General features: G+C 43.9%; 52 protein-coding genes (2 of these 52 running past the window's edge). 27 read left to right on the top strand and 25 right to left on the bottom strand.

Annotated elements, in window-relative coordinates; all coding sequences use genetic code 11:
- Positions 1–1550: the 3' portion of an ABC-ATPase domain-containing protein gene (locus NDJ01_RS22790; protein ID WP_167427493.1), read on the top strand. It extends 106 nt beyond the left edge of the window; 1550 of the gene's 1656 nt are visible here — the last part of the coding sequence; its start codon lies off the left edge, out of view; it ends in the stop codon at positions 1548–1550.
- Between the two features lie 82 nt (positions 1551–1632).
- On the opposite strand, the gene NDJ01_RS22785 is transcribed toward NDJ01_RS22790, so the two are convergent.
- Positions 1633–2253: a DNA-J related domain-containing protein gene (locus NDJ01_RS22785; protein WP_012842300.1), complete on the bottom strand. Its 621-nt coding sequence runs from the start codon at positions 2251–2253 to the stop codon at positions 1633–1635.
- Positions 2254–2456: 203 nt separating this feature from the next.
- A complete protein-coding gene (locus NDJ01_RS22780) occupies positions 2457–3296 on the bottom strand; it encodes an isopenicillin N synthase family oxygenase (protein ID WP_005376329.1) in 840 nt (279 codons plus the stop codon).
- A 242-nt stretch (positions 3297–3538) separates the two neighbouring features.
- Here NDJ01_RS22780 and NDJ01_RS22775 point away from each other — a divergent pair, with 242 nt between their 5' ends.
- Positions 3539–4135: a DUF2238 domain-containing protein gene (locus NDJ01_RS22775; RefSeq protein WP_005395495.1), complete on the top strand. Its 597-nt coding sequence runs from the start codon at positions 3539–3541 to the stop codon at positions 4133–4135.
- On the opposite strand, the gene cutA is transcribed toward NDJ01_RS22775, so the two are convergent.
- The 5 genes from cutA to NDJ01_RS22750 all read right to left on the bottom strand — a co-directional run bounded on the left by cutA (position 4097) and on the right by NDJ01_RS22750 (position 7142).
- Positions 4097–4429, bottom strand: a complete 333-nt coding sequence (gene cutA, locus NDJ01_RS22770; protein WP_031780471.1) for a divalent-cation tolerance protein CutA — start codon at positions 4427–4429, stop codon at positions 4097–4099. The genes NDJ01_RS22775 and cutA overlap by 39 nt on opposite strands.
- Positions 4430–4443: 14 nt before the next feature.
- Positions 4444–4695 carry a hypothetical protein gene (locus tag NDJ01_RS22765; RefSeq protein ID WP_053349877.1) on the bottom strand — a complete coding sequence of 84 codons (252 nt, stop codon included), beginning with the start codon at positions 4693–4695 and terminating at the stop codon, positions 4444–4446.
- A complete protein-coding gene (locus tag NDJ01_RS22760) occupies positions 4679–6388 on the bottom strand; it encodes an SgrR family transcriptional regulator (RefSeq protein ID WP_047010405.1) in 1710 nt (569 codons plus the stop codon). Before NDJ01_RS22760 ends, NDJ01_RS22765 begins: the two co-directional genes overlap by 17 nt.
- A 79-nt stretch (positions 6389–6467) precedes the next feature.
- Positions 6468–6701, bottom strand: coding sequence for a DUF3389 domain-containing protein (locus tag NDJ01_RS22755; protein WP_005395503.1), 234 nt, complete (start codon positions 6699–6701; stop codon positions 6468–6470).
- A 6-nt stretch (positions 6702–6707) separates the two neighbouring features.
- Positions 6708–7142, bottom strand: coding sequence for a hotdog fold thioesterase (locus tag NDJ01_RS22750; protein WP_012842307.1), 435 nt, complete (start codon positions 7140–7142; stop codon positions 6708–6710).
- 203 nt (positions 7143–7345) lie between these two features.
- Between NDJ01_RS22750 and NDJ01_RS22745 the strand changes: the two genes are divergently transcribed.
- On the top strand, positions 7346–8134 hold the full coding sequence (locus NDJ01_RS22745) for a M48 family metallopeptidase (RefSeq protein WP_012842308.1): 789 nt from the start codon (positions 7346–7348) through the stop codon (positions 8132–8134).
- 72 nt (positions 8135–8206) lie between these two features.
- Here the strand turns inward: NDJ01_RS22745 and NDJ01_RS22740 are convergent, their stop codons facing one another.
- The gene (locus tag NDJ01_RS22740) at positions 8207–9235 is read right to left on the bottom strand and encodes a site-2 protease family protein (RefSeq protein ID WP_047010406.1); all 1029 of its coding nucleotides are present in this window, start codon (positions 9233–9235) and stop codon (positions 8207–8209) included.
- Between the two features lie 423 nt (positions 9236–9658).
- Between NDJ01_RS22740 and NDJ01_RS22735 the strand changes: the two genes are divergently transcribed.
- The 4 genes from NDJ01_RS22735 (at position 9659) to NDJ01_RS22720 (ending at position 14523) form a co-directional block, all read left to right on the top strand.
- Complete coding sequence (locus NDJ01_RS22735) at positions 9659–10903, top strand: outer membrane protein transport protein (RefSeq protein ID WP_012842310.1); 1245 nt, start codon at positions 9659–9661, stop codon at positions 10901–10903.
- Between the two features lie 20 nt (positions 10904–10923).
- Positions 10924–13332, top strand: a complete 2409-nt coding sequence (locus NDJ01_RS22730) for a VolA/Pla-1 family phospholipase (protein WP_053808429.1) — start codon at positions 10924–10926, stop codon at positions 13330–13332.
- Between the two features lie 134 nt (positions 13333–13466).
- Positions 13467–13676 (top strand): YgdI/YgdR family lipoprotein, encoded by a 210-nt coding sequence (locus tag NDJ01_RS22725; RefSeq protein ID WP_005395509.1) that lies wholly within the window; start codon positions 13467–13469, stop codon positions 13674–13676.
- Between the two features lie 289 nt (positions 13677–13965).
- Positions 13966–14523, top strand: a complete 558-nt coding sequence (locus tag NDJ01_RS22720) for a PhnA domain-containing protein (RefSeq protein ID WP_005395511.1) — start codon at positions 13966–13968, stop codon at positions 14521–14523.
- 191 nt (positions 14524–14714) lie between these two features.
- Here the strand turns inward: NDJ01_RS22720 and NDJ01_RS22715 are convergent, their stop codons facing one another.
- The 3 genes from NDJ01_RS22715 to NDJ01_RS22705 form a co-directional block, all read right to left on the bottom strand.
- A complete protein-coding gene (locus NDJ01_RS22715; protein WP_005376351.1) occupies positions 14715–14906 on the bottom strand; it encodes a hypothetical protein in 192 nt (63 codons plus the stop codon).
- 278 nt (positions 14907–15184) lie between these two features.
- Positions 15185–16204 (bottom strand): TerC family protein, encoded by a 1020-nt coding sequence (locus tag NDJ01_RS22710; RefSeq protein WP_258587406.1) that lies wholly within the window; start codon positions 16202–16204, stop codon positions 15185–15187.
- Between the two features lie 625 nt (positions 16205–16829).
- Positions 16830–18572 carry a bifunctional UDP-sugar hydrolase/5'-nucleotidase gene (locus NDJ01_RS22705; protein WP_182018552.1) on the bottom strand — a complete coding sequence of 581 codons (1743 nt, stop codon included), beginning with the start codon at positions 18570–18572 and terminating at the stop codon, positions 16830–16832.
- Between the two features lie 271 nt (positions 18573–18843).
- On the opposite strand from NDJ01_RS22705, the gene NDJ01_RS22700 reads away from it, so the two are divergent.
- Positions 18844–20478 carry an ATP-dependent endonuclease gene (locus NDJ01_RS22700; protein WP_012842315.1) on the top strand — a complete coding sequence of 545 codons (1635 nt, stop codon included), beginning with the start codon at positions 18844–18846 and terminating at the stop codon, positions 20476–20478.
- Between the two features lie 151 nt (positions 20479–20629).
- On the opposite strand, the gene NDJ01_RS22695 is transcribed toward NDJ01_RS22700, so the two are convergent.
- Both NDJ01_RS22695 and NDJ01_RS22690 read right to left on the bottom strand, forming a co-directional pair.
- Positions 20630–21112 (bottom strand): DUF1097 domain-containing protein, encoded by a 483-nt coding sequence (locus NDJ01_RS22695; RefSeq protein ID WP_005395520.1) that lies wholly within the window; start codon positions 21110–21112, stop codon positions 20630–20632.
- A 324-nt stretch (positions 21113–21436) separates the two neighbouring features.
- The gene (locus tag NDJ01_RS22690; RefSeq protein ID WP_005395522.1) at positions 21437–22342 is read right to left on the bottom strand and encodes a LysR substrate-binding domain-containing protein; all 906 of its coding nucleotides are present in this window, start codon (positions 22340–22342) and stop codon (positions 21437–21439) included.
- Positions 22343–22646: 304 nt separating this feature from the next.
- Between NDJ01_RS22690 and focA the strand changes: the two genes are divergently transcribed.
- Positions 22647–24098: a formate transporter FocA gene (focA, locus tag NDJ01_RS22685; protein ID WP_012842317.1), complete on the top strand. Its 1452-nt coding sequence runs from the start codon at positions 22647–22649 to the stop codon at positions 24096–24098.
- A 138-nt stretch (positions 24099–24236) separates the two neighbouring features.
- On the opposite strand, the gene NDJ01_RS22680 is transcribed toward focA, so the two are convergent.
- The 3 genes from NDJ01_RS22680 to NDJ01_RS22670 all read right to left on the bottom strand — a co-directional run bounded on the left by NDJ01_RS22680 (position 24237) and on the right by NDJ01_RS22670 (position 25760).
- Positions 24237–24806: a YceI family protein gene (locus NDJ01_RS22680; protein ID WP_005395526.1), complete on the bottom strand. Its 570-nt coding sequence runs from the start codon at positions 24804–24806 to the stop codon at positions 24237–24239.
- A complete protein-coding gene (locus NDJ01_RS22675) occupies positions 24803–25342 on the bottom strand; it encodes a cytochrome b (RefSeq protein ID WP_012842319.1) in 540 nt (179 codons plus the stop codon). Before NDJ01_RS22675 ends, NDJ01_RS22680 begins: the two co-directional genes overlap by 4 nt.
- 175 nt (positions 25343–25517) lie before the next feature.
- Positions 25518–25760, bottom strand: a complete 243-nt coding sequence (locus NDJ01_RS22670) for a DUF2164 domain-containing protein (RefSeq protein ID WP_005395529.1) — start codon at positions 25758–25760, stop codon at positions 25518–25520.
- A gap of 186 nt (positions 25761–25946) precedes the next feature.
- On the opposite strand from NDJ01_RS22670, the gene NDJ01_RS22665 reads away from it, so the two are divergent.
- Together NDJ01_RS22665 and NDJ01_RS22660 are read left to right on the top strand one after the other, a co-directional pair.
- Positions 25947–26579 carry a hypothetical protein gene (locus NDJ01_RS22665; protein ID WP_005395531.1) on the top strand — a complete coding sequence of 211 codons (633 nt, stop codon included), beginning with the start codon at positions 25947–25949 and terminating at the stop codon, positions 26577–26579.
- A 186-nt stretch (positions 26580–26765) separates the two neighbouring features.
- The gene (locus NDJ01_RS22660; protein WP_258587405.1) at positions 26766–27554 is read left to right on the top strand and encodes an EAL domain-containing protein; all 789 of its coding nucleotides are present in this window, start codon (positions 26766–26768) and stop codon (positions 27552–27554) included.
- Positions 27555–27581: 27 nt separating this feature from the next.
- On the opposite strand, the gene NDJ01_RS22655 is transcribed toward NDJ01_RS22660, so the two are convergent.
- Positions 27582–28841, bottom strand: a complete 1260-nt coding sequence (locus NDJ01_RS22655; protein WP_182033657.1) for a DEAD/DEAH box helicase — start codon at positions 28839–28841, stop codon at positions 27582–27584.
- A gap of 67 nt (positions 28842–28908) precedes the next feature.
- Positions 28909–29511 (bottom strand): ACP phosphodiesterase, encoded by a 603-nt coding sequence (locus tag NDJ01_RS22650; protein ID WP_258587404.1) that lies wholly within the window; start codon positions 29509–29511, stop codon positions 28909–28911.
- Positions 29512–30080: 569 nt separating this feature from the next.
- Here NDJ01_RS22650 and NDJ01_RS22645 point away from each other — a divergent pair.
- Complete coding sequence (locus NDJ01_RS22645; protein ID WP_258587403.1) at positions 30081–31511, top strand: methyl-accepting chemotaxis protein; 1431 nt, start codon at positions 30081–30083, stop codon at positions 31509–31511.
- Between the two features lie 429 nt (positions 31512–31940).
- On the opposite strand, the gene NDJ01_RS22640 is transcribed toward NDJ01_RS22645, so the two are convergent.
- Together NDJ01_RS22640 and NDJ01_RS22635 are read right to left on the bottom strand one after the other, a co-directional pair.
- Positions 31941–32609 (bottom strand): HAD-IA family hydrolase, encoded by a 669-nt coding sequence (locus NDJ01_RS22640; protein WP_005397612.1) that lies wholly within the window; start codon positions 32607–32609, stop codon positions 31941–31943.
- Positions 32610–32803: 194 nt separating this feature from the next.
- On the bottom strand, positions 32804–33313 hold the full coding sequence (locus NDJ01_RS22635) for a flavodoxin (protein WP_065646270.1): 510 nt from the start codon (positions 33311–33313) through the stop codon (positions 32804–32806).
- A gap of 262 nt (positions 33314–33575) precedes the next feature.
- On the opposite strand from NDJ01_RS22635, the gene NDJ01_RS22630 reads away from it, so the two are divergent.
- From NDJ01_RS22630 to glgC, 4 genes are all read left to right on the top strand, one after another.
- Positions 33576–34046 carry a CreA family protein gene (locus tag NDJ01_RS22630; protein WP_005397614.1) on the top strand — a complete coding sequence of 157 codons (471 nt, stop codon included), beginning with the start codon at positions 33576–33578 and terminating at the stop codon, positions 34044–34046.
- A 232-nt stretch (positions 34047–34278) separates the two neighbouring features.
- Complete coding sequence (locus NDJ01_RS22625) at positions 34279–35583, top strand: inosine/guanosine kinase (RefSeq protein ID WP_005397615.1); 1305 nt, start codon at positions 34279–34281, stop codon at positions 35581–35583.
- Positions 35584–35819: 236 nt separating this feature from the next.
- On the top strand, positions 35820–37568 hold the full coding sequence (locus NDJ01_RS22620) for a formate--tetrahydrofolate ligase (protein WP_258587402.1): 1749 nt from the start codon (positions 35820–35822) through the stop codon (positions 37566–37568).
- A 410-nt stretch (positions 37569–37978) separates the two neighbouring features.
- Entirely contained in the window at positions 37979–39196 is a 1218-nt protein-coding gene (gene glgC, locus NDJ01_RS22615; protein WP_006742254.1) for a glucose-1-phosphate adenylyltransferase, read from the top strand.
- A 97-nt stretch (positions 39197–39293) separates the two neighbouring features.
- Here the strand turns inward: glgC and NDJ01_RS22610 are convergent, their stop codons facing one another.
- Positions 39294–42458 (bottom strand): chitinase C-terminal domain-containing protein, encoded by a 3165-nt coding sequence (locus tag NDJ01_RS22610; protein ID WP_145535014.1) that lies wholly within the window; start codon positions 42456–42458, stop codon positions 39294–39296.
- Positions 42459–42735: 277 nt separating this feature from the next.
- On the bottom strand, positions 42736–43617 hold the full coding sequence (locus tag NDJ01_RS22605) for an AraC family transcriptional regulator (RefSeq protein WP_145535011.1): 882 nt from the start codon (positions 43615–43617) through the stop codon (positions 42736–42738).
- Positions 43618–43823: 206 nt separating this feature from the next.
- Between NDJ01_RS22605 and NDJ01_RS22600 the strand changes: the two genes are divergently transcribed.
- From NDJ01_RS22600 to NDJ01_RS22570, 7 genes are all read left to right on the top strand, one after another.
- Complete coding sequence (locus NDJ01_RS22600; protein ID WP_006742257.1) at positions 43824–44972, top strand: iron-containing alcohol dehydrogenase; 1149 nt, start codon at positions 43824–43826, stop codon at positions 44970–44972.
- A 296-nt stretch (positions 44973–45268) separates the two neighbouring features.
- On the top strand, positions 45269–45916 hold the full coding sequence (locus tag NDJ01_RS22595; protein WP_047008330.1) for a lysoplasmalogenase: 648 nt from the start codon (positions 45269–45271) through the stop codon (positions 45914–45916).
- A gap of 158 nt (positions 45917–46074) precedes the next feature.
- Positions 46075–46809 carry an amino acid ABC transporter ATP-binding protein gene (locus tag NDJ01_RS22590; protein WP_020835258.1) on the top strand — a complete coding sequence of 245 codons (735 nt, stop codon included), beginning with the start codon at positions 46075–46077 and terminating at the stop codon, positions 46807–46809.
- On the top strand, positions 46809–47606 hold the full coding sequence (locus NDJ01_RS22585) for an amino acid ABC transporter permease (protein WP_248379822.1): 798 nt from the start codon (positions 46809–46811) through the stop codon (positions 47604–47606). Before NDJ01_RS22590 ends, NDJ01_RS22585 begins: the two co-directional genes overlap by 1 nt.
- A gap of 9 nt (positions 47607–47615) precedes the next feature.
- Positions 47616–48434 carry a transporter substrate-binding domain-containing protein gene (locus NDJ01_RS22580; protein ID WP_258587401.1) on the top strand — a complete coding sequence of 273 codons (819 nt, stop codon included), beginning with the start codon at positions 47616–47618 and terminating at the stop codon, positions 48432–48434.
- An 81-nt stretch (positions 48435–48515) separates the two neighbouring features.
- On the top strand, positions 48516–49436 hold the full coding sequence (locus NDJ01_RS22575; RefSeq protein ID WP_053808447.1) for an amino acid ABC transporter permease: 921 nt from the start codon (positions 48516–48518) through the stop codon (positions 49434–49436).
- A 92-nt stretch (positions 49437–49528) separates the two neighbouring features.
- Positions 49529–50347 (top strand): EAL domain-containing protein, encoded by an 819-nt coding sequence (locus NDJ01_RS22570; RefSeq protein WP_258587400.1) that lies wholly within the window; start codon positions 49529–49531, stop codon positions 50345–50347.
- Positions 50348–50449: 102 nt separating this feature from the next.
- Here NDJ01_RS22570 and NDJ01_RS22565 read toward each other — a convergent pair whose 3' ends face one another.
- Positions 50450–50983: an RNA-binding S4 domain-containing protein gene (locus tag NDJ01_RS22565; protein WP_053808449.1), complete on the bottom strand. Its 534-nt coding sequence runs from the start codon at positions 50981–50983 to the stop codon at positions 50450–50452.
- 226 nt (positions 50984–51209) lie between these two features.
- On the opposite strand from NDJ01_RS22565, the gene NDJ01_RS22560 reads away from it, so the two are divergent.
- Positions 51210–52163: an endonuclease/exonuclease/phosphatase family protein gene (locus NDJ01_RS22560; RefSeq protein WP_186437933.1), complete on the top strand. Its 954-nt coding sequence runs from the start codon at positions 51210–51212 to the stop codon at positions 52161–52163.
- A gap of 9 nt (positions 52164–52172) precedes the next feature.
- On the opposite strand, the gene cra is transcribed toward NDJ01_RS22560, so the two are convergent.
- Positions 52173–53153 carry a catabolite repressor/activator gene (cra, locus tag NDJ01_RS22555; protein ID WP_256898651.1) on the bottom strand — a complete coding sequence of 327 codons (981 nt, stop codon included), beginning with the start codon at positions 53151–53153 and terminating at the stop codon, positions 52173–52175.
- A 374-nt stretch (positions 53154–53527) separates the two neighbouring features.
- Between cra and fruB the strand changes: the two genes are divergently transcribed.
- The 3 genes from fruB to fruA are packed head-to-tail and all read left to right on the top strand — an operon-like array spanning position 53528 to position 57400.
- Positions 53528–54661, top strand: coding sequence for a fused PTS fructose transporter subunit IIA/HPr protein (gene fruB, locus NDJ01_RS22550; protein ID WP_258587399.1), 1134 nt, complete (start codon positions 53528–53530; stop codon positions 54659–54661).
- Between the two features lie 9 nt (positions 54662–54670).
- On the top strand, positions 54671–55642 hold the full coding sequence (gene pfkB / locus NDJ01_RS22545; RefSeq protein ID WP_258587398.1) for a 1-phosphofructokinase: 972 nt from the start codon (positions 54671–54673) through the stop codon (positions 55640–55642).
- Positions 55643–55660: 18 nt separating this feature from the next.
- A complete protein-coding gene (gene fruA, locus NDJ01_RS22540; RefSeq protein WP_258587397.1) occupies positions 55661–57400 on the top strand; it encodes a PTS fructose transporter subunit IIBC in 1740 nt (579 codons plus the stop codon).
- An 82-nt stretch (positions 57401–57482) separates the two neighbouring features.
- On the opposite strand, the gene NDJ01_RS22535 is transcribed toward fruA, so the two are convergent.
- Positions 57483–57671: the 3' end of a hypothetical protein gene (locus NDJ01_RS22535; protein WP_109169975.1), read on the bottom strand. The gene runs 525 nt beyond the window's last position; 189 of the gene's 714 nt are visible here — the last part of the coding sequence; its start codon lies beyond the right edge, outside the window — the gene reads right to left on this strand; it ends in the stop codon at positions 57483–57485.

The following is a 57671-nucleotide window of genomic DNA, read 5'->3' as shown; positions in this document are numbered from 1 at the left end:
ATCACGTACAAGGAGATCCGTATGCTTCCGCGTCACGTTTTCGTGCAACTCGCGCCTGGTCCTTGACTGGTCTGGAATGGTTAAAAGACGAGTCCCCTGCTTTTCAACGAGCAGCACGTGACTTTATTGCGCGCAGTTTTGAGCAGTTTGCTAAACAAGAAAACTCCGTATCCATTTCATTGAATGGCCAAACTGTGTTGGATAGCACCGCAGTATTGTTTACCGAGGAAGGTATTGAACTGCGTTTTCGAGTTAACTTGCCTGCTGAAGGTCGTTCAGTGTTGGGGAAAAAAGCCAACAACATACTGACTTTCCATTTGCCTAAGTTTATCCGTCGAGCGACCTTAGAACGTGAACTCGACAAAGCAGCATTGATTGAGCATTGCCAAGTTGTTGAAGACCAAGATGCCCTGCGTGCACAGTTGGAAGCCAATAACCTAGTTGCGTTTGTCGCAAATGGCAGCATTCTTCCTCGAATTGCTGGCAACTGTGATCTCCCAATGAAAGAGGCGGTTGAGTTCAAGGCCCCTGAATCGCTGCAAGTGACTTTACATGCACCAAACAAAGGCCATGTCACGGGATTAGGGATTCCAAAGGGCATTACGCTAATCGTTGGTGGCGGTTTCCACGGTAAATCTACCTTACTGAATGCGATTGAGCGTTCGATTTACGACCATATTCCAGGAGATGGTCGTGAATACATCGTAGCTGATGAAAAGGCAATGAAGATCCGCGCCGAAGATGGTCGATGCGTGCATCATTTGAACCTGTCGAATTACATCAACCATTTGCCAATGGGTAAAGATACAGCGGACTTTTCGACTCAAGATGCATCAGGCTCAACATCACAAGCCGCTTGGCTTCAAGAGTCTATTGAAGCGGGTGCGAGCACGTTATTGATTGATGAAGACACCTCTGCGACGAACTTCATGATTCGAGATGAGCGTATGCAGGCATTGGTGGCAAAAGGTGATGAACCAATTACCCCTCTTGTCGATCGCATTGGTCAATTGCGAGATGATCTCGATATCTCTACCATTATCGTTATGGGTGGTTCAGGCGACTACTTAGACGTTGCCGACACAGTCATTCAGATGCACGACTACCAAGCGGTTGATGTGACAGAAAAAGCGAAAGAAGTGATCGCTCAGCACCCTACTCAACGTCATAACGAATCGGAAGAACGTTTACAAACCTTCCCGCCTCGCGCCCTGAATCGCGTTGCTTTGATGAATATTCTCACTGACGGTAAGTTCCGTGTGAATGCGAAAGGCAAAGAGTCACTTCGATTTGGCAAAGAGTTTACTGACCTTAGCGCTTTGGAACAGATTGAGTCCGCTGATGAAGTCAACACGATTGGCTGGTTATGGTTCCAAATCGCTCAGCTTCCAGGCTGGTGTAATCATCCAGCGAAGGAAATTGAAGAAATGCTGTCTGGTGAGTGGCATGCATCGCTCCCTAAACAAGGGGACTTAGCCAAACCACGCACACTAGACGTAATGGCTGCGCTTAACCGCATGAGAAAATCTCAGTTTAAGCCATCATGCTAGTTTTGATACGCTGATTGAGACAATCCAATGAAAAAAGGCAGCTAATAGTTAGCTGCCTTCCTTTATCTTTATTCATACCGAATCATTCGTTTCTCAGTACATTCCACGCTTCACAAAGAATTCTAAACCTTTCTGCATCACCATTCTCTCTATCTGGGTGCCAACGAAGCGCGAGTTTTCGCCACTGCTTTCTAATTTCTGCGGGTGTTGCATCAGGGTTAAGCTCAAACAGTGAGAGTGCTTTTGTTTTATCCACGCTGACTGTAGACGAACCACCAATGAATTTTTGATAAGTGGTCCAAAATTCATTCAACAATCGACGCACTTCATCTTCGTCCGCTTCGTAGTTGCGCCAATCCAGATAATATTCACGCAAAGGGTCGTTAATATCAACGATATGCCTCGAAGCTTCTAACGAAGACATCAGCTGGATATTCATCGCTTCAACTTGCAACCAGGCATCTGGGTAAAGCGTTTCTTGCAGTTGGTATAGCGCGTTCATGATTAAGAAATTTCGTTTGAATAAATCCTTATCAGGAGAATCATCCAATTTCGAAATGTAGCCCTGTTCACTCAACTTGCTTGCTAAGGTGTGAACTTTCCAATCGGAAGGCTGCTTTCTAAGAATTTCTAGCATTGGCCAAAGCAACGGGTTTTCTATTGCGTGAGTCTCAATACTACTGACCGTGCGTTGTCCTTCCATTCATCCTCTCTGTTTTTAATATTGAAGCATCACACTAATCTCAGAGAAAGCTGCTCATCTGTACTGGTAAAAATGCTTGCTGACGCGTGTTTCAGGCCCAATTTCTGTGGCACCGAATTAAGCGTGGGTATCATTTTGTACCATAAACAACAAAAGGCCGATAGTCATCAACCATCGGCCTTTGTAAGGAGATCACGTAAAGGTTAAATAACCCCTAGTTCACGTAAACGTTCCATAAGGTAGCTATGTGCGGTGTAGCGCTCTGACAAAACCACTTCTGGCTTTGGATGCAAGAACAACGGCAATGAAATACGCGACTTTTCTTGACGGCCACCCGTTGGGTTGATTACACGGTGAGTCGTTGAAGGAAAGTAACCGCCCGACGCTTCTTGAAGCATATCACCAATGTTGATGATTAAGTTTCCGAAGTCACAGGGTACATCTATCCAATCACCTTCTTTGCTCTTTACTTGCAGTCCAGGCTCATTAGCGGCTGGCAGAACCGTTAGTAGGTTAATGTCTTCATGCGCGGCAGCACGGATAGCGCCTGGCTCTTCTTCGCCTGTCATTGGCGGGTAGTGAAGAACGCGTAGTAATGTTTTGTCGCTGTTATTGATCATTTCTGACAACGCGATAGAAAACTTCTCTTGAACGTCCTTAGGTGCGTACGCTTCAACCCAGCCTAATAGCTCCTGAGCAAATGCATTCGCCCGCTCATAGTACTCTAAGATTTCAGCTTTAAGTTGCTCTGGGATCTGGCCCCAAGGGTAAACATGAAAGTACTCTTTGATGTCTTTCACTTTGTGCCCTTTCGCTACTTCAGACACAGAAGGTGGGAAGTAGCCATCTTGGGTGTCTACGTTAAAGTGAAAATCATTCTTTTGATCTGAACAGAAAAACTCATGCCAGTTTTTGTAAATTGACTCTACAAGCTCTTGTGGAATCGGGTGGTTTTTCAACACACCGAACCCTGTTTCGCGCAGAGAGGTAACGAACTGTTGAGCAGCATCGTCAGCAAGATAATCGACAGTTTCCAGTTTCATGGCTTTACTTCTTTTTTATTAGACTGAATCACGGATTCTATGGATGGGCATGTTGTAAATCAAACTTTAATGAAAAGTGCACGCGCAAACGTTTTAATGTTGAGCAGTTTGGCAATAAATCAACATTTTCAGTGATCAAAAACACCATCAAAATAACAATTGCACACCGTTCAATTAAGTGTAATCATTACCCAAGTCTATGGAGTCCCACTGTAAGATAAATTGAAGGATCAAGTAACTCTATGAAAAGCACCTCGACACTCTTAGGATTGACGATTTTTTATGCCATCGTGTTTTTATTTTCTGCGTTAGAACCTAACTCACGTGCCGTTTGGTTTGCAGAGATTATCCCAGCAATTGGTATTCTTGTTGCTATTTGGGCAATCTCGATTCGCTATCAATTCAGTAATACGGCTTACTTTTTAATGTTCATCTGGCTCTGTTTGCACACTATCGGAGCGAAATATACGTTTTCCGAAGTACCATTTGACTGGTTTAACGACATGATTGGTTCAGATAGAAACAACTTTGATCGCGTTGCGCACTTTTCGATTGGCCTTTATGCGTATCCGATAGCTGAATACTTGATACACAAGAACAAGTTCAACAAAACGTTCTCTTGCTGGTTTGCTTTGTTTGCGATCATGTCGCTTGCAGCAGGCTATGAGATTATCGAATGGTGGTATGCAGAATTGGCTGGTGGCGATGAAGGAATCGCCTTTCTGGGCTCGCAAGGTGACATATGGGACGCCCAGAAAGATATGTTGTGCGACACCGTTGGTGCAGCGTTGTCGCTGTTTTTAATGTCGGCTCAGCGTCGATTCTCTCAGCCACTCTAAATAAGGGTTAAACCCATCAACAATTGGAACCTGTACGATCTGTGCTACTTCATATTCGTGCAGGTTTTCTATTTTCTCTTCCACCAATTCATAGAGCTCTCGGCGAGTTTTGATCACCAGCAACCATTCGTTGTCAGTACAAATCTCCCCTTTCCACACATAGTGACTTTCAATAGGCATCGTTTGAATACACGCGGCTAATTGGGCATCTAGCAAACCTTTAATGATCTGATCTCGATTTTTTTCGTTGCTGGTTGTGCTTAACACCATGCAGTAGTCATGTTTTATACTCATTTTCTAGCCCTTCATTATTTCATTGTCACTTTGCCGCCAATCATTTTGTAAGCGGGCGTTCCTCTCACTAGGGTATCTCTTGCAAACTCTTGCCCGCAACTGGGACAGATGCATGGGGTTTGTGTGAAATCGTCAACAATGCGCTCTTTGAAGCATTTGACCAGTGCGCCTTTTCCGCCTTTACGGTACTTGAATAGTTGAGTTTTACACTTTGAGCAATAGATATCGACAGTTTTCGTCGGCTGTTTCTTATTCGGTTTCGCCATGATTATTTTCTATATCAGGTTTTACCCATACGTTATTAAAGTCAAACCAACCTAAGGCATTACACTTTGCATTTTGTAAGGCACCGCTGTGGTCTTTATTGACACCCAACCAGCAGTGAAACATCGGAATCACCTGACAACTTTTTACCAACTGACGTCCTAGCTCACGTGCAGGGAAGTCTGGATAAACACCAGCACGCCACTGATCAACGAGCTTCGCCCATTCGCTAAAATCGTAACCAGAACTGAATTTCTCAATATCACTGTAATCCAGAAGCCAGCCAGCCAACGCGTCATTTCGATTCGTTGCAATGCCCATGGCTTTCACCCAAATATCCACTTCCTCCGGTGCGGGCGGTTGAGAATCATAACGAATAAACTCGACCTCTATACCGTGCGGTTTTAAGAGTGTCTTGATGGCCTTGGCAACTACTGGAAACATCGGATGCTTTTTCTGATACGCCACGTAAATCACCTTATCAGCCTGCGGCACGGTTCCCGCCTCTGCTGGCCTAAGGTCAATCCAACCTGGCTTAAGGCCAAAGGCTTGCAATACTCCCAGTTCCATCACTTTATCCTGAGGAACATGAGCATAAATTTGGTGACTGTTGAGAGTTTGTGATAGGAATTCTGCCCAGCGAGGGTCTTTTGCAATCCCGGTGTTTTTGTTTAGTAATAGGAATGTACAGCCAGGATCAAGCTCGACCTCATCAGATGAACCTTGTTTATCCATCTTTGGCTTAGACAAGCTTGGATAGACCATTGAAGAGTACGCTTCATCAATTACCCACACCTCAACTTGGTCCAGTAAGGGACGAAAGCCAAAGTAGCCATCAAAAGCAGTCAAAATGAGACGCTTATCATCATTCATTTTAACTTGGAACGGCCCAGTCCCTATTGGTTGTCTATCGAAGTTTTCTGAACGCAAAGCGCTTGGTAGCAAAATTTTTGCTTGCGACTCACTCAGCGCCAAAGGCAGGTAGCGATCAGGACGGACGAGTTCAATATCGACGGTCCATTCCTGTGGTGAAGATACCTTTTTTATATGAGAAAACAGGTTCAGGCTACTTAGTGCAAGCACACTTTCAAGTACACAACTGGTTGATAACGGTTCACCATTATGAAAACGCACTCCACGACGAAGATAAAAACGCCAGTGCGTATCAGAAATGGCTTCCCATGTGTGGGCTAAATCTGGCTGAAGTTGTTCATTTTCATCAAGGCGAGTTAGCCCGCTAAAAATTTGTCTGGCGATGTGCTGTTCTGAACGCCGCATCGGTTTCTGTGGGTTTAACATCGCCAATGGTCGATAATATGGCAAACGTACCACCTGTTCGCCCTGCCGATGCTGAAGCCCTAAATAACCCTGAATAACCTGCGTTAATCGAGCCGCGTCGTTATCAAGCGCATCTAGAGCCTGGCCAATTTTCCCTTCGTCGAGATAACGTCTGGCGAGGTTTTCACTGACATCGCTACGATTACGTTTGAAAACGAGTTTTGAGAGTTTTCCTCGACCCGCCGCTGGATGCCATTCAATCCAGCCCTCCTCTTCTAATTTATTGAGAACAATACGGGCATTGCGACGTGTACAAAACAGCGCTTCGGTAATGTCTTCTAGCTGAACGTCCGTATCGTGACCGGCGAATTTTTCAAACAGTGTTTCGAACTGAACACGTAAACGAGGGCTACTCATAAAGAGGAAATTCTTATCTTATTGTTGATAAGCTAAGTTTCCTCATTTTTATCAAAAAGTGCAAACGTCACGCAGTAAATTATTGAATATCGATGCCAATTTCTCGTGCAAGATCGGCAAGTTGTTCCTCATTATCCAGCTTGATAGACCATTTACACTCTGCACCATGAGATAAAACAACGTTCGCTCCTCTACCCAGTAACTGGATAGAATCGGTTTGCGCTTGTAAGGTTACCATTGCACTGCCGGAGAGCTTAATCACGATTTCACGCTGGGTAGCAATGATTTTTCCTAATGAAAACTCAATCACCATCTTGCTTTATACCGACTTCGTTTTATGTTGCTTCACTGCGATAGTTAAGCGACTGGTACACACTAATCGGCCTCGTTCATCAGTTATGTCGATTTGCCACACTTGTGTTGAAACGCCAAGGTGTACGGGTTTTGCCGTACCAATCACATGACCACTTCGCATTGCACGTACATGGTTCGCGTTGATATCCAAACCGACACAGTAACTCCCCTCATCGACAGAGAAATTTGCAGCTAAAGAGCCTAATGTTTCTGCGAGTACAACAGAAGCGCCACCATGAAGCATTCCTAAAGGTTGATGAGTAAAACTACATACAGGCATGGTTGCTGTAAGGGAGTCATCCGTGAAATCTGTGTATTCAATTTGTAGGTGCTCGATCAGGGTATTTTTTGATGTAGCATTCAGAATCTCTATGCTAACGGGCTTTTTCCATATACTCATTGTTTTACTCTTAATTTCACAAATTGGTTTGTCGGATTGTAACGATTTATTAGAGAGCTAGCATAGACTTTACTTAGGTCTAACTTCAAGGTGTAACATCTTGGCCTCCTTGCCAGTTGATGAATAATTTGATCCATGCATCGTGTTACTATTTGGGTATATACTATTGCTTCAAAACAAAAATAATTTAGATGGAGCCTATTATGAAGGTATGGATGAAAGCCTCTGCTCTTTTAACTATCGCGGGCTTAACGGCATGTAGCGCATCACCGACCGGCCGTAATCAGATCCTGATGTTTTCAGATCAAGAAATGTCATCGCTTGGCGCCAAATCTTTCGAACAAATGAAGAAAGATATCCCAATCAGCAAAGATCGCAAAACGAATGCCTACGTACAATGCGTTGCCAAACACATCACTGACACCATCCCTGCGCAAGCTGGATTTAAAGATTGGGAGGTGGTTGTTTTTGATAGTGAACAAGTCAATGCGTTTGCTCTACCTGGTGGGAAGATCGGCGTTTACACCGGGCTTTTAGGTGTCGCGAAAAACCAAGATCAGTTGGCAACAGTCATTGGTCACGAAGTCGCTCACGTCCTTGCTGACCACAGTAATGAACGCCTTTCACAAAGCCAGTTAGCAAATGCGGGATTGTCTCTGGCAAACGTTGCTATAGGAGCTTCCGAGTACAAACAGTATCAGCAAATGACGATGGCGGCACTTGGTGTCGGTGTCCAATACGGTGTTATTTTACCATACGGTCGTACACAGGAATCCGAGGCTGATATTGTCGGGCTTGAGTTTATGGCAAAAGCAGGCTTCGACCCACGTCAAAGTGTCGATTTATGGAAAAATATGAGTGCTGCATCCGGTGGCTCTCAACCGCCTGAATTCTTCTCAACTCACCCATCGCACAGTACGCGTATTAAAGATTTACAAGCAACCATAAATAAGTTGCCTGCGTATAACGCGAAAGCGCCAAAATGTGGCTAAACTTCTGCTACCAGTGTCTATTTTTCGCAAAAAAGCTCCCTAGGGAGCTTTTTAATGGGTATAAGGAATAGTTTAAGTACCCAGTATCTGTAGTGGCAAGCTCAACAGGCTATCTCCAAGGGTAGCAAAATACCAAATGATAGCGACAAAACCACCGACAGAAACCAAGTACCAAGCAAGTGAGAAGAGTTGTCCGTAACGGGTTAACGGCAATAAATGACTATGATGTCGACCTCTCCATTCCATGACCACTTCTAGCATCCCCATTAACAATAAAAACCCTAGCAACGTCAGCCCGAAAGAATAGCTGATAAAAATACCCAACAAGGCAGCAGCTATACTGCCGACTAATCCAACCCAAGTGTTCATCGAGAAGGTAATGCTTTTGAGTACATGACCACCATCTAGTGGCAGAATAGGCAACAGATTAAACAGGTTTAGTAACGCGTTAAACACTGCTAGGCCAGCGAAGAGCACCTCTCCAGTCATCCAATAAAGCAAAGTAAACGCGATGCTAAGAACTAAACCAAAAAATGGTCCCATAATCGAGATAACCACATCTTGCCAGCGTGTGTTGATCTTTTCATCACTCAGCGCTAAACCGCCAAGAAATGGAATCAAATAGATGCCCTTGGTCTTCATTCCAAAGTACTTCATCGCTCTAATATGGCCATACTCATGGAAAACTAAACATGCGATCAAAGCTAACGCGAACTCGATAGAAAATAGCCAAGAATATGCAGCAAGACTTGCAGATGCTAACGCCACTTTGATGACTTTCGCACTCTTGAGTGCTTTCATTCCAAGCGATACTAGCCCTATCACACTTAAACGCTTTTCTGTTGGCGGCTCAACTTCTGGTACTTGGCGTTCGATGTCTTTTTCATTTCGGCAACCTTCGCTAATAAGCTCATCGTTAATTGTGACCTTGTAACTCAATTCAAACGGTTGCCATGTTAATGAACACTCCAAATGGCATACCAGGACTTCCTCCCCAGCAGAGAGTCTAAACTGGTGAAGGCAAGTGTCTGCAACATTATCACTGGCATCTATTTGGGACACCAAGGTGTTATCCCAATATAACTGCTGCCAACCAGCCATCGATCCTTCGAGCCTTAACGAACGACCTAAAAATTCAACATTCAGTAATTCCAACACGATTCCTATTGCGTCTATTGAATAACAACAAAGCGAGGCGCGAATTATGCCTGCTAAGTACAGAAACGGCAAAGCCCGCTATCTCTTGGTTTGAATGCCATTTAACCATAAAGCCCGTAAAACAATTCTGGTCGTACCATTCTCTTAAAAAATATAACGATAATACATGCCCTTACGAATCACCGTTTGACCTATGCATCATATTTAAAACGCAAAATACGCTCAAACTTTGACAAGCTATTAAACATACAATTAACATTACATTTACATCACAGTTGTATTTCACGTATTAACAACTGGTGTAAGTATCACACAACAATTACAAGGACTTCGGTCCAACACTATGACACCCTAGGAGGGTCAAGGATGAACAAGAAGCACTGCTCTCTGCTTACAATTTCAATATTGTTTGCGTGTAATGCCCATTCAGCGGGCTTCCAGGTAGCTGAGCATTCAGCATCTGGTCTTGGTCGAGCATTTTCAGGTGAAGGAGCGGTCGCAGACAATGCCAGCGTTCTTGCACGAAACCCAGCAGCGATGACGCTTTTCAAAGAAGCTCAATTCTCGGGCGCGTTATCTATCATCGATCCTGAAGTCGATGTGTATGACACAGTTAACAAAGAACATGCAAAAGATGTTGCCCCTTTACAAGTCGTGCCAGCGGGTTATTACATCAGCCCTATCAACGATAACTGGGCTTGGGGTATCGGTATGTTCACCACATACGGTGTTGCTACTGATTATCCAGATGATATTTCTGCGGGTGACATGGCAGGTGACACTTCCCTACTTTCAGTAAACATTAATCCTAATGTTGCTTACCGTATTAACGAGTCTTTCAGTGTCGGTGGCGGTATCAACCTAGTGTACGCGGAAGCGGAGCTGACTCGTCACAAAGGCGCACTCGCCCGTATTTTAGGTGGTAATAAGTCCGATAACCTTGTCGGCATGGAAGGCGAAACTTTTGCTTGGGGTTGGAATATTGGCGCTTTGTACGAGCTAAATGAAAACAACCGTTTTGGCTTTGGTTACCGTTCTAAAGTTGATCTAGATTTTGACGACGGTGAGTTTAGTAGTTACGACTCAGGCCGAGCTCCATCACCAAAAGTGGATGGCCGTTTAAAAATCTCTCTCCCTTCAATTATCGAATTATCGGCTTTCCATCAACTGAATGAACAATGGGCAGTACATTACGGCTGGCAACAGACCGATTGGAGCACATTTAAAGAACTGAAAGCGACGAGCCCTCAATGTAATGATGGAACTGCTGGTCAATGTTTCTACAAACCAGAGAAATACGAAGACAACAACCGTTATTCTATTGGTGCAACTTACACCCTCAATGCGGATTGGACATTCCGTGCAGGCTTTGCATACGACGAACAAGCAGGTGAAGCCACATTGAGCATCCCTGACAGTGACCGTTTTTGGTACAGCGCGGGCCTAACTTACGCAATGAATGAGAATTTAACTTTCGATGCAGGCTTTGCACTTGTTAAGAGTAAATCAGGCTCTTTCACCGAGACAAATGCTCAGGATGAAGAGATCAAGTTCGACTCTGAAGGTACTGCTTACATCAGCGCGGTACAGATGAACTACACCTTCAAATAATGGGATTACGGAGTAAACCAATGAAACACACGTTTAAATTATCAATGCTTTGTTCTGCAATCCTTCTTGCTGGTTGTGGTGACAATACATCAAGCTCTGGTACTTCCGACAAAGTTCAATTTGAAGATGAAGTCCAAGCACTGCTCGACCGTGGAACATCTATCAGCTTTACGCTTCAAGGGGCGAATGCGGATGTACCTGCGCCCTCTTACTTATTAATGGACACAACAGATGGCACGCTTGGTCTGCCAACTGACGGTGATGATGCCTTAACCAACCCTAGAGCCTCGATGAATACGATGGATGGATGGTCAACGTCTATGCCAATCGTTCTGAACTTTAAAGGCGATGGTTTTGCAACGGGTATGCTGCCGTCTGGTATTAAAGTCATCAAGATTAATCAACGTTTAACCGAGTGGGATGGTAAGTCTAATCCAATCGAAGACGTTCTCGTTCAGAACCAAGACTACGTTGTTCAAGCAAAAGGCAACTCTCTATATATCCAGTTCATGGATGCGCTTGATGAGTCAAGCGAGTACATTTTTGCAGTAACACAAGATGTTACAGACGTGAATGGTGAGCCAATCGGTACATCAGCCAGTTACGCGACAGGTAAATCGAAAGAAATCGTTTATGAAACTGGTGCTCTTGCTTCTATTCAAGCGGTGACACAAGCGGTAGAAGGCATTTTTGGTATCGCCAAAGTAAACCCTGACGACATCGTTTACTCCTCATGGTTCAGCACTCAGTCTGTAGGTGACACTTTGGCGGCGGTTAAAGGTGTAACGGCAACCGGTTTCTCAACGGGTGCAAATACACTAAACGCCGTTTACAAAAACGATGCGAACGAAGGTTCAGTAGATTTATCAACAGCCTACACAATGACACTTGGTGCAACCCAAGACTTTAGCACTGCGCTAGACGCTGACGATGACTTTAGTAAGTACGTTAGTGACCTAGACGCGGCAAAAACGGCAATTAAAGGCCTTTATGCGAAGTCAGGTTCCGATGTAAATGTGACTCAAGGTGTGGTCAGACTGCCTCATTATCTAGAAAAAGGGGCAAACTGGAACATGCAGCCAATGGTATCTGCGATGCCAAGCCTAGCGAAGCTAAGTGCAGCACTGGCGGATCCGAACGAGCAAGCGAACATGGTCCAGCAGCTATCAACCGGCGTTTTCGCAAATAACCCTGTTGACGTGACAAAGCTTGCAACCGATCCTACAGAGCAGCTAAAACTGGTGGGTGCTAAACTCACATTAAGCGATGGTACCCAACTCGACAGTGAACGTACTGTGACTCGCTACTCCCCAGTTCCAGTCGTTAAATCGGTAGAGGATGTCGAAGTACTTGTCTTCACACCTAAATCTGGTGTCGCGACCGACGTTGTGATTTATCAACACGGCATCACTTCAGCGAAAGAGAATGCGTACGCGTTCGCGTTCAATATGGTAAAAGCAGGTGTGGCTGTTATTGCTATTGACTTACCTATTCATGGCACACGTAGTTTAGATGAACAACGTTCCGCAAATGCGAATGTACTGGCTTATCTAAATCTTTCCAACTTAGCCGTTGCGCGTGACAATCTACGTCAAAGTGTTCTGGATGTGTTAGGTTTGCGCGCTAGCTTGGTAGTATCGGCGCAAGGCGGTCTTTTAGCTGGAGGTCCTCTGCAAGGCTTCAACCCAATGACAGGTTCAAAAGTCAAAATGCTAGGTCATTCACTTGGCGGTATTGTGGCTACATCTGCCGTCGCAGCAGCAAACAATACATTGGGCAGCCCTACTGCGGATGCGCTGTACACCTTTAGCTCTGCATCAGTACAGAACTCTGGTGGACAAATTGGTAATTTGTTACTAGGTTCAGACAATTACGGCCCTCAGATCAAACATAACCTCGCTTATGCAGCATCAAAAGACTATGCGAATTACGCTGATGCATCATGTGCGGATCTAGAAGATAAAACATGTTACGAAGCATTTGAGGCTGCGGCAACGGAAGCTCAAGTAGCAGCGCTAGAAGCAGGTTTTTCACAATTTATCTACGCGGCACAGACTACACTAGACACTGTCGATCCGTTCACAAACGCTTCAGATTTAGTGGCATCTGGTTCACTAACGACACCATTCTTTATGACAGAGGTGGATGGTGATAGCACAGTACCAAACAGCGTTCCAAATGCACCATTCGCGGGTACTGAACCGATTGCTAATAAGCTAGGGTTGAAGACTGTGAACAGTACGGACACTACTGTGAATGCAACTGCGAGCTTTGTACAGTTTAATGCTGCTGCATCGCACAGTACTTTTGCTTCGCCAAATGGCACTCTGTCTGATATTGACCATCACGTTGAGATGCAAATGGAAAACACAGACTTCTTAATGGATGACACTTTAACGGGTGTGACTAATACTTCCGTTCTGAAGTAATCGTATTACCTCTCTTACCAAAGCCCAGTTTCGACTGGGCTTTTTCGTTCTCTATCATAAAAACCGTCCCGTATATCCTTTGCTATAGTTAAATCGGTGCCGTACCTAACTTACTTGTTTGAAAGGAAAACTCTATGCGCATATTCACTATAGTGGCCACTGCTTTACTTCTTGCTGCATGCGGAAGTAGCCAATATCTTATGTCGACAAATGAAGGGAAAATTATTACTTCTTACGGAAAACCAGACCTTAACGAAGAAACGGGTATGTACGAGTATGAAGACATGGATGGGAAAGAAATGAGCATTTCAAAAGATCAAATTGTGCAGATTATTGAACGCTAGCAATATGCCCTCTATGTATTTAGAGGGCTCTCCCCATACTTCTGAGCGCAGTTAATACTCACAACGAACCTCTAACTTCCTCAAGAAATGAAGCAACCAATTCATCATTCAAAGCAATCAATGCATTTTCTTATATACAGGTATTATTTGTTTAGCGAATATTTTACATCTTCACCCTAATCAGGTTGGAATATTGTAAAATCTCGGCTTTAATTCGCTAACACCCTTTTATTTCTCAGGATAAAGTGGATAATACCGCCACAAAATAACATTACTAAGGTGAGTCCTTATGTCTATTGAAGCTACTCTGCTTGCGCGCTGCGAGTCAAAATGTGAACTGTGTTCTTCTGAATCTCAACTAACAGCATACGCTGTCCCACCTCACGGTAACGTGACCGTTGATACTGCTATCATGGTTTGTGATAAGTGTCTGGGTGAGATCGATGAGCCAAAAGACATTAACCACTGGCGTTGTCTAAACGAAAGCATGTGGAGCCAGGTTCCTGCAGTACAAGTGACAGCATGGCGCCAACTCACTCGCCTAAACTCTGAAAGCTGGGCTCAAGATGCTCTTGACATGATGTACATGGAAGAAGAGCAAATGAACTGGGCGATGAAGGGTATGTCTGATGATGACAAAACGCTGGATTGCAACGGCACTGAACTTAAGAAAGGTGACGATGTAACGGTAATCAAAGACCTACCAGTTAAAGGCACTAACCAAGTAATCAAACAAGGCACAGTGATCCGTGGTATCAGCCTTGGTGATGATCCGAAACTAGTTTCGGGCAAGGCAAATGGCGGTCAGTCAATGTACGTGATCGCAGAATACTGCCGTAAGAAGTAATATCGTATTACTCTACAAGTCAAAACGGGGCACTATTAGTGCCTCGTTTTCATTTCTAATGAACACCAATTTGGAATAAGCTCCTCTACTCCGGTATTGACTCCGTATAGAGTTCTAGCTCCGTTATTCGCGTTTGAGCAGCTAAAAAAATACCGGCTTATAAGCCGGTATTTTCATTCATTATTTCAAGATTAACGGTACATACCGATATCTTTTTGAATGTGAGCTGACAAATCTTCCGCATAGTAACTGCGTGGTGCAGTATTATCTACGAATAGAATGTCTAGTAAGTGAGCAATCAGTCCTTTGAAGTTAACCGCGTAGGTTTTCTTATCCATAGAGGTTGGTAAAGCTACATTTGTCATTTGCATTGCTTGTGCCATGATTGCCTCTCTTTAAAGCAGTAGTCTGTTTTGTTGGTTGTATATTAGTCAGTTTCTTATTGTTTAAGAAATGACAAATTTTACCTATTCGGATTAGATTATCTAATAAAACAAGCCCATTACAAACATCAAAAATACAAATGAATAATAACAGCATAAATAGTCATAAACTGTCTAATTATGTTGAATAACTTAACGTTACCTGCATAAAGCCATCTCGACTAACAACATATTCTTAACATTAAGTTTCGTTATTTATTTTATTTTTAGCGCTTTACTTATATTTTTTGATTAGTAATTTTAACGCTAGAGCGACTGTTCGACTTATTTTTGAGGAGCGATGCCACAACCGCTGATGTCATCACAACGATTAAGAATGTGAGTGACCACGTTGTCGGAATCTCATACTCTGTTCCCACCAATAACATCTTTACACCGATAAACATCATGATCACCGATAATGCTGGTTTTAAGTACACAAACTTGTCTAACATCGCTTGCAGAACAAAGTACAAAGATCGCAAACCCAACAGTGCAAACACGTTCGCGGCTAAGACTAAAAATGGCTCTCGTGTTACCGCGAATATGGCAGGTATAGAATCCAGTGCAAACATTACATCCATCACTGCAATTACACCGACTACGATCAGCATTGGTGTTGCCACCCACTTACCAGCTCGCTTTAAGATTAAGTGATTTCCTTGGTAATCATCCGTAACTGGCAATATCTTGCGAATAAACTGCTCAGGATATGGGTTAACCTCTTCTGCTTCACCTTTGTCGCGAGCAAGCTTAATACCTGTCCAAATAAGGAATGCGGCAAAGAGGTACAACACCCAGTGGTACTGCGCAAGTAACTGAGCACCAACCGCAATCATGATAGCCCGTAGAACTAACGCACCAATCACGCCCCAAAGCAGCGCTCGCGGACGCAAATGCTCCGGCACACTGTATTGTGCAAAGATGATGGCAAACACAAACAAGTTATCCACGCTTAGCGACTTCTCTAGTAAGTAGCCTGTTAAGAATGAAACCGTTGCTTTATCGTTCGTATAAGTGCTGTGCGGTGCGTAGAAGTCCCAGAATAAATAGATAGAACCTGCAAAAACAAAGGCAAGTAAGAACCAGAAAACACTCCAAAGGATGGCTTTTTTCATCGTTATAACGCCACCACGCGTTTGATAGATATCAAGCGTAACAAGAACAAGCGTAAAAAGACCAAAAGCACCATACATCGATAATGATTCTTGAAGTGGTGCCGATTGGCTCAATTGGGTGGTACTTTCGATAAGAGACATGCTTCCTCCCATGGCGGAAGGACATAGTTTGGTGACCTTCCGCAGACAATAACAACAAGCAGTCACATAGTAATCATGTGCTGCCAGTCAATGAATGCGTTGGTCTCGTTGAAGTGTCGGCGTGGATGAATCACGCAACACCTTTACTTACCGGATAAGCTGATGCTTAACGAGATGACGATAAGTAAACTTGCGCTAACTACTCCCCAAACGCCGCAATGATAACGCCGAATGTAACGCTTTCCAACAAAAAAACTTTGTCCAATCGAAATAAAATTCTTATTAAAAATCAGAAAGAAATATAAAAACAAAGGAATTGGTTCAACCACGTGAACTTTTGTTATTAGACGTAAAGATCAGCAAGTGACTCAAGATGATACATTTAAGATTCAGAGCGTTGTCTCTGAGAACATAGACACAAAAAAGGAGCATAACTGCTCCTTTCCTAACTTCCGTGTTATTAGCAATTCAAAAGCCGCTCAAAGGTACAAAGTAAACTAACGTTGACCAAATTGCGACCCAAGCAACCACCACTGCCGTATCTGTCCAATCTTTATTCCACATACTGCCACCCTCATCATCGCATGTAGCAATTGAAGGACAGCAAAATCGATACCAATATCTACTATCTGTGTTGCTGTGTATAAAGTTTGTGACTTTGATTCAAGCAGTTTGGCTCATCGGTCAGAAGTTCAATAAAACAGTCTGCCATGGATAAGTTGGTTACACGCCCCTCGCCTTTCATCTCCAGTAGCGCATCGTAACCTTCTTTCCCTTTCATGGTATAAGCGGAGGAAGTGCCTCGATACCAGGTGTCGTCTTGAACGTCGACCCATTGTTGACCATCAAAAATTGCTAATGACTGAATTCTTTCACCTTTAGGGGCATCAGCTCGGTACTCAAAGTTTAAATTGTAAGTGTATGGATAACTGCCAGAGCCAGTACCTTCCACATCATTGTTGAGTGCATTGTTTATGGCGCCTTCAAGTGCTCGGCGAATAGCACTGCCTTTTACGTCGTAAAAGCCGATCGGAACGGCAAAAGGCAACAACCGTCCGGCAATATCTGCCACTGTGATGTTGCCAGGATTCAATGATGTTCGCACGCCACCCGCATTATGAATCGCAAATTGAACCTCATGCCCGCGTTTATTTAGGCTGTACAAAAATGAACGAGCAACAGAAGAAGCCAGCTCGCTCTCACCAAACTCATCTGGGATTCGCACATGACGCTTTTTGGTGTCAATACTGGCAATGACTTGTGACTGTAACTGCCTTACCCTAGGGATGTATTTATCACTTAGGATCGCTTGAGTCTCTGGGTGTTTCTTACAGACCACCACATTTGGTTGACCATGGATAAAGTCACACGCGGTTTCGAATACGCCTTGGTCAAGCTGTTGATTTAGTGTCGAGTCCCAAAAAATACGTCGGCCAAGTAACAGTTCATTTTGACCACTCAGCATGGTTGCTTTGCCGTTTTCATCAAATTCAATGACGCAGTGCCCCATAGTCAAAGCATGAAAGCCCGCTTGCACAACGTAGGTATCTTTTACTTTGACACCATAAGGGTCATCTTGCCCTAAACCTATTGATGAGAAATCGCCTTGCAGTCGGTGGCTATGTCCACCAACAATAATACCAATCCCCTCAACTTGTTCAGCCAACTCTAAATCACCTTCATAACCTAAGTGGCTCAGAAGAATGATATTTTTAATACCAGAGGAGTGAATTTGTTTTACGGTCGCCTTAGCGGTTTCAATTGCAGACTTAAATGGCGTATCTACATCTGGGTTCGCGATATCGCTCATTTTATCAATGGATAATCCGAAAATCGCAACCTGCTCACCATGAAACTCTTTGACGATGTATTGTGCGCTTTGTGTCTCCGTTTGATAGCTATACACATTGTTGCTATCGCTGACTCGGTGAGGCTTTTGAAGCGATTCATTTGATAGATCCCAGTTACCAGCAAGCAATGGAAACTGAGTGCGTTGACAGAATAAGGCAACAGGTTCATTACCCATATCCAGTTCATGGTTGCCTAACGCCATCGCATCAATCTTTAACGCATTCAACAAATCGGCGTTGGCTTTACCTTTAAATAATGAGAAATAAAGTGTGCCTTGGAAACAGTCTCCAGCATGGAGAAATAACATCCCATGCCCTTGACGTTGCGCGTCGTCTCGTAGCTGCTCTACTCGGGTTGCGATGCGAGAAAACCCGCCAGCACTCACGTATGGCTCTAGCGTGAGTTCTTTGTTGATCTTAAGCTTTAACTGTAATGACGTTGGCTCAAAGTAGGAATGTGTGTCATTGATGTGTGCCAGTTTGATTCTCACTGGCTTATGATTGTTATTCATCTTCATCTTCTCTCTTTTCATTCCTTATAATAATAAGAAGTGAATCATGACAGAATCATGAATTTTATGAAACTGTGATTTTTTGATTTCATGTTTAAGTGATCACGATGCTATCTACACTACTTTTGAAAGCAAGCGTCGCTTGTTGCGGTCTCTATTCAGTAAGGGGCTCTCGTAATTTTGTGAACTGAGCTTAACTCCAATATTTCGAATTAATATATGCTTAGGAGTAGCAAAATAACTCTCTATAATTCAAATAATTGCAAGGAGGATTGAGATGAGACTAGAACGCATCGAAATCTCCGGGTTTAGAGGCATCAAACGCCTTTCACTCTCTTTTGACGAACTCACTACGCTCATCGGTGAGAACACGTGGGGCAAATCATCATTGCTCGATGCCCTTTCTATCGCGCTACCTGCTAATGGCTCATTATATCAATTCGAACTAAAAGATTTTCACGTTGATTACTCAATTTCTCATCCACAAACCCAACACTTGCAGATCATTGTTTGCTTTAAAGCACAAGACAAGAACGAAGTAAAAGCTGGGCGTTATCGACGGATAAAACCTGCATGGTGCACAAACGAAGATGGTGAGCAGGTCATTTACTATCGAATTAGTGCGTCTCGCGACGAGTATGATATTAAAACTGAATACGCATTTTTGGATCATAACGGTAAGCCGAAGAAACTGCACCACTCTGAAAAACTCGCCGTAGAGTTGATGACTCTTCACCCTGTTATCCGCCTACGAGACTCCCGACGCTTCCCAGATTTAAACCACGTCAACGGCGACAGCAAAAATGCTCGGATTGAAAAACGAATCAACAACACCTGCCGACGGCTATTGGCGATGCCTGGGCACGTAAACAAGGGTGAGATTCGCAGTAGTCTCGATTCAATGCAAACACTTGTCGAACACTATTTTGCGTTCCGCAGCGTCAGCAAAGGTAACCCACGAAAACCTCGTGATGGTCTTTTTTATACGAGCCCTTCCTCTGATAAAGGATTAAGTCAATTCCTTAAGGAAACAAATGATAAACAAAGCCGTTTGCTTTTAATGGGGCTTCTCAATGCTTACCTTCAAGCAAAAGGCCCTACCGATTTAAGACGCTGCGCAAGACCGATACTGATCATCGAGGACCCTGAAGGCCGACTACACCCAACTCATCTCGCTAGAGCGTGGTCATTATTGCAGTTGTTGCCAATGCAAAAGATTTTAACTACCAACAGCGGTACGTTACTTGGCTCGGTTCCACTTTATTCAATCCGACGTTTGATTCGCTTGTCAGACCGAACCATTGCCAAAAGTTTAAACTCTGCCAAGTTTGGTAGAGATGAGTTACGCCGAATTGGTTTCCACATTCGTTTTCATCGCTCAGGGGCGTTGTTTGCGCGGTGTTGGTTGCTCGTAGAAGGCGAAACTGAAGTTTGGTTATTTCATGAATTGGCTCGTCAATGCGGATATGACTTAGCGGCGGAAGGAGTTCAAATCGTTGAATTTGCACAGTCAGGACTAAAGTCACTGATCAAAGTGGCAAAAGAGTTCGGTATCGACTGGCATGTTGTTACCGATGGTGACCCGGCAGGTAAAAAGTACGCGCATGCCGTTAGAGCGCAACTCGATCATGATCAGGAAAGGCATAGACTTACAGAGTTACCTGATCGAGATATCGAACATTTTCTATATAATCATGGGTTTGAACTTTTCTTTAAGGACATCATCAAAGTTCCTCATGATCACCCTATCCCAGCTAAAAAAGTAGTAAACCGTGTTTTGAAAAAGCATGCAAAACCGGACTTAGCTTTGGCCATTGTCTCCCACTGTGAAGAGAGAGGTATGGAGTGCATTCCTGTACTTCTGCGTTGGACACTTAAGCGCGTTGTCACCATGGCAAACGGCAATACATGAGTTAGAATATTTCACACTCACACCTTGCCTTGTAATACAAAAAAAGCACACCAAATTGGTGTGCTTGTATCAAACATCATTAATTTTGATTAAAGGTATTGAGAGGGATAAAACTCAATACACAGTGGATACAAATAAGATCGGGGGTTCACTACTGTGCTTGCTCAGCAAGCGTAGAAGAAGTAGTGCTTGATTTCGTATGCAACCAAAGTCCAGTCGCTTTCATTAGATAACCAAACACACCACCTAGCAGCAAAGATGGAATGACAAGTTGCCAGTTTCCATCAGCGGCAAATGTTGCGCAGGAACCAATAAAAGTGCCTGGAATGTACGCGAGCCAAGCCTGTTTCGCTTGAATACACATGAAAAATGCCACAATAGCGGTAATCACATAACCGATAATTTCCAAACCAACGTAAGTTGAACCGTGGATAATTACCATTGCCCAGAATACACCCGTCATATTAGTGATTAAGCTGATACCAAGTCCTTTCAATCCGCTAGTTGGCGCAGCAAAGTAGCTCGTGCAACCTAAAAAACCAGCCCAAGAAAGCAAACCTAAAGAAATGGCGATCCAACCCCATACGCCAGATAAAATTCCAGTAGTGATAGAGATAGCTAAAAGTGTCGTCATGGTAGTCGTACCTGCTTGGCTATTATCGTACTCATATGGCTCAATAACTGCCTTCATACATTGAAATCAAGGACACATGTTAGATACATCAGTCTTGTTTATCGGTGACAATGATCACAATAAGGTTATAACAATTTCATGACTTGCACTAAAAGTTTGACGCAACCGATAAATCAACAGATTTAGGGAATGAGTATTTCTAGTGCTAGGTAAAAAGGATGTGTGTTGGATAGCCCCAATACTGTACATAGAAATATGCCACTCACCATTAAGCGAGTGGCATTGCTGTGCTTCTAGAGTTTATTGCGTGTATTGAGTAGTAACTTACAATACCGAAGGTTTACCTTTCATCATTCGCAGACCTTCTCGTTTAATGCAGTCGACTAGTGGGTTTTCTGCCATATCAGCTCGCCATATAAATGAAAGTGTCCTTTCCATTTTTAGCTCGGGCACATTTAACGCAACAAGATGACCCGCTTCTATATATCGCTCTACATCTAAATACGGTAAACAAGTAAGGTACTGGCCGTTAGCAACTAAACTGCGTAACACCGGAACGTGCTCGTACTCTCGCCACACATCCAAATCTTCAATTAGATGATGAATAGAGCTATCAAATGTTTTTCGTGTGCCAGAGCCATGCTCTCTCAACACCCACTTCGCTTGTTCTAACTGCGCGAGGCTTACAGATTGATTGCGAGCAAAAGGATGATGAGATGCAGCGACAACAGTAAGATGGTCTCGGCACCAGACTTCTTGGTGCAAACGGTTATCGTCACAACGCCCCTCGATGATCCCTAAATCATATTTATAATCTAATACGCCATCAATAACCCCTTTTGTACTCTGCACACCAAGGGAAATACGCATTTCTGGAAAGTCATTATCAATGATACTGATAAGGTCTGGAACCAGATGCTCTGCCGGAGTTTGACTCGCGCCCATGCGAATCTCACCGCTTAACAAATGTTGCTCATAAAAGCCCATTTCAATCTGCAGTGCGTCTTGTAATAAGCGTTTTGCTTTTGGTCGTAACCACATACCCCAATGGGTTAACGCCATTTGCTTGCCTTGCCTCTCAAATAAAGGCCTGCCAAGCATTTTTTCTAATTGCGCAAGCGACATACTTGTCGCTGATTGTGTCAAAGCCAGTTTCTCTGCGGCCTGGCTTACACTGCCGGTATCTGCAACTGCGTCAAAAACCGCTAATTGCTTAAGTGAGTAGCGCAAAGTGTCCTCCATTATTGGTGAGTATTTTTCATACCCTCACAATCGTTAAAAACATGCCCCAATAAGCAATAGAGTTCATTTTACCTAGCCGCATAAAGTTATCAATTAATTTGATGAGGTTTCTAAATATTATCAATTTTACCTACCAAACCCTTCTCCTTATTCTGACTGTGCGGTTCGGGAACACCGCAAGCCTCAATGGCTTTGAGACTGAAGTCATTGAGGCTTCTAAATAAAAACAACAATTTCATTTTTGAGTTAATAACCAAGGAGTTTTTATGCGATTACAAATTAAGGAGTCAATATGGCGGTGACCAGCTCTCAAAATCACCAGTACTTTTCTCCAAAAGAAATGATGGCTGAAGCGGAAAAATTTGCGTTAAGTAAAGCAAACAAAACCAGCAGTATGACACTGAGTCTTGCCATCATGGCGGGCGCGTTCATTGGATTGGCGTTCTTGTTTTACATCACGGTGACTACTGGCAGCGCTGGCGCTGGTTGGGGCTTAAGCCGTCTTGCTGGCGGATTAGCATTTAGTATGGGCTTGATCCTCATCGTGATCTGCGGCGGTGAACTATTTACCAGCTCAGTTCTTTCCAGTATCTCATGGGCCAATAAGCAAATCTCGTTCGGAAAAATGCTTTCTATTTGGGGCAAGGTTTACGTTGGCAACTTCATTGGTGCGATGTTCCTACTTGCGCTAGTTACTGCAGCTGGTCTTTATCAAATGGATAGCGGTCAATGGGGGTTAAATGCGCTTAACATCGCGCAGCACAAGCTTCATCACACTCTCATTCAGGCGTTTGCGCTCGGCATCCTTTGTAACCTATTGGTCTGCCTCGCGATTTGGTTAACGTTTAGCTCTGCAAATGCAATGACAAAAGCAGCAATGACAATCATGCCTGTGGCCATGTTTGTCAGCAGTGGCTTTGAACACTGTGTCGCGAACATGTTTATGGTTCCACTTGGCATTGTTATCGCGAATTTTGCACCTGAGTCTTTTTGGGCCTCCGTCGGTGTGCCCGCTTCACAGTACGCAGACTTAAATATTGGCCACTTTATTACCGCTAACTTAATTCCTGTCACGCTTGGCAACATCGTCGGCGGAGCGGTTTTAGTTGGTCTTGCAAACTGGTGTATTTTTCGCCGACCAGAACTAAAAGCAGCGAATATATCTTCTATCACAACGACTACAACACTCTCGTCAGTTAAGGATTTCACCATGAAAAACGCATCTTTTGTTAAAGACATTATGAACCCAAAACCAGTTACCATCAGTGCAGAAACACCGATAGCAATCGCACTGGATGTGCTACTTGACAACAACGTAACTAGCGCACCTGTTGTAGACGTACAAAATCGATTGGTTGGTTTCTTCTCTGCTCACGATGTGATGGTAGAACTATGGTGTGAGGACTACATTCCGGTGAAAGACCAAAAAGTCGTCGACATCATGAGCCGCGATGTGGTCGCAATTGATGCCGGTGATCGTCTCGTTGATGTTGTCGAATTCCTATGTATCGATAAAGAGCAGTTGTACCCAACGAGCAGCATGGGCATCGCCACTCGCATGACGTCTCTATCTTTAGAAGAACGCGCAAAAAGCATCAAAGTGAGCAAGCCACAAGTACTTCCTGTACTTGAAAATGGCCAGATGGTCGGTGTTGTTACTCGTACTGAAGTATTAAAAGCACTACGCCCGATTTTTGGTGAGCGTTTAAACCTAGTAGAAAAAAACGAGTTAGAAACAGCGTAATTCATTAAACGCTTGCAACGTCTGTTGGCTTTCAATCGCTGTCACTGACTGGCTTGCCAATGTTGTCGATTGTGATTGAGGTAATAAAAAAGCGCTCTTTCGTTGAAGAGCGCTTTTACTGTATCTAAAAGAAGTTCGTTACTTCTTAACGCCTTCGATATGAAGTTCCATATCAACATAGCTTGAAGCACCCATTACTGGGATATCAAAGTCAGCAAGCTCAAGGCGAGTGTTACCAACGAAGCCAGCGCGCTCACCACCCCATGGGTCACTACCTGCGCCAACAAATTCAGCTTCGATAGTAATAGGCTTAGTAACACCGTGTAGCGTTAGATCACCAGTTACATCTAGCTTGCCATTGCCTTTATCAACCACTTTTGTGCTTTTAAAGGTCGCTTCGCTGTATTTGCCAGCATCAATGAAATCACCACTACGAATGTGCTTGTCACGTTCAGCGTGGTTGGAGTCTAAGCTAGTTGTATCAACAACAACATTCACTTTTGAATCAGCAATGTTGTTCTCATCAAAAGAAAAGTCACCAGAAAATGTATTGAAACGACCTTTGATGAAGCTGTAACCCAAGTGACTAACTTTAAAGTTAATTGAAGCGTGAGCACCTTTGGTATCGATGACATAATCTGCAGCTTGCGCACCAAATGGTAGTGCCATAGCGATAGCTAATCCTGTAGCGAAGAGTGACTTTTTCATTTTGAAGCTCCTAACATTTTTCTTAATGTGTTGTCTTTATCGATAAAGTGGTGTTTTAGCGCAGCAATAGCGTGCAAACCTGCTATCAGGATGACGGCCCAAGCTGCGTAGAAGTGAATTTCACCCGCTATGTCTGATTGTCCTGGGAATAACTCTCCCGCTCCTGGCACGGTAAACCAATTAAACACTTCGATACCGCGTCCATCAGACGTTGAAATGAGGTAACCTGAAACAAAGATGGTGACCAACAGCAGGTACATAACACCATGCGCTGCTTTAGCAGCAAGCACTTCGTAAGGTTTGCCTTCTACCTTTGGTGACGCCGTAACATGTTTCCATACAATGCGTGCCAAAGTTAAAATAGCGAGTAAAATACCGACAGAGCGATGGTAATGTGGCGCAGTTCGATACCATTCGCTGTAATAGCTAAGGTCGACCATCCACAAACCCACTGCAAATAGACCAATAATGCACAGCGCAGATAACCAGTGCATCACGCGTGCAGTAAGGTTGTAATTCTTTACCAGTGTATCCATCTCAAGTTCCTAGATATATTTCCTAAGTTAATGTTGAGCAAGAAACACTACATTAACCTATTTACGTCATATGAAACAGATTATTTACCATCATTTACATCCAGCCAATGGCACCGTATCTATCAAGTTGTTCGAATTTTTTGAAGGAACTTTAAATCGTTTATAAAACTGAAACTTACAGCTTAACTTCTTGTTCTATCTCATACAGCTCTTCGGACACTTCTAACATTCTACGTTCAACCAGTGACTTTGCATCTTCCACCCCCTTGTTGTAATAAATTGGCCCTAGCTTTTCTGTAATGAAATCAATAAGAAATTCACTATCGAACTGGCCAATCTCAACATCTAGTTCGTCCTGCATATAATCTTGAATGGCGGTTGCCAGCGTTTCTTTTTGTGCACGTTCTAACTTTATCATCTTTGCCCTTTTTCAGAATTTTGTTCTATGTGTGCTTCTATCGTCTTGCTCTCTTAAAGAGTAGGCGCGATCATTTGTGAGAAATTTGGTGTTTAGATCAAGAAGTTGCCGAAGTAAATTAGTCTATTCTCAAAAGACTATGCTAACCTTTTGCAGTTCGTTTTGTTAATTATTAAGGGATATTCTTTGCTACTCGACCTAGTGATTCAAAGTGTTAATGATTTTCAAGACGACTGTCTTAAGCTGTGTGAAAAGCATTACCCTGCGGTACATAACCAAGGCATGAGTGAGCATCATCTTGGTCTCGCGTTTTCAAGAAGAATGGAACACACTTTCCGTCACTTCGGATACAACAGCGTGGTAAAACCAATTGAAGTTTTAAATACTCCGGACCTGCCTCATCACTATCGTATTTCATCTGAAATAGGCACGGTTTGGGTCCTGAGTCACCATATGGTCAGTGCGGGAAAATCTTGTCGAGAAAACTTACTCTCATCAATTACGGAATGGCAAAGCGAATATGGTTATGCGCTGCAACCGAATGATCTACTCTTTTTAGTTTGTGATCATTGGATCAGTCGCAGTAAAACGAGCCGAGAGTTGCTTCATTGGTGGATGGGTGAACTGCCCGATCAGATCAACGAATACACGGAGCAAGGCATCACGCTGTACACCAGCGAATCACAGCTCACGCAATCGTTAGACACTCGATTTGGCATTAGTCCTTGTTACATTAAGTTTGGTCATCCTTTACGTCGCTCGAACAAACAACAGTTGGTCAGAAAATACTTACAACTGTATGCAGTACTACAATGGTAACATCAAATTGCAATAGGAAGATTGTCAGTCATTTCATCAATTTGTTTGATATCACTCGACAAATCTAATCATCTCTTACCATCATTCTTGCTTGAGTTCATGAGCCCACTTAGATTCACTACCAATGAAATAAAAAGTTAGCGCGATAGCGCTGATGTAGAAGCATTGATTTAGGTTGTTGTAACAATGATGAGCACCTCGCAACTCCTTAGTTGTATCCGCAAACAAGCCGACGGGCAATATATTGCGAAATACGCAAAGCTCACTCTTCGAAGTGTCTTTCAACCTATATATAAAAAAGATATTTCTATCGTTGGCCTTGAGGCACTAGTAAGAATTACCAATGCTAATGGCGCCATGATCAGGCCAGATCAGTTTTTCCAATCAAAAACCATTGCCGCTCAAGACCTACTCAATGTTGAACGCTTAAGTCGCCTAATTCATATCAAAAACTTTGCCCAATCTCACTTTCACAATAAACAACTGTTTCTTAATGTATTACCAGAAGCAGCAAAAATACTAACCAGAGACATCACGTACAATAGGCTGCTAAAACAAACCATTTATCAATCTCATTTAGTAAATGAACAAATCGTCATGGAGTTGCTTGAGTTGAACGTAGAAGACGAGTCCTCTTTGTCGCAAGCAGCTCGTGAATTAAGTCAAGGCGGGTTTAAATTGGCGATCGACGATTATGGCGTCAATGCATCGACAATTGAACGAGTTAAAGGCGTTCGTCCAGACATAATAAAAATGGATCGCTCGTTAATGCTGAGATACGAAAATGGTGACTGGAAAGCTCTAGTCGATGCATTATCACTAGCAAGAACGTTGCGCTCTAAAACCGTTATCGAAGGAATTGAAACCGAGCATCAACTTAACTTAATGAAAAAACTCGGTTTCGATATGTATCAAGGATACCTACTCGCTATCCCGCAAACGTTAGACGTTTATGAAGAGGCAAAAACAGCCTGACTATGTAAGAACAAAAGTTTGTGCGGTTTAGCGAGAGTTACGTGATTTACCACGGTTCTTATGAATAGCTAATTTTGCTTTTAGCTTACGCTTCTCTGATGAACGGCTTCGACGGCGTCCATTACCATTTTTCTCAGGCTCGACTTCTTCTATAAGGCTTGGCTCGAAGCCTGCCAACCATTCTTGCGGTAGGCGTTGATCAAGCAAATTCTCGATAGCATGCAATAAATATTCTTCTTCCCGACTCATTAGAGAGACAGCTAAACCTGACTTTCCTGCACGGCCAGTACGGCCTATACGGTGGACATAATCTTCGGCTTTAAATGGCATATCAAAGTTCACCACTTGCTCTAACTCTTGAATATCCAGTCCTCGTGCTGCTACATCTGTCGCAATCAACGCACGCACCTTACCTTGTTTGAACTCATCCAACGCTCTTTGACGCGCACCCTGTGACTTATCCCCGTTAATTGAAACCGCTTTTATGCCATCTAACTTAAGCTCTTTTGCTAGCTCATCGCTACCTTGCTTAGTTTTTGTAAATACAAGCACTTGCTGCCAATTGCGCGAGCCAATCAAGTACGCCAATAATTCACGTTTACGCTTTTTGTCTACCGGATAAACCATCTGTTTTACTGTTTCTGCCGTCGTGTTTGCTGGTGACACTTCAACTTCAATCGGCGATTCCATGAGTTTGTACGCAATAGTCTTGATTCGCTTTTCAAATGTCGCAGAGAACAACAGAATCTGTTTTTCGGCGGGTAAACGTCGGAAGATGCGTTGCAAGTCAGGCCAGAATCCCATATCTAACATACGGTCGGCTTCGTCTAGAACGAGCATACTGGTTTTGGAGATGTTTACGTTGCCATTAAACAGATGATCCAAAAGGCGGCCTGGTGTTGCAATCAAAATATCAGCGCCCTCTTCTAACTTCCTCTTTTGTACGCCAATGCTTGTACCACCATAAACACACACAATGCGAAGTTCGGTTTGTGCAGAGTACTGATTCAAATTATCAAATACCTGCTGCGCAAGCTCGCGTGTTGGAACCAAAACCAATGCTTGAGGCGTACCGTTGAGTTTCTTTTGCTGAACGGTTTGTATAATAGGTAAACCAAACGCAGCTGTTTTCCCCGTACCAGTTTGTGCAGCAGCAAGTAAGTTCTTTCCTTCAAGGACATGTGGAATAGACTTTTCTTGCACTGGTGTTGGTGTCACGATATTTAGATTGCTTAGCGTCTCGATTAGCTTTTGTTCAATGCCTAAGTCAGCAAAATTAACAGACATGTGTAACCTCATTATTTTTGGAGCGCAGAGTTTACCAGAGCCCCAATAGCCATACTACTTTTCTATCTCATTGGGCTGAATCAATAAGATGTTGCTGAAAATCATACGACTGGCGTAAAACGTCTCGATAGAGTGTCGAGAACTTCTCTTCCAATTCTGTGTAATCACTCTCAATCACTTTAAATGTTGTAGTAAGGTCAGCCATTCTCGGGCTTCTTTGCGACATTCGATGTAATGCAAATTCGATATTATCCAGGTCTTGGTATGACTGAAGCCATCGACCGTGCCACATCCGGCTGTGGAGCACCAAAAAACGCGATGGCAAATGTTCATCAACGTCACGGTTTACTCGCTCGTATGCCGAGTCGACAAAGTGTTCGAGAGATACGGCATAAAAGTCGTTCCAGTGTTTTGCGAGACAATGGTCCCAGAACATATCGAGAGCGATAGGGGCAAAGCGCCGCGCAGTACCTTTGAAGTGAGGTTTGCATTCGTTAACAATAGGATGGTGATCGGTAATGCGGTCAACAAATCTATGCAATTTGATGCCGTTCGAGATATCACATTCATACAGCTTGCTTGGATCCCCTTTTACGAAGTCTCCAAGCAAGTTTCCCAATAAATGGCTGTTACAGTGGTCTGCGATATGCAGGTGGGCTAGAAAGTTCATCCGACGCCAGTTTTGGCCTTTAAGGCTTGGTGTGACATGAACCTAGTATAACGTCTATTACGACGAGATGAGAGTGTTCCGCTATTCGGCTTCGTTGTCTGAGCCAACGTATTCCGACAAGATAATGCCAATTTCAAGCGCATCTAGCAGCTCTAGGCTCTCATCGTTTTGGTATTGGTCGCTCATTGTGACCTCCTTTATTTTAAGCTCTCTTGCTTGTACTTGCTGACGGCTTGGCCTTGCCATTTCCACGTCAACAACTCCTTTTTATAGTCTTTATATGACACATTCATGACAGCGAGAAGTAAAGATTTAAAAACCTATGAGCAGAATCAAAAGTAAACGTTTGCAACCAGATTTCATATCTACTTTAGCACTTCAGAGAAATAGCTCTTTTATCAATATTTATGTCAATTTAAAGATATAACATACCGTTATAGGCGTCCTTAGATCTCATTTCTTAAACTAAATTTAGTTTTCGTTACATATTTTGCTGATTAACTTCGCATATTTTGTTTCGATATAGCAATAGATTTGGTCAATATCTTTTATCTCTAATGGAGCTTTAAATGAGAGAAGTTGAGTTTAGAACGATAGACAGGCTGTTTATCAAGATGTCTATCAACGACAAAATGTGGGTTATATTCCTGCTGTTTTTAGTAGCCCTCACTTCTGTGGCTGGAAGCCGCTACTTCAATGAAATACAACAATTTAAACAACAAGCGATTTCTGCTAGCGAAGCGAAACTTTCTGGTATTGTTGACGCTCAACCAGGTCATGTTCCACAAATTGACGGCGTATCGAAATCAAGTCGCGTAAGCGAGAGCTCTTTTGTTGATGGCTCTGTCTCCGCTTATGCAAAGTTGCATTCTGGCGAAGTGATTAAGTTGACTCAAAACGTATCCGCGCAATACGAATCTGCAAAGTCGTCAGCCTTAACCTCTCTGTTACTCAGCTTTTTATGGGTTGTTCCTTTTGCCCTTTTCTCTTACTGGGTTGCGACCTTTATAGGAGGCGCCCTGTGGGTTTTATATACGACAACCGAAAAAATTGGTGAAGGTGATTTAACCTCTCGCCTTGGTTTTCATCCTGGCCGAGACGAGTTTGGCACCATTGGTTGCGCGTTAGATAAATCTATGGACACCTTAAGTGAACTGGTTAACAGTGTGAAAAATAATGCGGCTACATTGAGTGAGACATCTTCTGCATTCGAAAAAGATATGCAGTTGAGCGAAACGCAGATATCTCATCAATATCAAACACTCGATTCCGTCGCGACAGCAATGGAAGAAATGACAGCCTCTGCAAAAGAAGTATCCAGCATTTCCCAACAAGCGACGATGCAATCCGATCAGGATGCTCAAAAGATCGAGCTAAGCAGAAATCGCGTGCAAAATGTGATTGGAGAAATTGAGACGTTATCCAGCTATATTGAACAGGCTTCCACATCAGTAACCAATTTAAATGAAAACACGACGCAGATTAATGACGTTATCACAACGATCAATGCCATTTCAGAACAAACCAACCTATTGGCTCTGAATGCGGCAATTGAAGCGGCACGCGCCGGAGAGCAAGGTCGTGGATTTGCTGTGGTTGCTGATGAAGTGCGTACATTGGCAAGCCGAACTCAACAGGCAACAGTAGAAATTCAAGCCATGATTGAGAAACTACAAGCCGAAAGCCAGAACATTGCTTCAATCACTGATCGAACCGTTCAACAAGCGCAAACCAGTAGCCAGCTTATTGATGAAATTGGTCATGATGTGACGTCCATTGCTGAATCCGCACGCTCATTGATGGACATGAGTATCCAAATTTCCACCTCAGCAGAAGAACAAAGCGCAGTCGCCAACGATATTGCATCAGAGCTTTCAGAAATTCGCAGCCAGTCGAGCACAATCAGAGAAGTTGCAGAGCAATCTACCGTAGGGGTAGCTAGTCTCACTCAGGCGTCAGTGTCTCTTGGTGAGGTATTACAACGCTACCGCACAGCATAACTTTGCAGCATTTATGATCAACAAGGGCTCCTCAGGAGCCCTTTTCTTTAAACCGTTTTCAGCCGTTATCGTCGATATTTTCTACTACACACAAGTGGATATTTGAAGTGAATCTCAAGTTCTCGCTGTACCTGATGAAATAATGTTCATAAACAAAGCGTTCCGCTATGCTTAATCCTGCCAATTCCAATTTGCTGCTGGAAAACAATATGAATAATTACAAAGATACAAAAGACATCGAAAACCTAAGTTGCCCTCTCTGCCAGGGGGATGAATATCTCATTTCATCGGATGGAGAGAAATTCACATGCGCTGCTTGCGGATTTCATACAAAAAGCTTCTCATCCATCCAATGCCTACATCAAACCCCTTACCTACAGTCCAAACTTAAACATATCCATAGCTTAAGTACGGTGTGCCATTAAGAGATTAAACAGAGCAGCTAAATAGCTGCTCTTTTAATTCATCTAAATGTTGAATGCGAATTACGCGTTCATCATCAACACGATTGATTGCCTCACCATTAAATAGCTGTACGGTTTTAATGCCAGCGTTTAATCCCGCTTCTACACCTTTAGGTGTGTCATCAATATAAAGACAGTCGCTCGGTAAAAAGCCCATGCTCATTGCACTGTACATAATTAAGTCAGGTTCAGGCTTCCAACTATTCGCATCGAATGCAGAGAACACTTTCCCCTGGAAAGCATCGAGCAATCCTGTTAACTCCAATGCGTATTCTATTTTATCTTTCGGCCCATTGGACGCGACACAATATTCGATATTATGTGAATCTAAAAACTGAATTAATCGCTTTGCGCCATCCATCGGCTGTAAGTGGCGAACAAAAAGAGACTGGACTTCTTCACGGTATTGCGGCTCTAAGACATCAATAGGGACTTTGATATCTTTCAGCTCTTTAGTATCTAAAAGGATGTCAGCGAGCTTTCCTCCTTTAAAATGAGAAACGCACTCTTCCATCGTTAATTCTGCGCCATGCAGGTTAAATACATTGACGAGAGCTTGGCAACACAATCGTTCACTATCGACCAACGTACCATCACAATCAAATATCACGCACTTAATATTGGTAATTGCCATAGCCATCTCCAGACATCTTAAAGGCTAATGCCCTAGCTGATTTTAAAAATGTTGGCTTAATCTTATTTAAGTTTGGGATTGTTGAAACGACGAGCTTGGCATTTCATGGAAATAGAGGGGAGCAATTACAGTTTTTCTAAGCAAGATCACCTATCGTCATCTTGCTTTGCTTTTTATGCATTTGAGTGCGCAAATTAGCTTTCAATAATCACCGAATCTAAAAGCTTGTGTTCGGTACTTAGTCTTTTAGCAAGATCCGCCACAAACGAACTCTTGTATTTTGATTCAGAAACCGCGATATCAGAGATAAGCGTGTTTCCTTCAAGGTGGCTAATAATAGCGGCACCAATTGGAGCTCCAGCTTTAAAACCAACATATAATTCAAAATCTGGCGTTAGAATTATCTGAGTGAGATATTCCACAATCATATCTTTATCGTACTGTTGATCCCAACGCTGAGACTGCAGGACAGAAAACATGATAGTAAGTCGGTGAAAATCGACCAGAAAAATATCGTCAGAGCTAAATTCAGAATTACTGTCAAGTAGCGTGTCTTTGTCGACCACTTGATAGGTTGCTTGTTCTAGTGCTTTGAAATAGACATCACGCCCTTTCAGACTCTCTGGTGTTGGAAATTCAACTTCAACCAGATCATACAGCCATGTATTTTTACGCTCGATACTGGCTAACTGTTGTTCATTCATTTTGATACCTTAGTTGCAAAACGAAATGTGCAAAGTGTTTCATTCTCACATAGAGTGAAGCTTAGACAGAGCGACAAGCGATATAAAGTCATATTGGGAGAAAGTATGGTCACTCTAACTCATCATTTCGTTTAGAGCAGTACATTAGCATGAAGCCCACAACAAACCTAGCGTACGTAGACCTTTCCTTGGCTAAATTTTGTTTTAGTTGCAAACCTCTGATAGATTTCATCAATATCTTTCCTAGTTAAGGACAAAAATAATGAAAAAGATGCTGTTAAGTGCATTGCTTGCTACTACGCTGGTTGGTTGTTCAGATAACGATGTTGCTGATGTAGGACTCGGTTGGTTTACTTTGAAAGACATCAAAGTAGGTGAATTAAAAGACGAGGTTGTCACGGGGGTAACGTGTCATATAGCTTCTATCGAAGCCGATTTTAGCTTAGCGGATCCAAGTGACAGCTCAATATCATGTCGTCAGACAGGCGAAATCACGCCGGAAATGATTGCAAAAATAGATAAAAGTAAGTCTGGCGAAATTGTATTTAAGAAGTCAAAAAGTATTTTCTTCAAAACAATGAAGGTTCGCCGAATTTATGATGCAGACAACCAAACCTTACTCTACCTGTCTTACACAACAAAAGAGACAGACGGTAGCTTTAAGCACAGCCTATCGACGGTTCCACTTTGGGGCACCAAGGCTTACGTTGAGCCAACTGAAGTGAAAAAGTAACGCAGCTAATTTTGGGTAGCTCCAAGCTCGTTGTTAAAGAGAATAACCGATCAACAATCTGAAAAGCGACCAATTGCAGTACTATAAGCATCAGTAATTTAGGCTATCTTGGTCGCAATTTCTCCAGCTCGCTGATTTTTTCAGCGGGCAAACTTCTTTGTAATAAAACGCCACGATTTTCATTTTTTTGTGATACAATCCCGCCTCTTTTTTTTCTCACTCAAGAACAAGCATGAAGTTTCCTGGTCAGCGTAAATCTAAACACTACTTCCCAACTCACGCTCGAGATCCATTAGTAAACCAAATCCGACAAGCGCCTAAGCTATATCGCCCAACTATTGTTGGTGTCGGTCAAACCATCGTAGATATCGAAGCGCGTGTAGATGATGCGTTTTTAGAAAAATACAACCTAAGTAAAGGACATTCACTCGTTCTTGAAGAAAGCAAAGCAGATGCACTTTACGAAGAACTGGTTGAGCAAGGCCTAATCACACACCAATACCCAGGTGACACGATTGGCAACACGCTCCACAATTACTCAGTATTGGCGGATAGCAAATCCGTTTTGCTCGGTGTGATGTCCAAGAACATTCAAGTTGGTTCTTTTGCTTACCGTTACCTTTGCCGCACCTCTTCACGCATGAACCTCAACCACCTACAAACGGTAGATGGTCCTATTGGTCGTTGTTATACCCTGATTTCTCAAGATGGCGAACGCACATTTGCTATCAATGAAGGTCACATGAACCAACTACTTCCGGAAAGCATTCCTGAAGAGATCTTTGAGAAAGCATCAGCTCTAGTTGTTTCTTCTTACCTAATGCGCGGTAAAGAAGAGGATCCAATGCCGAAAGCGGTACAAAAAGCGATCGACTTTGCCAAGAAGCACGATGTCCCTGTTGTACTGACTTTAGGCACAAAGTATGTTATCGAAGGTAACGCGCAATGGTGGCAAGAGTACATTCGCGAGAACATATCTGTTGTTGCAATGAATGAAGAAGAAGGCGCGGCATTAACAGGCGAAACAGAACCGCTAGCGGCTGCTGATAAAGCACTTGAGTGGGTTGATCTTGTTCTATGTACTGCTGGGCCAAATGGCCTATACATGGCAGGTTACACCGACGAAAAAGTAAAACGAGAAACCACACACGACATTCTTGAAGGTTCAATTGAAGCCTTTAATCAATACGAATTTAGTCGTGCGATGCGTAAAGGAGATTGTGAGAAGCCAATGAAGGTATACTCTTACATTGGTCCTTACCTAGGTGGTCCACTAGAGATTAAGAACACCAACGGCGCAGGTGATGCGGCGCTTTCTGCTTTACTGCATGATATGGCTGCAAACTCTTTCCATCAAAAAGAAGTGCCTAACTCAGAAAAGCACGAAGTACGCTGTTTGACTTACTCATCACTTTCTCAGATCTGTAAATATGCAAACCGAGTAAGCTATGAAGTGTTGACGCAACACTCTCCTCGCCTATCGCGAGCACTTCCTGAACGAGAAGATAGCTTAGAAGAAACTTACTGGGATCGTTAAGATCACAGCTTTAAAGCTAAAAATACATCAAGGTCACCATTTGGTGGCCTTTTTGTTTTGATCTGGCGCAGTAAATAGTAGATTTTGTTAGTATGTAGCACAGTATAGAGCAGTAAACTCTTTACATACCGAATCGAAACCGTACCATCACCGAGCAAACGTTTGCCCAACAATAATACTTGCTCCAACTCAGATTGTTTTTCAACACTACCTGCGAGTCACTTTAGGGATTATCCATGCAGTCAGATATTGAAATTTGCCGAAACACACCACTTTCTTCTATTGATGTTATTGCGGAAAAAGTAGGGTTACTACCCGAAGAATATGACACTCACGGGAAGCACAAAGCCAAAGTCCATCCAAAATGTTTGGAGCGGCTAAAAGAGAATGATAACGGTAAGCTTGTGCTTGTTACTGCGATCACTCCTACCCCACTTGGCGAAGGAAAAACCGTTACAACTGTCGGACTGGCGCAAGGTTTAGCTAAGCTTAGACAATCCGTTATCGCATGTATTAGACAACCTTCTATGGGGCCTGTATTCGGTATTAAAGGCGGTGCTGCTGGCGGTGGTTATTCCCAAGTTGCTCCAATGGAAGAACTGAACTTACACCTTACTGGTGACATCCATGCGGTGACGGCGGCGCATAATCTAGCTTCAGCCGCGCTTGATGCTCGCTTGTATCATGAACAACGCGAAGGCTATGATGCCTTTGAAGCACGTACTGGATTAAAGGCACTTAAAATCGATACGGCAAGCATTACTTGGAAACGAGTAATGGACCATAATGATCGTGCACTACGTAAAGTCAAAATTGGGCTAAATGAGCCAGGAAAAGTCATCAATGGATGCGAACGCGACGAAGGGTTCGATATTTCTGCCGCGTCTGAGTTAATGGCTATCATTGCACTGGCTAAAGATTTGAAAGATTTACGTCAGCGTATTGGGAAAATTGTCGTAGCGTACGATTTGAACGGAAACCCGGTAACCACTGAGGATCTGCAAGTTGCAGGAGCAATGGCAGTGACATTAAAAGAGGCCATAGCACCGACACTGATGCAAACTCTGGAAGGTGTTCCTACGTTGATTCACGCAGGCCCGTTTGCAAACATCGCCCATGGAAATTCATCTATTATTGCCGACGATATCGCACTAAAACTATCAAGTTACACTGTAACGGAGGCGGGGTTTGGCTCGGACATGGGATTTGAGAAAGCGTGTAACATTAAAGCTGCCGCCGCCAGCAAGGCGCCAGATTGTGTAGTGATAGTAGCGACATTACGCGGCCTCAAAGCAAATTCTGGACACTACGATTTACGACCAGGTATGGCCATTCCAGATTCCATTTTTAATCCAGACCAAGAAGCATTGGAAGCGGGATTTGAAAACTTAAAATGGCACATTAATAACGTCCATAAATATGGCATTCCAGCTGTTGTCGCTATTAACCAGTTTCCGCAAGATTGTGAGAAAGAGCTTAAAATACTTAAAGAGCTGGTTCAGAAATTTAATCCGGAAGTTAAAGTCGCTATCAGCACCGCTTTTGCGCAAGGCGGGCAAGGCACAACTCAGTTAGCTCAACATGTTATTGACGCTTGTGCCCAGCCTACAGAGTTTCGTCCTTTATACAGTAAAGAACAATCGTTACACGAAAAACTTATGGCTGTGTGTGAAGCTGGCTATGGTGCCGCCAATATAGAAATGAGTTCCCTTGCTACTGAACAGCTCAACCATTTTGAAAATCTAGGTTTTAACAACTTAGCGGTTTGCATAGCGAAAACTCCTCTATCGATAACAACAGATTCCGCTGTCAAAGGCGCGCCGACAGGTTTTACAGTCCCTATCCGCGAGTTACGTCTGTGTGCTGGCGCTGGGTTTGTGTATGCGTTATCAGGCACGGTGATGACTATGCCAGGTTTGCCTGATAAACCTGCATTTATGAATTTAGACCTTGATAATGAAGGAAATATCGTCGGTCTCTCTTAGTGTAACATCAACGTATAGTTGACTATAAAGGAAGCACGTTTAAAGAGTGAGTGGTTTACTTCTATATCCACTCACTTTGGACAGACGAAGAGGCGTACTTGATTATCTCTATCTTACTGTTTTATCTCCACTTTACATTGTAAATCCATACTTATTTTCTCCCCTTCCCTATAATCTTGCGCCAATTTGATGCACGGCCTACTTAGCACTTCACCAATGTGGTGCAATTGCCTTGCGATGAACTTTTAACCCCTTTGATTTTTAAAGAGATATTCTATGGCTCGAATCTTGTACTAAAGTTTGCAGTAGTAAACACATCAGCACATGCACTTTCAAAACCTCTGCGCTGTACACCACTTCCTCCTGGTTAGCACCGTTTTGATGCATGCAAAAAAGGGAAAGGGAACAATATGGAAGACGCACTCGCCGTAATTTTAGCTGGAGGGATGGGGTCTAGACTCAGCCCACTCACCGATGACAGAACCAAGCCAGCAGTACCTTTTGGCGGAAAGTATAGAATTATAGATTTCACACTAACCAACTGTTTACACTCAGGTTTACGTAAAATCCTTGTTTTGACCCAATACAAATCTCATTCACTTCAAAAACACTTGCGAGATGGTTGGTCAATATTCAATCCAGAGCTTGGCGAGTACATTACTGCGGTTCCACCTCAAATGCGCAAAGGTGGTGCATGGTATGAAGGAACCGCTGATGCGATTTATCACAACATGTGGTTACTATCGCGCAATGACGCGAAGTATGTGGTTGTGTTATCCGGCGATCATATCTATCGAATGGACTACGCCGCAATGCTTGAAGAGCATAAAGAGAAAGGTGCTAAGCTCACCGTTGCCTGTATGGATGTTCCCGTAGAGGATGCTTCAGCATTCGGGGTAATGGGCACCGCAGAAAACGGGCTAGTTACTTCATTTATAGAAAAACCAGAATGCCCACCTACCCTTCCAGGAAGCAAAACCAGAAGCCTCGTTTCCATGGGGATCTATATCTTTGATATGGATGTTTTAAAAGAAGCACTCGAAGACGACTCAAAACTCGATTCATCAAGTCATGACTTCGGAAAAGACATCATACCTAAGCTGATTGATACGGAATCCGTTTATGCTTATCAATTTTGTGGCAGTAAAGGGCGCGTTGATAAGGATTGCTACTGGCGCGACGTGGGTACCATTGATTCCTTCTATGAAGCGAATATGGATCTGCTAGAGCCAGTACCACCAATGAACCTATATCAATCCAATTGGGCGATTCGTACTTACGAGCCGCAGTTTCCACCAGCTCGTACCGTATCGTCAGCCACGGGCAATGAAGGTATTTTTATTAACTCCATCATTGCTACCGGTGTCATCAACTCCGGAGGCTCAGTACAGCATTCCATCATTTCCTCTAACGTACGTATTCAAGACAGTGCAACGGTTGTCGATTCCATCATTTTTGATGACGTAGAGGTCGGTGAAGGAAGTCAGTTGGTCAACTGCATAGTTGATAAACATGTTCGTATTCCGCCACATACTCAAATTGGCATCAACAAACTAGAAGATGCGAAGCGATTTAAAATCTCAGACAAAGGTATTGTCGTCATACCCGAAAGTTATCAATTCGATTAAACGACAAACCATCGCAACAAAAAAGCGCACGATCATCATCGTGCGCTTTTGTTTAAGTGCCTATTAACGTTAGGCTATAACAAATAATACATAATAATTAGATGTTACATACCGTTGACCAGCTACCATCTGTGCCCGGCTCAGCCGCTGTCCACCAGTTCGCTTGGTAAACCACACCGTTGTGGATGATCTTATCACCTTGGTTAGCGTGGCTTGGGTTACCAGCCCAATCCGTTTGTGGTAGAGCTGGGTATGTCACTAAACCTGTCGTATCACACGTACCTGGTTCAGTAGTACCACCATCACCCGAGCCTGCATTTAGGTCGCCAATTGGTAGTTCTGGCTGTTCAAACTTGAACGCAAACTCTTTACCACCAGAAATCACTGAGTAGTTAGCCGGACCAGAGATTGGTAGGTAGTAAACCATATCAAGCTCGTAAGTACCGCCCGCTGGTAAATCTTTCCAAGCAGGTAGAGAGAACGATACGCGGTGCATTACGCCATCTAAGCCACCGATGTTGTTTGCACGAGTATGTCCAGAAGCAATGACTTTCAAACCGCCACCAGATTGATCTTTCGCATTATCAGGAGCTGATACTGGGATATCAAACTGGAATTCAGTACCACCAGGGATCGCTTGACCAGTGTTGTTCGTAAACGTGATCTTCGGATTAATTGGGTAGTTTTGGTCGCCAACCTTAAAGCCGCCAACGCTGACTGTAATGTCTACCGCTTCTGTTGGTGTTGGACCCGTCGCAACTTTATTGCCGTAAGGTGTTGCAGACTTAAACTTGTCGTAGATAGCTTTGGTCATAGTGTTACCCATGTGGTACTCACCATTACCAGCTGCACAAGCTTGTTCAGTTGCATCTACTGCCGTACGATTACCATTTGCATCCAGTACGTAACAGTTGTAGTCGCCTGCCAGTTCCCAGAACATAATACCGCCGATTTCTTTATCGATAACGTAATCAGCTTTCACTTCGATAGAAGCTTTATCTTCCGTAGATAGGAACACGCTCTTCTCTGCGTTCCACAACCAAGGCGCTACAGCAACGCTATCGTAATGACGTGTATATGTACCAACAAACTTATCCGAAGGATCGTTAACTGGATCAAGACCGTACGCGGCTGCGTAAGAGCCCCAGATACCATTTTCTAGGTTCTTCGCATGCCACATTGGGTTAGAGCCAGCGCCCATTTCGTTGCCTTTAGGGTCGGTATCGTGCCACATATTGTCGATACCAATAGCACCGTGACCACAGTTGTTCTTCTCACCTTCACCGGTACCTGGTTGACACTCAGCTTGGTTTGGCAGTGCTGCTCGGCCCCACAGACCATTTTCACCACCAGTAACACCTTGCCAACCACGAGTGTAGTAAGGAACGCCGATGTTGATACGACCTGCTGGCATAGAACCACGGAAATAGTGGTAAGCCCAGTCTGTGTTCAAGTAACCGATACCACCGTATGCAGCAGTGCCGTATACGTTCCACTGCGCTAGCTCCGAGTCTTTACCTGTATCGAATAATGCTGCGTTGTGACCAACGTGATCATTCCAAGCCCCATGCAAGTCGTAAGACATGATGTTTACGTAGTCTAGGTACTTAGTTACATCGAAGGTTTCCATACCACGCAGTAGGTAACCTGAAGATGGTGCTGCGATAGTCAGCATATAATGAATGCCATCTTGCGCGGATGCCGCGTCAAGTTTCTCACGCAATACTTTCATCAGCTCTTGGTAAGACGCCCATAGATACTGACGACGTGGTTCCATGAAGTCTTTGTCGTAAGGGTTACCAGCACCAGCCATTGATGTTGGGTATTCATAGTCAATATCCAGACCGTCGAACTTGTACTGACGCATCATTTCAACGGCTGAAGTTGCGAACTTCTCGATGCCAGCATGGTTAATAGAACCATCTGCATTCGTCGTCATGGTGTAGAAACCACCGTCAGCCACACGATCGCCATTCGTATCGAAGTGACCGCCCGTTTCAGCCCAACCACCGATAGAGATTAGCGTTTTAACATCATGTTTTTGCTTGTAAGTCGCTAGCGCACCAAAGTGACCTTTAAAGCCAAGAGCAGGATCTACCTCAACGCCAGGCCAAGTTTTACCCGTAGCAGGGTTGTTAGGGTCATTAACGTCACCAACGTTTACTTTACCATCAGAACCAATGCTCACAAACGCGTAGTTAATGTGAGTAAGTTGCTCCCAAGGAATATCTTTAACAAGGTAAGTAGATTGAGGGTCCTCACCTGCGCGCCAGCTAGTAAAGTAACCAATCACACGACGTGGGTGATCGGCGCCCATTTTCTCGCGACCTTCTTCGTCATAAATAGAACAGTAAGGAACGTCTACACCCGTTGTTTGATACAAGCCATCAGGGCGGCAGTTAGATGTCACCGCGCCACCGTTTACCGTTAACGTCGCGAGTGCAGAATCTGCAGTTGCTCCGGCATCATCGGTTGCTCTTGCATAAACACTTAGCGAACCAGCTTGTGAAGGCGTTACATCAAGCGTGTATGGTGCAGTTGTTGCGGTGCCAGCAAGGACACCCGCCACATAGAAATCAACTTTAGCAACGGTGCCATCCGCATCTGCGGCATTCGCAGTCAGTGTGACGGAGCCACCCAAGTCAATAGAAGTCGCAGAAAGTGCAACATCCACTGTCGGCGCTTCGTTACCAGGTTGTGCTGGTGCCACAGTTAACGTCACAGCACTTGCTGTGCTCACTGCACCCGTATCATCATACGCCTTAGTAGAGAATTCATGCTGGCCTTCAGTCGCTGTCCATGACGCAGCATAAGGCGCAGACGTTGCCTGACCAACTAATACGCCATCAACAAAGAATTCTACTTTGCTAACGGTTCCATCGGTATCTGCTGCATCTGCAGCTAGGTTAACAACATCCCCCGCAGTCACAGAAGCCGACGCAGAAGGCGATGTCAGAGTAACAGTCGGGACTTCATTCTGAGGTGGATCAACCGGCCCAGTGCCATCACATGCGCCAAGTGTTTCCCACTCGCCCCACTCACCAGATTGCGCTGGGTTACTGTTTTGCGTCCAGTAACGTGCTTTGTAAGCATTACCTTCATGTTGAACTTGGTCACCACCGTTATAAACTTTTGATGATTGCCAAGTTTCTAGAGGGGCACAGTCAACCGCTGCGTAGCTATTGAAGGCCATAAGACAAGAAGCGGTGAGAGTGCTTAGTGTGAACACGCTTTTCACTGCGTTGCCGTTTTTAAGGTGCATAATCGCTCTTCCTTAAGTTATTGTTAAAACAATACTAAATGCGCTAAACAAAGCGCACTTATACTTTTATTTCGACGTAAAATAACTTAAGTACAAGTTGGTGATTTCACACTATCTATTTACGAGTTTTCCACACCGCCTCGCAACAATCCACTAAATACTTGCAACAACGTACCTATTATTTGGCACCAGTAACTAATTTTATAAATCAAATAAATATGTCACTCGCAAATTAATAAAAAAGGCAAAAAAAGTCGTTATTTTGAAATAAAGATCACTAAGCCTTTGTTGACCTTGGTGTTTCATTAAAATGTCGCTTGTACTCGCGACTAAACTGTGATGGGCTCGTGTACCCGACCAGTCTCGCGGCATCATTAACACGTCGCCCCTCCAACTGGATTAACTCGCGCGCTTTATTAAGTCGAACTTTCTTAATGTATTGCAACGGAGATTCAAGCGTGACATTGCGAAATGCTTGATGGAAAGCAGACACACTCATGTTGGCTTCTTCAGCCAATGCTTGTACGTTCAACTGTTCATGATACGCTTGATGAACACGATTCAGTGCTTTAGCGACCCTCGCGTAAGAGCCTTCTTGGTGTGCTAAGTCAAATAAAACATACCCTTCTTTGCTTACCAAAGTGCGATAAACAATTTCCTCAAGAAGTAGATCACCGAGCATGACAACATCCAGCTCATTACACAACGCGCTCATTAGTCGCTTGCATGCATCCAGCATACCTTCGCTCATGTGTACCGATTTAAGGCCGCAACGGGTAGTGTCCAGGCACTTATTACTGAATTTCTCAGCCTCAAGTTTTTTAACGAGCTTATGAAGAAGCGTTGGCGAAATATCTATCGAGATGCCAAGTAAAGGCTCATTGTTTGTCGCAAACGCTTCGCACTCCAGGGGCATGGGAACTCCTACGACAAGGTAATCATCGGGCCCATATTGGACAGGTGTATCACCGATATGAATGTTCTTATGTCCTTGCCCTAAAACAATAATTCCAGACTGATAGACAAACGGCTGGCGATGATTTCCTTTGCTACTGCGATAAAACCATACGCCATCTATTGCGGTTTTCTTCATACCTTCTAAGTCATGCAGTCCCTGCTTTTCAACATATTGCTGCATGATATCTGCGAGAGTGTGCATTCGAGCGCTCCATCAATGACCAACGAGTTTGGTCTCTATTATCATTTCGTGCACTATACTTCCTCTCGACTTTAACTTTCTAGCTCAAGAGCATCAATTTTGTAGAAATAGGCAAATTATTTGCAGAAATCGACCTGTTAACGAACATTAATCAGGACTAATATGCACGTATTCAATCTCCTTTACTGGAAGCAAGAGGGCTAATAATGAACTTTTCTTATGTAAACCCAACCAAGATTTTCTTTGGTCAAAAACAAATCGCTGCAATCAAAGAAGCTATCCCATCCGACCAAAAAGTTTTAGTGGTATACGGCGGTGGCTCAATCAAAAAAAATGGCGTGTACGACCAAGTCTCAGAAGCACTAGAGGGACATGAATGGCTAGAGTTTTCTGGTGTTGAACCCAACCCAACTAAAGAAACACTCGATAAAGCGGTCGCAATGGTAAAAGAACATGGTGTTGACTTTATTCTTGCTGTAGGTGGTGGTTCAGTCATTGATGGCTCGAAATACGTAGCAGCAGCATCTAAGTATGATGGTGATGGTTGGGATATCATGATTGGTAAACACCAAGTCACTGAAGCGACGCCTCTAGCTGCAATTTTGACACTGCCAGCAACAGGCTCAGAGTCAAACATGGGCGCAGTTATCACTAAAAAAGAAACTCAAGACAAACTTCCGTTCATGTCTCCAGCAGTACAGCCTAAATTTGCGGTGTTAGACCCGGATGTAATGAAAACATTGCCAGAACGCCAGTTGATCAACGGCATTGTTGACGCATGGGTGCACGTATGTGAGCAATACTTGACGCTTCCTACCGGCGCAATGGTTCAAGATGGCTATGCAGAAACACTGCTGAAAACCTTAAAAACACTCGGAGAACAGTTTGCCGAGCGAGACGACGATATGTGGCGCGCAAACTTAATGTGGTCTGCTAACCAAGCATTGAACGGGTTAATTGGTAGTGGCGTTCCACAAGACTGGGCGACACATATGATCGGCCATGAATTAACGGCTCTATGGGGCGTCGATCATGCACGTTCTCTTGCAATCGTCCAACCATCGCTACTTCGCAACCAAATGCAATTTAAACGTCCTAAGCTAGAGCAAATGGGTCGCAACGTATTTGGACTTGAAGCTGGAGACGATCTTGCTGAACGTACCATCGAAGCGATCGAAGCGTTTTATCATCAACTTGATGTCGCAACTAAGCTAGAAAACTATGGTGAAAGTCGTGAACAAGCGATCGATGCCATCATCGAACAACTCAACAAACACGGAATGACCGTTCTCGGTGAAAACCAAGCGATTACTCTTGAACGTAGTCGTGAAATTTTAGAACTCGCTGTTGCCTAACAGCAAAAACAGTTCACTGCCCTTTCTAGGGTTTAACGGTATTGTGACTTAACGGTCACAATACCGTTTTTTTATGCTATTTTGTAAGCTTCATCACGTTCAAATTCGGGAACTCCTCAAAATAACGATTAATCCCTACAAACTCATTGATCGTGTAGGTCAGTAAAGAGACAACTGTCTAGCTTTACACAAACAAAAATAAAATTGAATTCAAAGGTCTAACTTACTCATTTAATGGACCTTTTATTTGTTGTAGTTATCCACTACATTAGCTTGTCTGTTCGAGAATCCATTTTATGTGGCTAGTTGTTGTAGTATTAGCATTCATACATATCATCAGTATCCGTAAAGGTCCTAAGTGGCTTTTCTACGTATCCAAACCATTACCAGTGCTCTGTATGTTAGGGATTTTAATCCAGTCTCCTGCCTATCATATGCCATACACGCATTGGATTTTGGTTGGCTTATCGCTCTCGTTGCTTGGTGATCTACTATTAATGCTCCCTAGAGATAAGTTTATTACCGGATTAGTGCTCTTCTGCTCTGCCCATCTTTCTTATAGCTACGGTTTTACCATCATGTCCGCTTGGCATTTTACGCCTTGGCTCCCTATTGCTTTATTTGGACTCGGTGTGTGTTTCTATTGGTTGTTTCGACCGGACCTTGGTCAAGAAAAGCTCCCGGTTGCCAGCTACATATTGGTATTGATGACCATGTGTTGGGCTGCTATCGAGTATTATTTGAGTGGAAAAACACAATCGTCCTCATTTGCAGTGCTCGGAAGCTTTATCTTCATCGTTTCTGGTACCGTCTTAGCTTTTGAACGCTTCGGGGGACGATCCGTATTTTCGCGACAAGTCGTCATGGTGACCTACTATTCCGCACAAACATTGATGGTGATGTCTGTTGTTGCCATCGTTGTTCGTTATCCGTATCTCAGTTGAACTGCATTATTAGTAATAGCTTCTTAAAACATTACTTTATCAAACACTAAAGTGAGCAGGTTCTTAATCTTAGAACCTGAATATAAGCTTGTTCTTAATGAAATAATGCGCACAACTTGCTATTGTAGAAGGATATTTTTCCTTTATAGCGTACCCCTTTGAAAGAGAACACTCCCGTAGTTGAATTTAGCAACGTAAACAAGTGGTATGGCGATTACCACGCTCTAAAAGATATTAACTTCTCCGTGCATTCTGGCGAGATCGTCGTTGTGTGTGGCCCTTCTGGTTCAGGAAAATCAACGCTCATTCGTTGCATCAACCATCTTGAATCGATTCAAGAAGGTCAACTTCATGTGTTTGACCAGCCTTCTCACGCAAAATCTCTCAAGCCCGGTAAAATCGGCATGGTGTTCCAGCACTTCCACCTTTTTCCTCATTTGACTGTACTGGAAAACCTCACCTTAGCGCCGATTCGCACACTGAAATTGTCAAAACAAGAAGCTGAAAAACGCGCACGACATTACCTCAAACGAGTCAATATTGAAGAGCAAGCGAGTAAGTATCCCATCCAGCTTTCTGGCGGTCAGCAGCAACGCGTCGCGATTGCCCGTTCCTTATGTATGGAACCGGACTTACTCCTTTTTGACGAACCGACTTCGGCGCTTGACCCGGAAATGATCAACGAAGTGTTGGATGTCATGGTTGAGCTGGCACAAAGCGGAATGACGATGATTTGCGTCACGCACGAAATGGGATTTGCCAAAAAAGTAGCGAACCGCGTGGTATTTATGGATGAAGGCCAAATCGTGGAAATGAACTCACCGATCGCCTTATTTGAGACACCACAGCATCCACGAACCCAAGCATTTTTGAACCAAATTTTAAGTTACTGATGATAGTTCGCGTAATCAAACCTGTCCTTCAAGCTTTACTACAAATGACGCTCCTCTTCATCGCGATTGTGTGGGTGTTAGACTCTGGTGCCGACGCTATGGGGTATCAATGGCAATGGGAGCGCGTACCTGATTACATCGCTTTTTATGAAGATGGCGAATGGTGGCCGGCAGAACTTATCGATGGGCTATTGGTCACGCTTAACATCTCGGCCATTAGTCTATTCTTCACCTTAGTGTTGGGGTTGGTCACCGCGTTACTAAGGCTTAGCGATTCGAAAGTCGGCAATGTTATTGGTACCACTTATGTCGAAGTCATACGTAACACGCCGTTGTTGGTGCAAATCTATTTACTCTACTTCGTGTTTGGCCCCGTGATTGGTTTGGACCGATTCAGCACCGCCGTTTTGGCATTGTCCCTTTTCCAAGGTGCCTACACCGCGGAAATATTCCGTGCAGGTTTAAACAGTATTCCTAAAGGGCAATTCGAAGCAGCAAAAACTCTCGGGCTGTCACCGTTTTACACCTACAAAGACGTGATTTTGCCTCAGGTTTTACAGCGCACATTACCGCCATTAACCAATGAAGTGGTTTCTTTGATCAAAAACTCTTCCATTGTAAGCGTGATGGCGATTTTTGATTTAACAACACAGGCACGCAACATCGTCTCTGAGACGGCGATGCCGTTTGAAATTTGGTTTACCGTGGCAGCAATTTATCTTGCTCTCACTCTATCACTTTCTGGCTTGTCTGCATGGCTAGAACACAAACTCGGAGCCAGTTGGCGCAAATTATAAGGAGATAACATGAAGTTATTCAAAGCGACCATTACTGCATTATTAGGGCTAGCCATCGCTATGCCTACAATCGCGAAAGAAGACGTTGCCACTCCCAATGTAGCTCAAATCAAAGAACGAGGCACTTTGCGCGTTGGTATGTCAACATTTGTACCTTGGGCAATGCGCAACAAGCAAGGTGAGTTAATCGGTTTTGAAATCGATGTGGCCAAACGCTTAGCACAAGATTCAGGTTTGAAAGTGGAATTTGTACCGACTGCATGGGATGGCATTATTCCCGCACTACTGGCGAAAAAGTTCGACGTGATTATCGGTGGCATGTCGGTCACGCCTGAGCGTTCCAAAAGCGTGTTGTTTACTGAGCCCTACTCGCACTCTGGAGTTCAAGTGGCAGCGAACAAAGAGCTGGCTTCAGGTTTTAGCGAATTCTCCGATTTTGACTCACGACGCGTAAAAATAGCGGCTCGTCGCGGTGCGTTCACCGTTCAAGTAGCCAGAGAAACCTTCCCGAAAGCGAAGATTCTGCAATTTGATGATGACGCTCAAGCGTTCCAAGAGGTGCTGAATGGTAACGCCCATGCGGTCATTGCTTCTAGCCCAAAACCAGAACATGAGACAGTGAAACACAGCGACAAACTATTCCTTCCATTCTCCGAGCGACTCTCAAAAGGTAACGAAGCCTTTGCGGTTCGCCTAGGAGAAGAAGATAAAAAAGCCTTTTTCAATAAATGGATTGAAGAAAGAACCCAAGATGGATGGTTAAAACAGCGTTATGAATACTGGTTCTCGACATTAGATTGGCAAGATCAAGTCGCGCGAGGCCAGTAATCTAAATGGCTCGTGGTCTTCGCGAGCCTATACTTTCCAATCATCCATTTTACTTTTTCATCATCTATCGGAGTCAAATTTTTGGGCGAACAAACCACCACTCGCACAGTACCCACTAATTCCAACACAGGTTCCTTTCTATCGCGGTTAAACACGCTAGATTGGGTACTGCTTATTATCTGTGGTATTGGTGGCGTTTGGCTGTACCATCGCTCCACTGTTGGTGTACATTATTTGTGGCAGTGGAAAGAGGCGTTTGAACTACTTTTTACGCCCAGAGCCGATGGTGGTTTGCCCTACTTCTTCCAAGGTTTGATTTCGACGTTAAGGCTCAGTATTTGGGGCATCAGCTTCGCGTTAGTGCTTGGCACGTTGCTAGGCTTAGCACGCTTCTCTCGCTCCGTTTGGTTGCGCACACCTGCAAACACATTTATCCAGTTGGTAAGAAACATCCCACCGTTGGTTTTTGTTTTTATTTTCTACTTTTTCATTTCTAACCAGTTGATCCCGTTACTCGGTTTAGAAGATATTCTACGAAACTATAACGGCGAACCAAATGCGCTACAGAGCTTTCTTTTTGGGCCTTATAACCTTTGGGAAAATCTTGCCTCTGGCGTGTTATGCGTCGGCCTACTCTCTTCTGCCTACGTTGCAGAAGTGGTGCGTGCAGGTTTACAAAGTATCGACCAAGGACAGTGGGAAGCGGCAGATTCATTGGGCTTGTCTCGGTGGGTGAAATACCGATTCGTTATTGCACCGCAAGTGCTCAAAGTCATCACCCCAGCACTTGCAGGTCAAACCATCTCTCTAGTGAAAGACACCTCTATCGTTTCACTGATCTCGATACAAGAAATGACGTTTGTTGGTACCGAAATGGCAAATTCATCAGGGTATATCTTTGAAATTTGGCTCATTGTCGGCCTTGCTTACTTTTTGATTTGTTTCGGGTTGTCACTTATTTTTCGCTACATTGAAGCAAAATCGGAATCCATTTCAAATTAACTCAACTGTATATGTAATTAGACACATTTGAATCTTCAAATCAGAATTGCATCCTGTTACATTGAAAAGATGCTAAATTTTCGGCGTTTTTCATGGAGTTAAAGAATCAATCGGACTACGAGCGATACATTAAGCAAGATAATCTTGGTGAATATTACGTAGTTCTCAATCAATTCACTTTTCACAGTGTTTATCAGCCGATTTTTGATAAGCACCAGCGTATTATTGGAATGGAAGCTCTACTGCGAATTCGTGGCATTGATGGTTCGTTAATTCATCCTGATGTATTTCTGGCCAACAATGGCCTCGATCCCTACTTTCGATTGTGTGTTGAGTTTTTATCCAGAGCAATGCACATTCGAAATTTTGCACGCTGTTTCGCAGGAACGCCTATCAAACTGTTTCTCAATGTCATGCCTCAAACCCTACTCACCCTAACCAAAGACATGGGCTTTAAAGACAACGGCCTGCTTTACAAGCGCCTTGCCGATTTGGGTATGACCCCTTCTGATGTGGTGTTTGAAGTAGTCGAAGAATCATGCGGTGATACTGATTTACTGATCAAAGCCGTGCAGTTAATGAGAGCGAATGGCTTTATCTTTGCTATCGATGATTTTGGCGCTCAACATTCTGATATCGCACGTGTTCAGCAGCTCTGCCCTGACATCATAAAAATCGATCGCTCCTATCTACTTGATTACTGCGCCGGAGAAACCTTTTCCATACATAGCGCCGTTGAGCTCGCGGCTCATATGGGAGCAAAAGTGATCATAGAAGGGGTAGAAGAAGACGTGCAGCTGCAAGCGATGTATCAACTTGATTTGGATTATTACCAAGGCTTTTACTTAGGTAAGCCTTGCGCCATTCATCACTGGACCGATAGCCTAAACATTGAGACGACAGTGCATTGACACTACCCCTTACGATACAGTAAAACCAAAAAAGCGCCGATATATACTCGGCGCTTTTGGGTTTTGCTTGGCGATGACATGCCTAGCTAGGTATTAATTTGCTTAGAAAAAGTCAATAGAGTTACGTCCGCTCTTCGGATCACGAGTCGCTTGCGGCTTTTCAGCTTTCTTACCTTTCTTCGCCGATTGCGACAGCGCGTTTTGTTGTGCTTTCCGCTCTTTATGCGCTGCTTTTCGGCCTGTTGACTTAGGTCCAGAGCCTTTAGCTGACTTGCTTTGGCGAGATTTCTCTTTACGTGCAGATTGCGCTTCTTTCTTCGCTTTCTTTTCCGCTTTTTGCTCTGCCGTTTCAGGTTCAGTTACTGGCGCATCGCAAACCACAACATAATATTCCTGGTTAAACTCAAAAAAGTCACCATCATACATCTTGCGGCGCTTACGTGTTTCTAGCTCACCATTCACCGCGACGTAACCTTCTTCGATGATATGCTTTGCTTCGCCGCCACCGCTGACCAAGTTCGCGATTTTAAAAAGCTTGTACAGTTCGATCGGATGCGCATCAACGTCGATGCCAATCGCTTCGATCTCAATCTCTTCGCCTTCTAAATACTCTTCGTGGTCGTAATCTTGGGTCATGTTACTTACTCTTACTATTTGATGCCCTGAAGTTTAAACGCAATGCTTAAAAATAGAAACCTCTGCCGATGCTCAATCACTGATTAGCCTTGGCATTTGAGCACCTCTTAACCCATTTAACTTGCTGCTCGTTAGCTTGTATGTCGAGGCTTGGCTCAAACGAAGCTGCAATTACGCAGTCTGAAGGTATATACTCTTCAAGTTATTGTTGAAAAGAGCGAATACTTTGTCTCAACCAAGCAGAATTACCTTTGTCACGGCTAACTTGTTTAATTTTGTCGCACCTCCTGATGCCTACTATGATTTCGAAAACATCTACTCGTTAGAGCAATGGCAAGACAAACTTGCTTGGACGCAACGTCAAGTTGAAAAACTGGAAGCTGACGTGATTGGCTTACAAGAGGTGTTCAGTATTGAGCAAACTCGCGCATTCTTTTCAACCATCGGCTACCCCTACTTTGCGACCGTTGACACCCCACATGTAGAGGATGAGTACATTTACTCAAGCCCTGTTGTGGCAATCGCATCTCGGTTTCCAATCGAAAAAGTACAAGCTGTAGAATTTGACTTAGCAACGCTTGAGCCTTTTGGAGTAAGTGTTGCTCCAGAGTTCAGTCGAAAACCTATCTATGCCCAAGTCATACATCCTGTACTCGGTCATATCGCCGTTTACGTGACGCACCTAAAATCTCAACGCCCAGCCGACTCAGAACAACCAGAAACGTCTAGCACGATTATTGGGCGCTGGTTATCCACCCAGCAAAGAGGTTGGGAAGCAGCGATGTTAAGAGACGCGATGCAAAAAAGGTATAGAAAGGAGCCAATGCCAACGGTGTTAATGGGTGATATGAATCAACCTATCACTCTAACCAGTGTTAATAGCGCATTGGTATCCAATGCTGGTGACAGCGTCACTGAATTGCAACTCAAAGATGGATGGTCATTACAAAGTGACACTCTGAAGGATGAACGCCCCGCTACGCATTATCATTTTTCCACTGGGAATGTGCTCGACTATATCTTGCTCTCTCAAGAGTTTGACACCTTATCAGATATATCGGTTGCCGAGGTTGTTGATTATCAGGTGTCTAACCAACATCTGATCAACCCGATTTATGACAGAGATAAAAACGCCAGCGACCACGCATTTGTGGCGCTGACGGCTGAAGTAAAGCTTTGAGTAACCTGTTTAGTGACGTTTAACAATTTTACGTGGAATCAACTCAACACCCGGTTTATAACGTTTGGCGGAAGCGTTGAGCGCTAACTCCATTGCGCTGTCCGCGATCAACTCAAATTGTTGAGGTAAAGAGTTGATTTTCACTGGCAAGAAGTCCAGCAGTCGATTATCACCAAACGTCGCTAGGCGAACTTTGCTCATGAGTTCTGGCTTTTCGAGCATCACATCCAACACACCTTCTAACAGTGTGTATGACGTTGTGACAATGGCATCTGGCAGCTCGTTCTCTGCTAGCCATCTCTCTAAGACTTTCTTACCTTCTTCTCGGGAGAAGTGCTGCCCATAACCCACTGTTGCCGTTTTGCCACCTTGTTGAGAAGCGGATAGAAAACCGAGCTCACGCTCTTTTGAAACTTGAAGATCTTGCAATGCGCCGATTAAGCCAATGGACTTTATATCCTCGGACAGTACTGATTGAGTGAGTTCAAGTGCGGCGTCAAAATCTTCGCTGATGACACAACAAAAGTGCTCATCATCCATTGGGCGGTCTAGCGCGATAACTGGCGTACCAGAATTTTGCAACTTAAGATAATACTCGTTTGCAGTGGGCATACCACTTGCCACAAACAACGCATCAATGCGACGACTGACTAACGCTTCCGCCACCTTTTGCTCTGTATCAGGATCATCATCAGAGCAGCCAATTAAAATTTGGTACCCTGCTTTACGCGAGTTTTGCTCAATCAGTTTTGCAAGACGCGCATAACTGGTGTTTTCTAAGTCTGGGATGATAAGCCCAAATGAGCGTGAATTACCTGCTCGCAAAGAAGACGCCGCATGATCTGGCTTATAATTGTATTCTTCTACAATGGCCATCACTTTCTTCTGAGTCTTCTCGCTGATGCGGTATTTCTGCGCTTTTCCGTTAATCACATAGCTTGCAGTTGTCTTAGAAACGCCTGCTAATTTGGCTATTTCATCCAGTGTCATATTCTAAACCTTATTCTGTGCGCGCGATCATATTAATACATCAGCGATCTTTCGATAAGTTGAATTATAAGCTGAACCGATTCAGTATAAAAGCTGAAAGGATTCAGCAAAACTTAAAAATTGACGTAGATCACCTGAATACACAACAAACCAATTTGTAGGCTAGGCTATAGGACAGCGGCAAAGGCTCGTTTGTTAACGTCAGTTTTTAAAATGGTTTTTCTGAGTCTTTTAAAAAATTTACCAATAAGCTGAATCGATTTAGCTTGGAAGATAGAAAGGTTTGAGGAGTGATAAGCGCTCAGCAGAAGCAGCGTTCAACTTCTCACACAGAATACATTTTTAAATTGATACCTTAAGGCTGGAGAAGCACCATGCTTAAGCTAAATAAGAACGACATTACCCTCTCGCAATCAGCGACAGATAAGTTTGCAGCAATAAAAAGTATTGCACAGAGTCTGACTGATAAAGGTCTGGTTGAGCAAGGTTACGTGGAAGGCATGCTAAACCGTGAAAACCAAAACTCTACGTTTTTGGGGAACGGTATTGCTATCCCGCACGGCACGACTGACACTCGCTCAATGGTGAAAACAACGGGTGTTGCTGTGCACCACTTTCCACAAGGTGTCGACTGGGGCGATGGTAACACGGTATTCGTCGCTATCGGCATTGCAGCTAAATCTGATGAGCACCTTGGCATTCTTAAACAGCTAACGAAAGTGCTAGGCGCTGACGGCGTAGAAGAACGCCTACGTAATGCAAAAAATGAAGACGAGATTATTGCCCTGCTCCACGGTGATGTTCAGCTTGAAGCAGACTTTGACGCCTCTTTAATTCAACTTATGTTCCCTGCGAGCGATATGCTACAAATGAGTGCTGTTGCTGGTGGTCTTTTGAAAAACACGGGCTGTGCTGATAACGAGTTCGTCGCAGATCTCGTTACCAAAACACCAACTCACTTAGGTAATGGCCTTTGGTTAATTGGCAGTGACAAACATGTAACTCGTACAGGCGTGTCATTTGTCTCGACGGCAAACGACTGCGAATATGAAGGTCAAAAAGTGCGTGCACTTGTCGCATTTGCGGCATGTAACAATGCTCACCAGCCTATCCTAAAAACGCTTTCTAATATTGTGTTTAACAATGAGCACGGCAAGCTTTTAGATGCATCAGTAGAACAGATTCTTGCTTTGTTTAAAGGTGAAGAAGTCACAGCCGCATCTTCAGAAGAAGGCAATACCGCTGTATTTAAAATCAAAAACTCTCATGGTTTACATGCTCGTCCGGGTGCAATGTTAGTGGCGGAAGCGAAAAAATTTGAATCCACCATTCGCGTTGCCAACCTAGACGGTGATGGCAAAACAGTAAACGCGAAGAGCCTAATGAAAGTCATTGCGCTTGGCGTTAAGCACGGCCATCAACTTCAATTCACTGCGGAAGGTCCTGATGCACCACAAGCCTTGGAGTCTATCGGGAATGCTATCGCTTCTGGCCTTGGTGAAGGTTAAGGAGCCGATATGACGAACAAAACAAGTAAAGTTGTCACTATTACGCTCAACCCGGCATTGGATTTAACAGGTTCAGTAAATGAGCTAAACGTTGGTTCCGTGAGCCTAGTGCAGCAAAGCAATCTCCATGCTGCAGGTAAAGGTGTCAACGTAGCAAAAGTGTTGAGCGATTTAGGCGCAGATGTCACGGTTACCGGCTTTCTCGGTAAAGATAACCCAGAGCTATTCCATCAGCTTTTCAATGACATCGGCGTTAAGAATGAGTTTGTAGAAGTACAAGGTGCAACTCGTATCAACGTCAAGCTCGTTGAGGCTAGTGGCAACGTTAGTGACATTAACTTCCCTGGTGTTCAAGTAACGGCTGACGAAATTGCTCGCTTTGAGGAGACGCTATTCCGTCTCGCAGAGACTCACGATTACTTTGTGCTTGCGGGTAGCTTACCTGGAGGCGTAACCGCCGAACAATGTGCTGCGTGGATAAAAGCACTGCATCAACAAGGCAAAAAGGTGTTGTTCGACAGCAGTAAAGCCGCATTGAAATCAGGTATTGAGGCTCACCCATGGTTGATTAAGCCTAACGATGAAGAACTTGGTGATTTTGTTGGCGAACACCTAGAAACACCAGAACAATGCCAAGCCGCCGCGCAAACACTGAGTGACAAAGGCATCGAGAACATTGTTGTGTCGATGGGTGCTGACGGTGTGATGTGGCTAAACCAAGGCGAATGGCTTCGTGCACAACCCCCTCGAATGAATGTGGTAAGCACCGTTGGCGCTGGCGATACGCTAGTTGCTGGCTTGTGTTGGGGTCACATGCAACTGATGCCGAAAAACGATTTATTGCGCTTCGCTACAGCACTTTCTGCCTTGGCAGTTAGTCAAGTCGGCGTAGGGCTAACCAGTCAGGAAGAGCTGGAGAACATCAAGCTGCAAACTGAAGTTAGCGAGCTTTACCCTATTACAAACTTAGAACAAAACTAAGGAACAGAAGGTTATCGTATGAATATTGCCATTATTACTGCCTGTCCGAGCGGTGTTGCAAATAGCATCCTTGCGGCAGGGTTACTAGAACAAGCAGCCGCAAAATTAACCTGGAATGCCAAAATCGAATGTCAATCAAGTGTGGTTGAACCTACACCGCTGACGGAAGCTGACGTTGAACAAGCAGAAGTCATTATCATTGCGGCAAATACTAGCGTGGATACTTCTCGTTTCGTAGGAAAAAAGGTTTACCAAGCGGAAATCAGCGAAGTAGCAAAAGACGCAACTACGTTTCTCCAGCAAGCGGTTGAAAACGCCACTTTACTTGAGAAAGCAACCACACTTGCAGCCCCTATCACTCCTGAAGTAACATCAGCAGCAAAGAAAATTGTCGCAATCACCGCTTGTCCTACTGGCGTTGCGCATACCTTTATGGCAGCAGAAGCGCTAGAAGAAGAAGGCAAACGCCGTGGCCATCAAATCAAGGTGGAAACTCGTGGTTCAGTTGGTGCGAAAAACCAACTGACAGATCAAGACATCGCAGACGCTGATCTAGTGATCATTGCTGCAGATATCGAAGTGCCACTTGATCGCTTCAACGGCAAAAAGATGTACCGCACGAAAACAGGCCCAGCTCTGAAGAAAACAGCCGAAGAGATGGACAAAGCATTCGAGCAAGCCACGATTTACCAACATTCAGGTTCTGCAAATTCTGCTTCGGCAGCAGACGAGAAGAAAGGCGCTTACAAACACTTGATGACAGGGGTATCGCACATGCTGCCTGTGGTTGTCGCTGGTGGTTTGATCATCGCCCTATCGTTCGTGTTTGGCATTGAAGCATTTAAAGAAGAAGGCACGCTAGCTGCAGCATTGATGAACATTGGTGGTGGCTCTGCATTCGCATTGATGATTCCTGTGCTTGCGGGTTACATCGCGTTCTCGATTGCTGACCGTCCGGGTCTGGCTCCTGGTCTTGTTGGCGGTATGCTAGCAAGTTCAACGGGTGCTGGTTTCCTAGGAGGTATCGCAGCTGGCTTCATTGCCGGTTACGCGGCGAAGCTCCTTGCGGACAAAGTAAAACTCCCACAATCGATGGAAGCGCTTAAACCAATTCTGATCATTCCATTTGTGGCAACACTGTTCACAGGCCTTGTGATGATCTACATCGTAGGTGGCCCAGTTTCAGGCATCATGAACGGCCTGACTGACTTCCTAAACAACATGGGATCTGACAGTGCAGTTCTGCTAGGTATTATCCTTGGTGCGATGATGTGTTTCGACCTAGGTGGCCCAGTAAACAAAGCCGCTTACGCATTTGGCGTCGGTCTATTGGCTTCGCAAACTTACGCGCCAATGGCAGCAATCATGGCAGCTGGTATGGTTCCTGCGCTAGGTATGGGTTTAGCGACCTTCATTGCGAAGAACAAATTTGAACAAAATGAACGTGAGGCAGGTAAAGCATCTTTTGTATTGGGCCTGTGTTTCATCTCTGAAGGCGCAATTCCATTTGCCGCCAAAGATCCAATGCGTGTGATTCCATCTTGTATGGCAGGTGGCGCGCTTACTGGTGCCCTATCCATGCTGTTCGGTGCAAAATTAATGGCACCACACGGCGGTCTGTTCGTACTGTTAATCCCTAACGCCATTTCACCAGTGTTAATGTACTTAGTGGCTATCGCAGCTGGTACAGCAGTAACTGGCTTTACTTACGCTTTCTTAAAAAGCAAAGCAGAAGCCAAACAAGAAGTCGCGGCTTAAACAGAATTACTCCGCTTAACAATGCCACCCTCGAATTTGGCATTCAGCACCTCCCTTTAATTCCGGTTAAGGGAGGTGTTTTTTATTCCGCAGCCGGAACGGCAACAATGTCTACTTCCCCACTGTTCATATCCACCGTCGCTTTATAAGTACTATGCGGATCACCGTAATGTTTAAAGGTGAAGTGGTATACATTGGCTGGCGTCCACAAAGCTTTCGAATCAGCGGGCATAATGTCATAGCCATCTTGCTGATAAAGCTCTGTCGCCAT

This window comes from Vibrio sp. HS-50-1, from assembly GCF_024747315.1.
Lineage (GTDB): Bacteria > Pseudomonadota > Gammaproteobacteria > Enterobacterales > Vibrionaceae > Vibrio > Vibrio diabolicus.
Note: the sequence above shows the minus strand (reverse complement) of the source record. Positions and strands in the feature narration are given on the sequence as shown.

What these genes read in the sequence shown, in the direction of transcription:
- NDJ01_RS22625 (WP_005397615.1), top strand. Translation starts at nt 34,279, where the DNA reads ATGAAGTTTCCTGGTCAGCGTAAATCTAAACACTACTTCCCAACTCAC.
- NDJ01_RS22595 (WP_047008330.1), top strand. Translation starts at nt 45,269, where the DNA reads ATGTGGCTAGTTGTTGTAGTATTAGCATTCATACATATCATCAGTATC.
- NDJ01_RS22755 (WP_005395503.1), bottom strand. Translation starts at nt 6,701, where the DNA reads ATGGTGATTGAGTTTTCATTAGGAAAAATCATTGCTACCCAGCGTGAA.
- NDJ01_RS22780 (WP_005376329.1), bottom strand. Translation starts at nt 3,296, where the DNA reads ATGAAACTGGAAACTGTCGATTATCTTGCTGACGATGCTGCTCAACAG.
- NDJ01_RS22710 (WP_258587406.1), bottom strand. Translation starts at nt 16,204, where the DNA reads ATGTCTCTTATCGAAAGTACCACCCAATTGAGCCAATCGGCACCACTT.
- NDJ01_RS22700 (WP_012842315.1), top strand. Translation starts at nt 18,844, where the DNA reads ATGAGACTAGAACGCATCGAAATCTCCGGGTTTAGAGGCATCAAACGC.
- NDJ01_RS22705 (WP_182018552.1), bottom strand. Translation starts at nt 18,572, where the DNA reads ATGAAGATGAATAACAATCATAAGCCAGTGAGAATCAAACTGGCACAC.
- NDJ01_RS22675 (WP_012842319.1), bottom strand. Translation starts at nt 25,342, where the DNA reads ATGGATACACTGGTAAAGAATTACAACCTTACTGCACGCGTGATGCAC.
- NDJ01_RS22775 (WP_005395495.1), top strand. Translation starts at nt 3,539, where the DNA reads ATGAAAAGCACCTCGACACTCTTAGGATTGACGATTTTTTATGCCATC.
- NDJ01_RS22570 (WP_258587400.1), top strand. Translation starts at nt 49,529, where the DNA reads ATGGAGTTAAAGAATCAATCGGACTACGAGCGATACATTAAGCAAGAT.
- NDJ01_RS22660 (WP_258587405.1), top strand. Translation starts at nt 26,766, where the DNA reads ATGATGAGCACCTCGCAACTCCTTAGTTGTATCCGCAAACAAGCCGAC.
- NDJ01_RS22640 (WP_005397612.1), bottom strand. Translation starts at nt 32,609, where the DNA reads ATGGCAATTACCAATATTAAGTGCGTGATATTTGATTGTGATGGTACG.
- NDJ01_RS22680 (WP_005395526.1), bottom strand. Translation starts at nt 24,806, where the DNA reads ATGAAAAAGTCACTCTTCGCTACAGGATTAGCTATCGCTATGGCACTA.
- NDJ01_RS22715 (WP_005376351.1), bottom strand. Translation starts at nt 14,906, where the DNA reads ATGGCACAAGCAATGCAAATGACAAATGTAGCTTTACCAACCTCTATG.
- fruA (WP_258587397.1), top strand. Translation starts at nt 55,661, where the DNA reads ATGAATATTGCCATTATTACTGCCTGTCCGAGCGGTGTTGCAAATAGC.
- NDJ01_RS22695 (WP_005395520.1), bottom strand. Translation starts at nt 21,112, where the DNA reads ATGACGACACTTTTAGCTATCTCTATCACTACTGGAATTTTATCTGGC.
- cra (WP_256898651.1), bottom strand. Translation starts at nt 53,153, where the DNA reads ATGACACTGGATGAAATAGCCAAATTAGCAGGCGTTTCTAAGACAACT.
- NDJ01_RS22655 (WP_182033657.1), bottom strand. Translation starts at nt 28,841, where the DNA reads ATGTCTGTTAATTTTGCTGACTTAGGCATTGAACAAAAGCTAATCGAG.
- NDJ01_RS22730 (WP_053808429.1), top strand. Translation starts at nt 10,924, where the DNA reads ATGAAACACACGTTTAAATTATCAATGCTTTGTTCTGCAATCCTTCTT.
- focA (WP_012842317.1), top strand. Translation starts at nt 22,647, where the DNA reads ATGGCGGTGACCAGCTCTCAAAATCACCAGTACTTTTCTCCAAAAGAA.
- NDJ01_RS22720 (WP_005395511.1), top strand. Translation starts at nt 13,966, where the DNA reads ATGTCTATTGAAGCTACTCTGCTTGCGCGCTGCGAGTCAAAATGTGAA.
- NDJ01_RS22725 (WP_005395509.1), top strand. Translation starts at nt 13,467, where the DNA reads ATGCGCATATTCACTATAGTGGCCACTGCTTTACTTCTTGCTGCATGC.
- NDJ01_RS22750 (WP_012842307.1), bottom strand. Translation starts at nt 7,142, where the DNA reads ATGAGTATATGGAAAAAGCCCGTTAGCATAGAGATTCTGAATGCTACA.
- NDJ01_RS22645 (WP_258587403.1), top strand. Translation starts at nt 30,081, where the DNA reads ATGAGAGAAGTTGAGTTTAGAACGATAGACAGGCTGTTTATCAAGATG.
- pfkB (WP_258587398.1), top strand. Translation starts at nt 54,671, where the DNA reads ATGACGAACAAAACAAGTAAAGTTGTCACTATTACGCTCAACCCGGCA.
- NDJ01_RS22740 (WP_047010406.1), bottom strand. Translation starts at nt 9,235, where the DNA reads ATGGCTGGTTGGCAGCAGTTATATTGGGATAACACCTTGGTGTCCCAA.
- fruB (WP_258587399.1), top strand. Translation starts at nt 53,528, where the DNA reads ATGCTTAAGCTAAATAAGAACGACATTACCCTCTCGCAATCAGCGACA.
- NDJ01_RS22765 (WP_053349877.1), bottom strand. Translation starts at nt 4,695, where the DNA reads ATGGCGAAACCGAATAAGAAACAGCCGACGAAAACTGTCGATATCTAT.
- NDJ01_RS22745 (WP_012842308.1), top strand. Translation starts at nt 7,346, where the DNA reads ATGAAGGTATGGATGAAAGCCTCTGCTCTTTTAACTATCGCGGGCTTA.
- NDJ01_RS22565 (WP_053808449.1), bottom strand. Translation starts at nt 50,983, where the DNA reads ATGACCCAAGATTACGACCACGAAGAGTATTTAGAAGGCGAAGAGATT.
- NDJ01_RS22630 (WP_005397614.1), top strand. Translation starts at nt 33,576, where the DNA reads ATGAAAAAGATGCTGTTAAGTGCATTGCTTGCTACTACGCTGGTTGGT.
- NDJ01_RS22635 (WP_065646270.1), bottom strand. Translation starts at nt 33,313, where the DNA reads ATGAATGAACAACAGTTAGCCAGTATCGAGCGTAAAAATACATGGCTG.
- cutA (WP_031780471.1), bottom strand. Translation starts at nt 4,429, where the DNA reads ATGAGTATAAAACATGACTACTGCATGGTGTTAAGCACAACCAGCAAC.
- glgC (WP_006742254.1), top strand. Translation starts at nt 37,979, where the DNA reads ATGGAAGACGCACTCGCCGTAATTTTAGCTGGAGGGATGGGGTCTAGA.
- NDJ01_RS22600 (WP_006742257.1), top strand. Translation starts at nt 43,824, where the DNA reads ATGAACTTTTCTTATGTAAACCCAACCAAGATTTTCTTTGGTCAAAAA.
- NDJ01_RS22585 (WP_248379822.1), top strand. Translation starts at nt 46,809, where the DNA reads ATGATAGTTCGCGTAATCAAACCTGTCCTTCAAGCTTTACTACAAATG.
- NDJ01_RS22735 (WP_012842310.1), top strand. Translation starts at nt 9,659, where the DNA reads ATGAACAAGAAGCACTGCTCTCTGCTTACAATTTCAATATTGTTTGCG.
- NDJ01_RS22620 (WP_258587402.1), top strand. Translation starts at nt 35,820, where the DNA reads ATGCAGTCAGATATTGAAATTTGCCGAAACACACCACTTTCTTCTATT.
- NDJ01_RS22580 (WP_258587401.1), top strand. Translation starts at nt 47,616, where the DNA reads ATGAAGTTATTCAAAGCGACCATTACTGCATTATTAGGGCTAGCCATC.
- NDJ01_RS22785 (WP_012842300.1), bottom strand. Translation starts at nt 2,253, where the DNA reads ATGGAAGGACAACGCACGGTCAGTAGTATTGAGACTCACGCAATAGAA.
- NDJ01_RS22670 (WP_005395529.1), bottom strand. Translation starts at nt 25,760, where the DNA reads ATGATAAAGTTAGAACGTGCACAAAAAGAAACGCTGGCAACCGCCATT.
- NDJ01_RS22610 (WP_145535014.1), bottom strand. Translation starts at nt 42,458, where the DNA reads ATGCACCTTAAAAACGGCAACGCAGTGAAAAGCGTGTTCACACTAAGC.
- NDJ01_RS22760 (WP_047010405.1), bottom strand. Translation starts at nt 6,388, where the DNA reads ATGAGTAGCCCTCGTTTACGTGTTCAGTTCGAAACACTGTTTGAAAAA.
- NDJ01_RS22650 (WP_258587404.1), bottom strand. Translation starts at nt 29,511, where the DNA reads ATGAACTTTCTAGCCCACCTGCATATCGCAGACCACTGTAACAGCCAT.
- NDJ01_RS22605 (WP_145535011.1), bottom strand. Translation starts at nt 43,617, where the DNA reads ATGCACACTCTCGCAGATATCATGCAGCAATATGTTGAAAAGCAGGGA.